The sequence below is a fragment of the Streptomyces sp. NPDC048483 genome (genome assembly GCF_040651455.1).
Classification (GTDB): domain Bacteria; phylum Actinomycetota; class Actinomycetes; order Streptomycetales; family Streptomycetaceae; genus Streptomyces.
Genome location: NZ_JBEZJZ010000050.1, coordinates 1 through 55,997 on the forward strand (window position 1 = coordinate 1; position 55,997 = coordinate 55,997).

52 protein-coding genes and 5 tRNA genes are annotated in these 55,997 nt (G+C 71.0%); 17 read left to right on the forward strand and 40 right to left on the reverse strand.

Annotation, left to right across the window (positions count from 1 at the left end):
• The 3 genes from AB0D04_RS23740 to AB0D04_RS23750 form a co-directional block, all read right to left on the reverse strand.
• Positions 1-319: P-II family nitrogen regulator (locus AB0D04_RS23740; RefSeq protein WP_362706667.1), on the reverse strand; the 319-nt coding region annotated here is incomplete at its 3' end.
• Positions 316-1,656, reverse strand: coding sequence for an ammonium transporter (locus tag AB0D04_RS23745; RefSeq protein ID WP_362706670.1), 1,341 nt, complete (start codon positions 1,654-1,656; stop codon positions 316-318). The genes AB0D04_RS23740 and AB0D04_RS23745, both read right to left, overlap by 4 nt.
• A gap of 298 nt (positions 1,657-1,954) precedes the next feature.
• Positions 1,955-3,361, reverse strand: a complete 1,407-nt coding sequence (locus AB0D04_RS23750; protein ID WP_362706788.1) for a hypothetical protein — start codon at positions 3,359-3,361, stop codon at positions 1,955-1,957.
• A 567-nt stretch (positions 3,362-3,928) separates the two neighbouring features.
• Here AB0D04_RS23750 and AB0D04_RS23755 point away from each other — a divergent pair.
• On the forward strand, positions 3,929-4,597 hold the full coding sequence (locus tag AB0D04_RS23755) for a bifunctional DNA primase/polymerase (RefSeq protein ID WP_362706673.1): 669 nt from the start codon (positions 3,929-3,931) through the stop codon (positions 4,595-4,597).
• Positions 4,598-4,721: 124 nt separating this feature from the next.
• Here AB0D04_RS23755 and AB0D04_RS23760 read toward each other — a convergent pair whose 3' ends face one another.
• The 3 genes from AB0D04_RS23760 to ftsY form a co-directional block, all read right to left on the reverse strand.
• Positions 4,722-5,618 carry an alpha/beta hydrolase gene (locus AB0D04_RS23760; protein WP_362706676.1) on the reverse strand — a complete coding sequence of 299 codons (897 nt, stop codon included), beginning with the start codon at positions 5,616-5,618 and terminating at the stop codon, positions 4,722-4,724.
• A gap of 42 nt (positions 5,619-5,660) precedes the next feature.
• Complete coding sequence (locus AB0D04_RS23765; protein ID WP_362706679.1) at positions 5,661-6,599, reverse strand: CPBP family intramembrane glutamic endopeptidase; 939 nt, start codon at positions 6,597-6,599, stop codon at positions 5,661-5,663.
• A gap of 204 nt (positions 6,600-6,803) precedes the next feature.
• Positions 6,804-8,027, reverse strand: coding sequence for a signal recognition particle-docking protein FtsY (ftsY, locus tag AB0D04_RS23770; RefSeq protein WP_362706682.1), 1,224 nt, complete (start codon positions 8,025-8,027; stop codon positions 6,804-6,806).
• A gap of 172 nt (positions 8,028-8,199) precedes the next feature.
• Between ftsY and AB0D04_RS23775 the strand changes: the two genes are divergently transcribed.
• The 4 genes from AB0D04_RS23775 to AB0D04_RS23790 all read left to right on the forward strand — a co-directional run bounded on the left by AB0D04_RS23775 (position 8,200) and on the right by AB0D04_RS23790 (position 14,113).
• Positions 8,200-9,441 (forward strand): FAD-dependent oxidoreductase, encoded by a 1,242-nt coding sequence (locus AB0D04_RS23775; protein WP_362706685.1) that lies wholly within the window; start codon positions 8,200-8,202, stop codon positions 9,439-9,441.
• A 222-nt stretch (positions 9,442-9,663) separates the two neighbouring features.
• The gene (locus AB0D04_RS23780; protein WP_362706688.1) at positions 9,664-11,166 is read left to right on the forward strand and encodes a cytosine permease; all 1,503 of its coding nucleotides are present in this window, start codon (positions 9,664-9,666) and stop codon (positions 11,164-11,166) included.
• 90 nt (positions 11,167-11,256) lie between these two features.
• Positions 11,257-12,276 carry an LLM class flavin-dependent oxidoreductase gene (locus tag AB0D04_RS23785; protein ID WP_362706691.1) on the forward strand — a complete coding sequence of 340 codons (1,020 nt, stop codon included), beginning with the start codon at positions 11,257-11,259 and terminating at the stop codon, positions 12,274-12,276.
• A 58-nt stretch (positions 12,277-12,334) separates the two neighbouring features.
• Positions 12,335-14,113 (forward strand): ankyrin repeat domain-containing protein, encoded by a 1,779-nt coding sequence (locus tag AB0D04_RS23790; RefSeq protein ID WP_362706694.1) that lies wholly within the window; start codon positions 12,335-12,337, stop codon positions 14,111-14,113.
• 87 nt (positions 14,114-14,200) lie between these two features.
• Here the strand turns inward: AB0D04_RS23790 and AB0D04_RS23795 are convergent, their stop codons facing one another.
• The 4 genes from AB0D04_RS23795 to AB0D04_RS23810 all read right to left on the reverse strand — a co-directional run bounded on the left by AB0D04_RS23795 (position 14,201) and on the right by AB0D04_RS23810 (position 21,260).
• Positions 14,201-15,616, reverse strand: a complete 1,416-nt coding sequence (locus AB0D04_RS23795) for a sugar porter family MFS transporter (RefSeq protein WP_362706697.1) — start codon at positions 15,614-15,616, stop codon at positions 14,201-14,203.
• 499 nt (positions 15,617-16,115) lie between these two features.
• Positions 16,116-20,069, reverse strand: a complete 3,954-nt coding sequence (locus tag AB0D04_RS23800) for an AAA family ATPase (RefSeq protein ID WP_362706700.1) — start codon at positions 20,067-20,069, stop codon at positions 16,116-16,118.
• A 325-nt stretch (positions 20,070-20,394) separates the two neighbouring features.
• Complete coding sequence (locus tag AB0D04_RS23805; protein WP_046925798.1) at positions 20,395-20,598, reverse strand: hypothetical protein; 204 nt, start codon at positions 20,596-20,598, stop codon at positions 20,395-20,397.
• A 380-nt stretch (positions 20,599-20,978) separates the two neighbouring features.
• On the reverse strand, positions 20,979-21,260 hold the full coding sequence (locus tag AB0D04_RS23810; protein ID WP_362706703.1) for an acylphosphatase: 282 nt from the start codon (positions 21,258-21,260) through the stop codon (positions 20,979-20,981).
• Between the two features lie 308 nt (positions 21,261-21,568).
• Here AB0D04_RS23810 and AB0D04_RS23815 point away from each other — a divergent pair, with 308 nt between their 5' ends.
• On the forward strand, positions 21,569-22,360 hold the full coding sequence (locus AB0D04_RS23815; protein WP_362706706.1) for a CAP domain-containing protein: 792 nt from the start codon (positions 21,569-21,571) through the stop codon (positions 22,358-22,360).
• 42 nt (positions 22,361-22,402) lie between these two features.
• Here the strand turns inward: AB0D04_RS23815 and AB0D04_RS23820 are convergent, their stop codons facing one another.
• Complete coding sequence (locus AB0D04_RS23820) at positions 22,403-22,831, reverse strand: hypothetical protein (protein ID WP_362706709.1); 429 nt, start codon at positions 22,829-22,831, stop codon at positions 22,403-22,405.
• Positions 22,832-22,961: 130 nt separating this feature from the next.
• On the opposite strand from AB0D04_RS23820, the gene AB0D04_RS23825 reads away from it, so the two are divergent.
• Positions 22,962-23,384, forward strand: a complete 423-nt coding sequence (locus AB0D04_RS23825; protein WP_362706712.1) for a hypothetical protein — start codon at positions 22,962-22,964, stop codon at positions 23,382-23,384.
• Positions 23,385-23,435: 51 nt separating this feature from the next.
• Here AB0D04_RS23825 and mutM read toward each other — a convergent pair whose 3' ends face one another.
• The 9 genes from mutM to AB0D04_RS23870 form a co-directional block, all read right to left on the reverse strand.
• Positions 23,436-24,374, reverse strand: coding sequence for a bifunctional DNA-formamidopyrimidine glycosylase/DNA-(apurinic or apyrimidinic site) lyase (gene mutM, locus AB0D04_RS23830; RefSeq protein ID WP_362706715.1), 939 nt, complete (start codon positions 24,372-24,374; stop codon positions 23,436-23,438).
• Between the two features lie 121 nt (positions 24,375-24,495).
• Positions 24,496-25,338 carry a ribonuclease III gene (gene rnc, locus AB0D04_RS23835; RefSeq protein WP_362706718.1) on the reverse strand — a complete coding sequence of 281 codons (843 nt, stop codon included), beginning with the start codon at positions 25,336-25,338 and terminating at the stop codon, positions 24,496-24,498.
• Between the two features lie 19 nt (positions 25,339-25,357).
• On the reverse strand, positions 25,358-25,531 hold the full coding sequence (gene rpmF, locus AB0D04_RS23840; protein ID WP_028802425.1) for a 50S ribosomal protein L32: 174 nt from the start codon (positions 25,529-25,531) through the stop codon (positions 25,358-25,360).
• 2 nt (positions 25,532-25,533) lie between these two features.
• Complete coding sequence (locus tag AB0D04_RS23845; RefSeq protein ID WP_362706721.1) at positions 25,534-26,127, reverse strand: YceD family protein; 594 nt, start codon at positions 26,125-26,127, stop codon at positions 25,534-25,536.
• A gap of 195 nt (positions 26,128-26,322) precedes the next feature.
• A complete protein-coding gene (locus AB0D04_RS23850) occupies positions 26,323-27,516 on the reverse strand; it encodes an ATP synthase F0 subunit B (RefSeq protein ID WP_362706724.1) in 1,194 nt (397 codons plus the stop codon).
• Positions 27,517-27,643: 127 nt separating this feature from the next.
• A complete protein-coding gene (gene coaD, locus AB0D04_RS23855) occupies positions 27,644-28,156 on the reverse strand; it encodes a pantetheine-phosphate adenylyltransferase (RefSeq protein ID WP_362706727.1) in 513 nt (170 codons plus the stop codon).
• The gene (rsmD, locus tag AB0D04_RS23860; RefSeq protein ID WP_362706730.1) at positions 28,153-28,737 is read right to left on the reverse strand and encodes a 16S rRNA (guanine(966)-N(2))-methyltransferase RsmD; all 585 of its coding nucleotides are present in this window, start codon (positions 28,735-28,737) and stop codon (positions 28,153-28,155) included. The genes coaD and rsmD overlap by 4 nt, the downstream gene beginning before the upstream one ends.
• Positions 28,738-28,890: 153 nt before the next feature.
• Positions 28,891-31,857 (reverse strand): helicase-related protein, encoded by a 2,967-nt coding sequence (locus tag AB0D04_RS23865; protein ID WP_362706733.1) that lies wholly within the window; start codon positions 31,855-31,857, stop codon positions 28,891-28,893.
• A gap of 100 nt (positions 31,858-31,957) precedes the next feature.
• Positions 31,958-33,610: a DAK2 domain-containing protein gene (locus AB0D04_RS23870; protein WP_362706790.1), complete on the reverse strand. Its 1,653-nt coding sequence runs from the start codon at positions 33,608-33,610 to the stop codon at positions 31,958-31,960.
• 232 nt (positions 33,611-33,842) lie between these two features.
• Here AB0D04_RS23870 and rpmB point away from each other — a divergent pair, with 232 nt between their 5' ends.
• Entirely contained in the window at positions 33,843-34,028 is a 186-nt protein-coding gene (gene rpmB / locus AB0D04_RS23875; protein ID WP_006602870.1) for a 50S ribosomal protein L28, read from the forward strand.
• A 124-nt stretch (positions 34,029-34,152) separates the two neighbouring features.
• Here the strand turns inward: rpmB and thiD are convergent, their stop codons facing one another.
• Complete coding sequence (gene thiD / locus AB0D04_RS23880) at positions 34,153-34,989, reverse strand: bifunctional hydroxymethylpyrimidine kinase/phosphomethylpyrimidine kinase (RefSeq protein ID WP_362706736.1); 837 nt, start codon at positions 34,987-34,989, stop codon at positions 34,153-34,155.
• Positions 34,990-34,999: 10 nt separating this feature from the next.
• Positions 35,000-35,968: a thiamine-phosphate kinase gene (locus AB0D04_RS23885; protein ID WP_362706739.1), complete on the reverse strand. Its 969-nt coding sequence runs from the start codon at positions 35,966-35,968 to the stop codon at positions 35,000-35,002.
• A 157-nt stretch (positions 35,969-36,125) separates the two neighbouring features.
• Here AB0D04_RS23885 and AB0D04_RS23890 point away from each other — a divergent pair, with 157 nt between their 5' ends.
• Complete coding sequence (locus AB0D04_RS23890; protein ID WP_046925812.1) at positions 36,126-36,359, forward strand: Lrp/AsnC ligand binding domain-containing protein; 234 nt, start codon at positions 36,126-36,128, stop codon at positions 36,357-36,359.
• Positions 36,360-36,382: 23 nt separating this feature from the next.
• A complete protein-coding gene (locus tag AB0D04_RS23895) occupies positions 36,383-36,856 on the forward strand; it encodes a DUF3515 domain-containing protein (protein WP_362706793.1) in 474 nt (157 codons plus the stop codon).
• 7 nt (positions 36,857-36,863) lie between these two features.
• On the opposite strand, the gene AB0D04_RS23900 is transcribed toward AB0D04_RS23895, so the two are convergent.
• The 3 genes from AB0D04_RS23900 to AB0D04_RS23910 form a co-directional block, all read right to left on the reverse strand.
• Positions 36,864-38,000, reverse strand: a complete 1,137-nt coding sequence (locus tag AB0D04_RS23900) for a D-alanine--D-alanine ligase family protein (RefSeq protein WP_362706742.1) — start codon at positions 37,998-38,000, stop codon at positions 36,864-36,866.
• 104 nt (positions 38,001-38,104) lie between these two features.
• Entirely contained in the window at positions 38,105-39,103 is a 999-nt protein-coding gene (locus tag AB0D04_RS23905; RefSeq protein WP_362706745.1) for an NAD(P)H-dependent glycerol-3-phosphate dehydrogenase, read from the reverse strand.
• Positions 39,100-39,948 carry a lysophospholipid acyltransferase family protein gene (locus AB0D04_RS23910; RefSeq protein ID WP_362706748.1) on the reverse strand — a complete coding sequence of 283 codons (849 nt, stop codon included), beginning with the start codon at positions 39,946-39,948 and terminating at the stop codon, positions 39,100-39,102. The genes AB0D04_RS23905 and AB0D04_RS23910 overlap by 4 nt, the downstream gene beginning before the upstream one ends.
• Positions 39,949-40,089: 141 nt before the next feature.
• Between AB0D04_RS23910 and cofC the strand changes: the two genes are divergently transcribed.
• On the forward strand, positions 40,090-40,806 hold the full coding sequence (gene cofC / locus AB0D04_RS23915) for a 2-phospho-L-lactate guanylyltransferase (protein WP_362706750.1): 717 nt from the start codon (positions 40,090-40,092) through the stop codon (positions 40,804-40,806).
• On the opposite strand, the gene AB0D04_RS23920 is transcribed toward cofC, so the two are convergent.
• The 5 genes from AB0D04_RS23920 to leuC form a co-directional block, all read right to left on the reverse strand.
• On the reverse strand, positions 40,787-41,032 hold the full coding sequence (locus AB0D04_RS23920; RefSeq protein WP_362706752.1) for a hypothetical protein: 246 nt from the start codon (positions 41,030-41,032) through the stop codon (positions 40,787-40,789). The genes cofC and AB0D04_RS23920 overlap by 20 nt on opposite strands.
• 93 nt (positions 41,033-41,125) lie before the next feature.
• Positions 41,126-41,782 carry an HU family DNA-binding protein gene (locus AB0D04_RS23925; RefSeq protein WP_362706755.1) on the reverse strand — a complete coding sequence of 219 codons (657 nt, stop codon included), beginning with the start codon at positions 41,780-41,782 and terminating at the stop codon, positions 41,126-41,128.
• A 125-nt stretch (positions 41,783-41,907) separates the two neighbouring features.
• The gene (locus tag AB0D04_RS23930; protein ID WP_362706758.1) at positions 41,908-42,153 is read right to left on the reverse strand and encodes a hypothetical protein; all 246 of its coding nucleotides are present in this window, start codon (positions 42,151-42,153) and stop codon (positions 41,908-41,910) included.
• 135 nt (positions 42,154-42,288) lie between these two features.
• A complete protein-coding gene (gene leuD, locus AB0D04_RS23935; RefSeq protein ID WP_362706761.1) occupies positions 42,289-42,882 on the reverse strand; it encodes a 3-isopropylmalate dehydratase small subunit in 594 nt (197 codons plus the stop codon).
• A gap of 3 nt (positions 42,883-42,885) precedes the next feature.
• Entirely contained in the window at positions 42,886-44,316 is a 1,431-nt protein-coding gene (gene leuC, locus AB0D04_RS23940; protein ID WP_362706764.1) for a 3-isopropylmalate dehydratase large subunit, read from the reverse strand.
• A 175-nt stretch (positions 44,317-44,491) separates the two neighbouring features.
• Between leuC and ndgR the strand changes: the two genes are divergently transcribed.
• Complete coding sequence (gene ndgR / locus AB0D04_RS23945) at positions 44,492-45,208, forward strand: IclR family transcriptional regulator NdgR (RefSeq protein WP_030982239.1); 717 nt, start codon at positions 44,492-44,494, stop codon at positions 45,206-45,208.
• A 108-nt stretch (positions 45,209-45,316) separates the two neighbouring features.
• Here ndgR and AB0D04_RS23950 read toward each other — a convergent pair whose 3' ends face one another.
• The gene (locus AB0D04_RS23950) at positions 45,317-45,799 is read right to left on the reverse strand and encodes a DUF4188 domain-containing protein (protein WP_362706766.1); all 483 of its coding nucleotides are present in this window, start codon (positions 45,797-45,799) and stop codon (positions 45,317-45,319) included.
• 103 nt (positions 45,800-45,902) lie between these two features.
• Here AB0D04_RS23950 and AB0D04_RS23955 point away from each other — a divergent pair, with 103 nt between their 5' ends.
• Positions 45,903-46,550, forward strand: coding sequence for a MerR family transcriptional regulator (locus AB0D04_RS23955; RefSeq protein WP_362706768.1), 648 nt, complete (start codon positions 45,903-45,905; stop codon positions 46,548-46,550).
• A gap of 44 nt (positions 46,551-46,594) precedes the next feature.
• On the opposite strand, the gene AB0D04_RS23960 is transcribed toward AB0D04_RS23955, so the two are convergent.
• From AB0D04_RS23960 to AB0D04_RS24000, 9 genes are all read right to left on the reverse strand, one after another.
• A tRNA-Glu gene (locus AB0D04_RS23960) sits at positions 46,595-46,667 on the reverse strand.
• Between the two features lie 41 nt (positions 46,668-46,708).
• A tRNA-Gln gene (locus tag AB0D04_RS23965) sits at positions 46,709-46,780 on the reverse strand.
• A gap of 16 nt (positions 46,781-46,796) precedes the next feature.
• A tRNA-Glu gene (locus AB0D04_RS23970) sits at positions 46,797-46,869 on the reverse strand.
• A 64-nt stretch (positions 46,870-46,933) separates the two neighbouring features.
• Positions 46,934-47,006, reverse strand: a tRNA-Glu gene (locus tag AB0D04_RS23975).
• 21 nt (positions 47,007-47,027) lie between these two features.
• Positions 47,028-47,099, reverse strand: a tRNA-Gln gene (locus AB0D04_RS23980).
• 89 nt (positions 47,100-47,188) lie between these two features.
• Positions 47,189-47,914: an HAD family hydrolase gene (locus AB0D04_RS23985; RefSeq protein WP_362706770.1), complete on the reverse strand. Its 726-nt coding sequence runs from the start codon at positions 47,912-47,914 to the stop codon at positions 47,189-47,191.
• A 75-nt stretch (positions 47,915-47,989) separates the two neighbouring features.
• A complete protein-coding gene (gene gltX, locus AB0D04_RS23990; RefSeq protein ID WP_362706773.1) occupies positions 47,990-49,471 on the reverse strand; it encodes a glutamate--tRNA ligase in 1,482 nt (493 codons plus the stop codon).
• Complete coding sequence (locus AB0D04_RS23995; RefSeq protein ID WP_362706775.1) at positions 49,464-50,225, reverse strand: fumarylacetoacetate hydrolase family protein; 762 nt, start codon at positions 50,223-50,225, stop codon at positions 49,464-49,466. The genes gltX and AB0D04_RS23995 overlap by 8 nt, the downstream gene beginning before the upstream one ends.
• 82 nt (positions 50,226-50,307) lie before the next feature.
• Positions 50,308-50,493, reverse strand: a complete 186-nt coding sequence (locus tag AB0D04_RS24000) for a hypothetical protein (protein ID WP_362706778.1) — start codon at positions 50,491-50,493, stop codon at positions 50,308-50,310.
• A gap of 654 nt (positions 50,494-51,147) precedes the next feature.
• On the opposite strand from AB0D04_RS24000, the gene AB0D04_RS24005 reads away from it, so the two are divergent.
• The 4 genes from AB0D04_RS24005 to AB0D04_RS24020 all read left to right on the forward strand — a co-directional run.
• Entirely contained in the window at positions 51,148-54,783 is a 3,636-nt protein-coding gene (locus tag AB0D04_RS24005) for a nitrate- and nitrite sensing domain-containing protein (protein ID WP_362706780.1), read from the forward strand.
• 9 nt (positions 54,784-54,792) lie between these two features.
• Positions 54,793-55,206: a roadblock/LC7 domain-containing protein gene (locus AB0D04_RS24010; protein ID WP_362706796.1), complete on the forward strand. Its 414-nt coding sequence runs from the start codon at positions 54,793-54,795 to the stop codon at positions 55,204-55,206.
• Between the two features lie 100 nt (positions 55,207-55,306).
• Entirely contained in the window at positions 55,307-55,717 is a 411-nt protein-coding gene (locus AB0D04_RS24015) for a DUF742 domain-containing protein (RefSeq protein WP_362706783.1), read from the forward strand.
• Positions 55,698-55,997: ATP/GTP-binding protein (locus AB0D04_RS24020; RefSeq protein WP_362706785.1), on the forward strand; the 300-nt coding region annotated here is incomplete at its 3' end. The genes AB0D04_RS24015 and AB0D04_RS24020, both read left to right, overlap by 20 nt.

Sequence of the window (55,997 nt, forward strand, 5' to 3'; positions counted from 1 at the left end):
GTTCTCCGGTGCGTACCCGGACCGCGTCGTCAACCGGAACGCTCCACACCTTCCCGTCCCCGATCTTGCCGGTACGGGCCGCCTTGACGATGACGTCGAGCAGCTCCTGCGCGTCGGCGTCCTCCACCAGCACCTCGATACGGATCTTGGGCACCAGGTCGACGGTGTACTCGGCGCCGCGGTACACCTCGGTGTGGCCGCGCTGCCGGCCGTAGCCGCTGGCCTCGGTGACGGTCAGGCCGTGGACGCCGAACGCCTGCAGGGCGTCCTTCACCTCGTCCAGCCGGTGCGGCTTGATTACTGCCGTGATGAGCTTCACGCGTCCACCTTCTTCGTCAGGGTCTCACCGAGTGCCGGGCCCTTGCGGGCCATCGCGCCGCCGCCTGCGCCGGTGAAGTCGTACGCCGTCTCGGCGTGTGCGGCCTGGTCGATGCCGGCGATCTCCTCGTCCGCCTCGATCCGGAAGCCCATCACCAGGTCGATGACCTTGGCAAGGACGTAGGAGACGACCAGGGAGTACAGCAGCACGCTGACCACTCCGATGGCCTGCTTGCCGAGCTGCTCGAAGCCGCCGCCGTAGAACAGGCCCTTGGCCTCGCTCTGTACCCCGCCGGTGGCGAACAGTCCGATCAGCAGCGATCCGGCGACGCCGCCGACCAGGTGGACGCCGATGACGTCGAGGGAGTCGTCGTAGCCGAACTTGTACTTCAGGCCGACGGCCATCGCGCACAGCACACCGGCGATCACGCCGATCGCGATGGCGCCGAGCGGGCTGACGCAGCCGCAGGCCGGGGTGATCGCGACGAGTCCGGCGACCGCGCCGGAGGCGGCGCCCAGTGTGGTGAACGAGCCGTGCCGGAGCTTTTCGTAGGCGAGCCAGCCGAGCATCGCGGCGGCGGTGGCGACCTGGGTGTTGACGAAGGCGACCGCGCCGATGCCGTCGTCGTTGCCGAGCCAGGAGCCGGCGTTGAAGCCGAACCAGCCGAACCACAGCAGGCCGGCGCCGAGCATCACCAGGGGCAGGCTGTGCGGCCGCATCGGGTCCTTCTTGAAGCCGATGCGCTTGCCGACGACCAGGATCACGCCGAGCGCGGCGGCACCGGCGTTGATGTGCACGGCCGTACCGCCGGCGAAGTCGATGACCTCCAGCTTGAAGAGCCAGCCGCCCTCGCCCCACACCCAGTGGGCGACGGGGAAGTAGACGACGGTGACCCACAGGGCGATGAACAGCGCCCAGGCGGTGAACTTCACCCGGTCCGCGAGCGCGCCGCTGATCAGCGCGGGCGTGATGATCGCGAACATCAGCTGGAAGACCGCGAAAACATAGACCGGGATGGTGGTGGATCCCCACAGCTCGGTCAGTCCGATGTTGCTGAGGCCGGCGAAGTCGCCGGTCCAGCCGACAAAGCCGCCCTTGTCCGTGCCGAAGGTGAGCCCGAAGCCGTACAGGACCCAAAGGATCGTCACGATGCCCAGGCTGATGAAACTCATCATCAGCATGTTGAGCACGCTCTTGACCCGGACCATGCCTCCGTAGAAGAAGGCGAGGCCGGGTGTCATGACCATCACCAGCGCGGAGCAGATCAGCATGAATCCGGTGTTGGCCGGACTGAGTGTGGCCTTGTCCGCTGCCATTGTCAGGATGCCTGGGGGCATCGGCGTCTCCTCGTCGTCGATGCGGCCCGTGCGGGCGTGGTGCTGGGTGGGCCGACTTCGCGATGAGGTTGTCGCAGCGTGGTTTCGGCCAAACCTTGCGGGTGTTTCGCGGCAGTGACGAAGACGCCGTACGTGTTACGCCAAGGTGAACTGCGCCCTCGCCCGGCACTCCCCCGTTCAGCCCCCCGCAACCATCGAACAGACCCGGCCGCGGCGCCGTCCGTATGACCTGGCGTGGGGAAGCCGAGTCGGGCTGTACGGGGCGGCGGCCGCGGCCGGGGGCCTTGGGGCGGTGGGGTCAGACGGCCTCCGCCGCGTGTTCCGGCAGCTGGCGGGAGAGCTCATCGCTCAGCCGGCACACCTCGGCGACGCCGGAGAACTCGCGGGCCGCGGTGTCCACCGTCTTGCGCAGCCGGGTGTTGACCCGCTCGGAGCGGACCTGTTTGGCGAACGGGATCGCCTGCTGCGCCATCGCCGCGCAGGCCTCCGGCTCCTTCTGCAGCAGATGGACGGTGGCCATCCCGATGAGGTTGAGCGCATACGACCGCTGGTGTTCGGGGTCCTTGCCGAACAGCTCCACGGCGCGCTGCATGACGGGCTCGGCGAGCGAGGCGTAGGTGGGGCTGCGGCCCGCCACATAGGCGAGGTCACGGTAGGAGTGGGCGTTCTCGGCGTTCAGCTCGGCCTCGGAGAAGAAGCGGATCCAGTCCGGTTCGGCGTCGCCCGGCGTGACGTCGCAGAAGGTGTCCTCGGCCATCCGGACGGCCCGCTTGACCTTGCTGGGCTGGCCCATCCCGGCGTAGGCGCGCGCCTCCATCGCATACAACATCGCCTGGGTGCGGGGGGTGGCCGTCTCCCGGCTGCCGTACTGGGCGAGGTGGATCAGCTCCAGCGCGTCCTCCGACCGCCCGAGATGGATCATCTGGCGGCTCATGCTGGACAGGATGTACGAGCCCAGGGGGCGGTCGCCGGCCTCCTTGGAGGCGTGCAGCGCGAGCACGAAGTATTTCTGGGCGGTGGGCTGGAGCCCGATGTCGTAGCTCATCCAGCCGGCCAGCTCGGCGAGCTCGGCGGCGACCTTGAACAGCCGCTTGGAGATCTCCTCGGAGTGGTGCTCCTGGAGGAGGTCGGTGACCTCGTGGAGCTGGCCGACGACCGCCTTGCGCCGCAGGCCGCCGCCGCACTGGGCGTCCCACTGCCGGAACATCGCGGTCGTCGATTCGAGGAGTTCGAGCTCGGGCCGGGAGAGCCGGACGGGCCGCCGCGCGCGGTCCGGCGGTGCCTGAGCACCGCCCTGCCCGGCGGGCACCGGCACCAGCCAGCGCTGCATCGGCTCGATCAGGGTGGGCCCGGCGGCCAGCGCCAGGGAGGTGCCCAGGAAGCCGCGACGCGCCAGCATCAGGTCGCTGCGGGAGAACTCGCTGATGAGGCTGACGGTCTGGGGGCCTGCCCAGGGCAGGTCGACGCCGGAGGTGGAGGGGGACTGATGTGCGGTGCGCAGGCCCAGTTCCTCGATGCCGACGACGCAGCCGAACCGTTCCGAGAACAGCTCGGACAGGATCCGCGGAATGGGCTCGCGCGGCTGCTCGCCGTCGAGCCAGCGGCGCACCCGGGAGGTGTCGGTGCTGATGTGATGGGCGCCCATCTGCCGCGCCCGGCGGTTGACCTGTCGCGCCAGCTCGCCCTTGGACCAGCCGCTGCGCATGAACCACGAACCCAGTTGTGCGTTGGGTCGTTTGACGGCGTCGGTGCCGCCCGTGCCGCCGTTGCCGGCCACTTGGAAGCCCCCATCCCGATAGTTGCCCGGTATTTGGTGCGAACCGTTTCCAGGCCGCCGCCCGTTTGCGACGCCTGTCCGTGGTACATCTACCCGATCACGCATTCCGGCCACACCTTTTGGCCTGTGCCCGACCGGCGCGTTGCCACCGGCATACCCGTGCGAAGGATGCCTCTGAGGGGTTCACGCACTGAAAGTAATCCTACGATCACGCCCCCCGCGAGGGCGATCGCGGAAACGCCACCATTCGCCACCCCTTTGAATGAACTGCCCGGCGGGCTCTCGCGATTGACTTGACAGAGGTCGGAACGGGCCGGGCGGAACGGTGCGCACAAGGGAGTGCGGTCCGCACCGCACGACCCGGCGCAACCCGTCACCCCGCACCGCGCCCCGACACCACCGGCCGTCGACGGCGCGGTACAGCACGGCAGTTGGGGTCGGCCGGGCAGCTCACCGGCTCGTAACCACAGGCAGGCAGCACCCGTTGGAGGGGGCATGGGCTTCACGATCGGTGGCATCCGGGAGATTCGGTCCGGCGCGCGGCGCCGCGCCCGGTCGCCGGAGATCACGGCGGTGGCGGAGTGCACCGGTCTGTGGGGCTGGGACGTCGCCCCCGGTGCCCGCGCGGTCCGCTCCGGCAGCGGCCGTACGGACTGCTCGTGCGGCGCCGCCGACTGCCCCTCCCCCGGCGCGCATCCGCTGGACTTCGGCAAGGAGCTGGCGGCCGGGGCGACGCTGGAGGAGGCCGCGACGGCCTGGTCCGAGACGCCGGGCGCGGCCGTGCTCCTCCCGGTGGGCCGGTCGTTCGACATCCTCGACGTCCCGGAGGCGGCGGGCCGCGGCGCGATGGCCCGGCTGGAGCGGATGGGCCTGCCGCTCGGCCCGGTGGCCGCCACCCCGGCCGGCCGCGCCCTGTTCTTCGTCGCCCCCGGCGCGGCCGCCGATCTGCCGGGCCTGCTCTACCGGACGGGCTGGGACGACGCCGACCTCGACCTGCGTCCGCTGGGCGACGGCGACCACATCACCGCGCCGCCGTCCGACCTCGGCGGCCAGGGCCCGATGCGCTGGCTGCGCCCGCCGGCCCCGGAGACGGCCCGCCGTCCGCCGCAGGCGCGCCTGATGGTCGGCACTTTGGCGTATCTCTGCGCGCGCGTCTGCGTCTGAACCGGCGCCGGTCCCGGACCCGGACCCGTTACGGCTCGTCGGCCCTACGCCGTATCCGTCCTACGCCGCATCCGTCCAACGGCGTATCGGTCTTGCGACGCCCCGGTCCCGCAGCACATCGGTCTCACGGTGCATCGGCCGGCTCCGGTCCGCCGGTGCGGTCGAGGAGCGTACGGAGGACGTCCTCGGCGTGGGTCCACAGCACGGCGCCCCCGATCCCCGGAACGAGGTGCCGGACGGCTCCCGGGATCCGCTCGGTCAGGCCGGCGCCCTGGCCCGGTGAGTGGGTGGCGTCCTCCTCGCCGTACCACAGGTCCACCGGGACCCGGATCGCGGAGAGATCGATGTCCCACCGGCCCATGGCGAGCACGGTGTCGCGCGCATACCCCTGAGGTCCCGGTGCGAAGGCCTCGTCCAGCGCGTGCCGGCAGGCGGCGGCGAACGTCGGCTCCTCGTGGACGGCGAGGTCGCAGTCCGGGCTGCCGGCCATGACCATGGCCATGGCCCACATGGCCTGCGCGGTGAATCGGGCGAAGAGCTGCTCGGCGGCGTCCGGGTCGGACACCGCGAGAGCGACGAGCCGGCGCAATTCGTCGGGCAGCGCCCCTGCGAACCGCGGGGCGGCGACCTCGTCCGCCCCGGAGACGACCGCCGGCGCGCCGGTCACGCCGTGCGCGGCGCAGGCGAGGGCGAACGGCGCCCCCTGCGCATGGCCGGCCATGGCGGGCCGGCCCGGATCCCGCCGGGCGGCGAAGTCCCGTATGCCGGCAGCGAAGTCGGCGAAGGTGCGGCGGGGCGCGGGCGAGGAGGCGCCCGGGCCGGGCCGGTCCAGACTGATCGGCCGGACCCCGAGCCGCTCGGCGGCGGCCCGGCCGGATCCCAGGCGCCGGCCGGTGGCCGCGCCCGAGGAGAGCAGGACCGGCGTGCCGTTTGCCGGACCCCACTCGGCCCAGCCCAGCAGCCGTCCGTCGGGGAGCCGTTCCGTACCGGCGCGGGCCGGTACCTCGAGGGGTGTGGTCATGATCCTCAGCATGCCCACGGCCTTGAGCGCGCGGCGATGGATCTATGAGGGCGCCAGGGCCGGGGGCTTCCGGGAGGAGCCGCGGTCCAGGAGATCCGGCGCCGTGCGGAGCCGTCCCGTCAGGGCGAGGAAGGCGACGAAGGTGCCCATGACGATCCAGCCGGGCCAGCCGGCGAGCCCCATCTGCAGGGGATCCAGGGGGACGTCCCGGTCGGCGAACTCCTTGACCATGTTCACGCTGGCCGTGCTCACGAAGGCATGGCCGAGGACCGCGGGGACCACCGAGCCGGAGCGCAGCCGCAGCCAGGTGAAGAGGGGCAGCGCGAGCGTGCAGCTCACCAGCATCGCAGGCACGGACACGTACCAGGGGTGCCCCGGATACTGGCCGCCCATCAGCAGGGTGGGCAGATGCCACAACGCGAACGCGAGGCCGGTGGCCAGGTAGGCGAACAGCGGGCGAGGCCGCGGCCCGCCGTGTGCCAGGCGCGGGAACAGGTAGCCCTGCCAGCCCAGTTCCTCGCCGAAGAACAGGGGCAGCGACACCAGTATCTGCAGCAGCAGCCCTGCCGCCCAGGTACCGAGTCCCTTCCAGTGCACCTCGCCCACGGGGTAGACGCCCGCTGCGTGGCCGAGGGCGAGGGCGAGGGCGGTCAGGCCCGCCGGGACGGCAAGGGCCGTCAGGCACGCCCGCACGGCGTGGTTCCAGGGAGTCGGCCACCGCAGGGCGAGGACGTCCCGCACCCGGCCGGTCCGCTCGACGAAGCGGACTACGAGGACCGCCGCGAGCGCCGGCGCGAACATCGCCGCCGCGATGCACGCCTGCGCCAGGGCGCCGGTCTCCGCCCGGCCGTCCGCCCGCTGGAATCCCGTGGCCAGGAGCGGCGTCATGGCCACCCAGATGCCCAGACAGGCCACGCCCAGAAAGACCAGCGGTCCACGACGCCGTGCTGCGGGCGCCGATAACGCCAGGGGAGTTGTCATGGCGATGACGCTATGAGCCACGCCCGGGGCAGAGAATGCGGCTGTCCCCCCTCATGAGCGTCCGGGCTTCCCCAGGGAGCGGGGTGCCGCCATCACCAGGGGCATCCGGACCGGGTGGCGAGGGAACGAGGCCGGCCCCCGGTACCCGCCGTGTGCGGGTCCGGGGACCGGTGACAGCCGGGGCGTGGCGCCCGGGGGAGCGCGTCAGTCGATCAGCGCATCGACGAAGGCCTCGGGCTCGAACGGCGCGAGGTCGTCCGCACCCTCGCCCAGGCCCACCAGCTTGACCGGTACGCCCAGTTCGCGCTGGACGGCGACGATGATGCCGCCCTTGGCGGTGCCGTCGAGCTTGGTGAGCACCACGCCGGTGATGTCCACGACCTCGGCGAACACCCGCGCCTGCACCAGGCCGTTCTGGCCGGTGGTGGCGTCCAGGACGAGCAGCACCTCGCCGACCGGGCCGTGCTTCTCGACGACCCGCTTGACCTTGCCGAGCTCGTCCATCAGGCCGGTCTTGGTGTGCAGCCGGCCGGCGGTGTCGATCAGGACGACATCGGCGGACTCGGCGATGCCTTCCTTCACCGCGTCGAAGGCGATGGAGGCGGGGTCGCCGCCCTCGGGCCCGCGGACCGTACGGGCGCCGACCCGCTCGCCCCAGGTCTGGAGCTGGTCGGCGGCGGCGGCGCGGAAGGTGTCGGCAGCGCCGAGGACGACGGACTTGCCGTCGGCCACCAGGACACGGGCGAGCTTGCCGGTGGTCGTGGTCTTGCCGGTGCCGTTGACGCCGACGACCAGGACGACGCCGGGGATCTCCGTGCCGCCGTTGCCGATGCCGTTGGCGGTGTGCACGGCGCGGTCCTCGTCGGTGCCGATGAGGGCGAGCAGCTCCTCGCGCAGCAGCGTGCGCAGGTCCTCGGGGGTGCGGGTGCCGAGGACCTTGACGCGCTCGCGCAGCCGGTCGACGAGTTCCTGGGTGGGGGCGACGCCGACGTCGGCGGTCAGCAGGGTGTCCTCGATCTCCTCCCAGGTCTCCTCGTCGAGGTGTTCGCGGGAGAGCAGGGAGAGCAGGCCCTTGCCGAGGGTGTTCTGGGAACGGGAGAGCCGGGCGCGCAGCCGGACCAGCCGGCCTGCGGTGGGCTCGGGAACCTCGACGGCCGGTACCGGGGGCGCGGCGGGCGCCTCGGGCTCGGCGACGGGTGCCTCGGCCTCGGCCGACGGCAGTCCGACCTCTTCGATGGTGCGACGTTCTTCGTCGCTGGGGGCTTCGGCTTCCTCACCGACATGCGGTTCGGCGGGAGGCGCGGTGACGGAGGGGGCGGCCGGCGGGGACGGCGGCAGCTGCTTCTTCTTGCGGCCGCTGACGACGAGCCCGCTGATCGCGCCGAGCACGACCACGGCGATGACTACAGCAAGGATGACGGTTTCCATAACCCCTCCAGTATCAGCCACGCCCCGCCGGTGGGGACTGCACGCGCCGGACCCGGATTCACGGCCCCTGGACCGAATCCGGATGCGCTGTGTCCAGGATCAATTCTGGATGTGTAGTATCCGGATTCATCTCCCCGGGACCCGCCCGTGGAGCGCTGGAAGGGGAATCTGGATGTTTGATGTCCTGGTTTTGGGCGGCGGTTTCGCCGGACTGTGGAGCGCCGCCGCGGCCACCCGCCTACTGCGCGCCCACGAGGACACCCACCCCCAAGCCGGCGGCACAACGGTCGCGCTGCTCACCCCGCTCCCCGACCTGGCCCTCCGCCCCCGCCTCTACCAGGCCGATCCGGCCGGCTTCCGCGTCCCGCTCGACCGGGTGCTGGGTCCGGTCGGCGTGCGCCGGATCGCCGCGACCGCGACGGCCGTCAACACCGGGCGGCGCCGGGTCACCGCGACCGCCGCCGACGGCACCCGCATGGAGGTGGGCTACCGGCGGCTGGTGCTGGCCACCGGGAGCGCTGTGGTCCGGCCCGAGCTGCCCGGCGCCGCACTGCTGCACGACATCGACACCCTGGCCGCCGCGGTGAAGCTGGAGGACCATCTGCGGGCGCTGCCCGACGGGCCGGACGGGCCGGGCCGCTGGAGTGCGGTGGTGGTCGGCGCCGGGTTCACCGGGCTGGAGATCGCCACCGAGCTGGTCGGCCGGCTGCGCGCCCGGGCCGCCCCGTACGGCGCCGGGGACGAGGTGCGGGTGATCCTCGTCGAGCGGGCGGCAGCCGTCGGGGAGGGGCTGGGCGAGGCGGCCCGTCCGGTGATCACGCGGGCGCTGGACGAGCTGGGCATCGAGCGGCGCCTCGGCGTCACGGTCACCGGGCTGGACGCGCACGCGGTGCGGCTCTCCGACGGCAGCGTGCTGCCCGCCCGTACGGCCGTGTGGACCGCCGGGATGCGGGCGAGCGCGCTGACCGCGCAGATCCCCGCGCCGCGGGACGGGCTGGGGCGGCTCGCCGTGGACGGCCGGCTGCGGGTGTCCGGCGTCGAGGGCGTCTACGCGGCCGGGGACACCGCGGCGGCCAGGGCGGAGGGCGGCCACGCCGTGCCGCAGAGCTGCCAGTACGCGACGCCGCTGGGCAAGGCGGCGGGCCACAACGCCGCGGCCGATCTGCTCGGCCTGCCGCCGGTCGACTTCACACCCGACCCGTACAGCACCTGTCTGGATCTCGGCGCGGCCGGCGCGGTGGCCACGGCCGGGTTCGACCGGACGCTGCGGCGCGGCCCCGAAGGCTTCGAGAAGGAGCTGAAGCGCGCCATCAACGAGACGTGGATCTCGCCGCCGGTCGACGACCCCGAGGAGCTGCTGCGGCGGGCCGACCACCGTGTCAGCCAGCGGCGGTCGGCACCGTCCCCGCCCTGATCAGCGAGGGGGGAATGGATCCTTCCACAAGGGCGTGTGATGCCTGTCCTTGTCGGGGGATCCAAAGGGATGTACGAGTAGAACTTGGTTCAAAGTACGATGGTGGCCAGCCACTCAACGCGCGTAGAGTCCTGGCAGCCAAATCCGGCCAGGTACCACAGCCGCTGCCTGCACCTCCTCCCCGGGGGTGCCCCAGATCCCCCGCACGGAGACACCGCACCTATGGGCACCAGCACCACGTCCACGTCCGCTTCCGAAGGCGCCGTCGAGACCCGCGGCATCGAACCCGTCCCCGACAACGAGCGCCAGGGCCGCGTCCGCGAGCTCTTCCCCACCTGGGTCGCCGCCAACATCAGCGTGCTGCTGCTCACCATGGGCGCCTCCCTGGTGATCAACAACGGCCTGAACTTCTGGCAGGTCCTGATCGTGGCCGCCATCGCCTCCGCCGTGTCCTTCGGCATGGTCGGCATCCTGTCGGTCTCCGGCAAGTGGGGCGGCGCCCCGGGCGCGATGCTCTCCCGCGCCACCTTCGGCGTGCGGGGCAACTACTTCCCGGGCGCGATCCTGTGGGTCGCCCGCTTCGGCTGGGAGACGATCAACGCGGTCACCGGCGCGTACGCCATCCTGACCATCCTGAACCTGGTGTTCGGCATCAAGGCCAACAACGTCCTGATCGTCGTCACGCTGCTCGGCTTTGTCGCCTGCACCTTCCTGGTGAGCGGTCTGGGCCGCAAGGCGCTGAACGTGTGCAACAAGTACTCGACGTACCTGTTCAGCGCGATCAGCGTGGTCGTCCTGGTCCATCTGATCGTCAAGATGCCGTGGAGCGACATCCTCTCCAAGTCGCCGGGCAGCGCCACCCTGATGATCGCGGGCATCGGCACCATCGCAGCCGGCGGCATCAGCTGGGTCCCCACGGGCCCGGACTTCGCGCGCTACCTGCCGCACTCCGCCTCCGGCAAGAAGATCGTCGGCACCACCATCTCCGGTGCGGCCCTGGTGCTGATCCCGATGGTGATCATGGGTGGCGTGATGGCCGTCGGCAACCCGTCGCTGGCCAACCAGAACACCGACCCGATGTCGTTCCTCGGCCAGGTCCTGCCGCGCGAGATCGCGATCCCGTACCTGCTCACCGCGCTGATCGGCATGGTGCTGATCAACAGCCTGTCGATGTACTCCGCGGGCTTCACCGCCCAGACCATGGGCGTCAAGCTGCCGCGCGCCCTGGCGGTCAGCATCAACGCCGTCATCAGCCTGGTCGGCGGCCTGTTCATGATGCTGGTGGCCAAGGACTTCATCGGCCAGTTCATCGCCTTCCTGACGCTGCTCGCGGTCTCGTTCTCCGCATGGATCGGCGTGTACGGCATCGACATGGCGCGGCGCCGCAAGAAGACCGTGCGCTACGACGCGGACAGCCTGATGAACACCGGCCGCACCAGCCGCTACTGGTACGTCGGCGGCTTCTGCTGGCAGGCCATGACCGCCTGGGGCGTCGCGCTGGCCGCGGGCCTGTGCTTCACCAAGGTCCAGTGGTTCACCGGCCCGCTGGCCACCACCTGGGTCGGCGAGAACGGCCTGGGCTGGGCCGCCACGATTGCGATCTCCGCGCTGGTCTTCGCGGTGCTGCCGGCGGCCCGCGAGACCGCCCCGGCGGGCGCGTCCGAGCCGGTGGGCACGTCCGGGCCGGTGACCGACGAGGCCCCGGCGCCGGCCGAGGTCGGCTGACCCCGGGCGGGCCGGCCCCGCACCCTGGCCATCTGACGTAACGTCAGCTAGCGTCCCCTTCGCCCACCGCCCGGCGAAGGGGACGTCGTCATGTCTGCGAAGCCCGTCACGGTCCTGCGCTTCAACCTCGTCGACCCGTCGCCCGCCCCTGACGCGCTCTCCGCCCGATACCGCGCCGCCGTCGAGATGGCCGCCTTCGCCGACGACCGCGGGCTGACCATGGTCCAGACCGAGGAGCACCACGCCACCACCAACGGCTGGATACCCTCCCCACTCACCTTCGCCGGCGCCGTCTTCGGCGCCACCCGCCGCATCGGCGTCACCGTCTCCGCCCTGATCACACCGCTGCACGACCCGCTGCGGCTGGCCGAGGACATCGCCTCGCTCGACCTCCTCAGCGGCGGCCGCCTGATGACCGTCGCCGGGCTCGGCTACCGGGAGGAGGAGTACACGGCACACGGCAAGGACTGGGCGGGCCGCGGCGCACTCCAGGACGAGGTGCTCGAGACCCTGCTCGCCGCCTGGACCGGCGAACCGTTCACCTATCAGGGCCGCACCGTCCGGGTCACCCCGCGCCCGTACACCCAGCCGCATCCCCTGCTGCTGGTCGGCGGCAGCTCCCGCGCCGCGGCCCGGCGCGCCGCCCGCCTGGGACTGCCGCTCTTCCCCAGCGCCCATCTCCCGGAGCTGGCGGCCTATTACGAGGAGCGGCGCGCCGAGTACGGCACCGAGGGCTGGGTCATGCAGCCGCCCGAGCGGACCAGCCTCCTGCACATCTCCGAGGATCCGGACCGCACTTGGGCCGCGTACGGGTCGCATCTGCTGCACGAGGCACAGACCTACGCCTCCTGGCAGTCCGCCGATATCCGCTCCGCGGTGCGCTCCGCCGCGACGGACGCCGAGGCGCTGCGCAAGGAGGGCGTCTACCGGATCGTCACGCCGGACGACTGCGTGCGGCTGGCCCAGGAGGCAGGCGCGCAGGGCTCGTTGATCCTGCATCCGCTGTGCGGCGGGATGCCGGTCGACGAGGGCTGGCGTTCGCTGCATCTCTTCACGGAGCGGGTGATGCCGCGGCTGGAGGCCGGTACGGCGGGCGGTACAGCGGTTTGACCTGCGGCGATGGCCGCGTGGGGCGGCGTTGTCAGTGGCGGGTGTCACTATCTGTCACATGAACTTCTTCGACGTACCGATCGCCGGCGCCGCACCGCCCGAACCGCTGGGCGAGGGGCTGGTGTTGAGCCGGTATGAGCCCGCCGAGGACGAGGGCTTTGCACCCGCCGACTGGTTCGTACCGGCGCAGATACGGCAGGTCGTGGAGATCGGCGTCGGGCCGGACGTCCGCATCATGCTCACGGGGTGGGAGGTCTGGCCGAGCTCGGTGACGTTGCGGGTGAACGTCTTCCTGCGGCGGGCCCGACCGGAAGGCCGGCCGGACGACGACGGGACGCACCCGGGCGGACTGCGTTTGGGGGTGCAGCTGTCCGACGGGCGCAAGGTCAGCACGCTCGACGGCGAGGAATGGCCCGCGACGGACCGCCCCTCCCTGCGGCTGACGGACGGCTCCGGCGGCGCCTTCCACTATCAACTGGAGCTGCATCTTTCCCAGTTGCCGCCCCTGGGGCCGACGCAGCTGGTGGTCGCCTGGCCGGACGAACGGGTACCCGAGACGCATACGGACATCGACGCCGCGGCGCTGCGGGCGGCGGTCGGCGAGGCCCTGGAGATCTGGCCGGACGCCGCGCCGCCCGCCCCGCCGTCGGACGCTGAGGACGAGCAGAACTTCCTGTTCGCGAGCATCGGGCCGTACGAGATCATGGCGCAGCCCCCGGAGCCCGAGGAGTGGAGCCCGCCCACCCCCGACCCGTCGCGGGCCGACTGGGAGTGGATGGGCACCCACGACTGGCGGGACGCGGAGCTGGTCCGGACCCGCCTGGCGAACGGCGCCGATCCCGACCGCGTCCAGCCCGACTCGGTCGAAACACCGCTGCATCTGGCCGCCGCGCAGAGCCCGCCCGGGATCGTCGCCGAGCTGATCGCGCGGGCCCGCGAGGTGGACGCCCGGGACGGCGAAGGCTGCACCGCGCTGTGGCACGCGGTCTGCCACGGCGCAAAGGAGAACGCCGCGCTGCTGCTGGAGGCCGGGGCCGATGCCTGGAGCCCGCAGCTCTGCGGCCGTTCGCCGGGCCGGCTGGCGCTGACGACGGCCATGGCCCCGCTCTTCGCCGGCCTGCCCGGGGCGGTTCCGCTGACGGAGGAGGAGCGGGCCGCCCAGCGGGAGGCCGATGAGCGGACGGCCGTGTTCGCGGGGGTGGAGACCGAAGGCGTCTCGATCGCCTTCGTTCCGGGCATCGACGAGGACGAGGCCATCCGCCGTCTGGGAGGCGGCCCGTGCACCTGCACTGCGTCCGATGAGGACGACGACGAGGACGACGAGGACGACGAGGACGAGGCCGAGGACGAAGAGGAGGAGGAGGACGAGGACGAGGACGACATCGATCCGGACGAGTTCCTGTACGGCCTCGATCCCTGGGAGTTCGAGGACCCGGAGCGCCACATCGGGGTGACGGGAGTGCCCGGCGGATGTGTGCTGATCCAGCCCACGTCGTATCTGCTGAATACCGACTCCGTCCTCGAGGCCCTCTCCCCCGGCACCACCGCCTACGGCCTCTACTTCAACCCCGCGGGAGGCACCTTCGGCGGCCTCTCCCGCGACGGCCACAGCAAGTCCTGGGAGGAGATCGGCCACCCTGCGCTCGGCTCCGACTCCCCCGATGCGCACTGGCTCTACCGCTTCTGGGACTGGGATGTGCCGGAGGACGCGTGGGGCGCCGCCGAGATCGCCTACGCCTCGGCGATGGCGGGACTGCGGGTCACGGACGCAGCCCCGCTGGACGGCCCGCCCCGCCGCTGGATGGAGATACCGAAGGGCAGCCCGCTGCTCGACTAGCCCGACGGCACACCCCGGAAACGGTACTGCCCCGGCTCGGGTGAGCCGGGGCAGCAGCCACAACTGAGGAGACGGACTGGCGGGGGGTTAGCCCATCTCCTCCAACGCCTTGCCCTTGGTCTCCTTGACGTACTTGAGCACGAAGGGGATCGAGAGCAGAGCGAAGACCGTGTAGATCACATACGTACCCGACAGGTTCCAGTCGGACAGGCTCGGGAAGCTGGCGGTGATGGCCCAGTTGGCGATCCACTGCGCGGAGGCGGCGACGCCCAGCGCGGCGGCGCGGATCTTGTTCGGGAACATCTCGCCGAGGAAGACCCAGACCACGACGCCCCAGGAGAGGGCGAAGAAGAGCACGAAGACATGCGCGGCGATCAGGGCCACGACGCCCTCGGTGGCCGGCAGGGTGCCGGCCGCGGTCTTGGCGGAGAAGGCCCAGGCCTCCAGGGCGAGCGCGATGGCCATACCGGCCGAGCCGATCAGCGCCAGCGGGCGGCGGCCGATCCGGTCGACGAAGAGCATCGCGATCACGGTGCCGACGATGTTGATGATGGAGGTGGTGAAGCTGTAGAAGAACGAGCTCTCGGGGTTGATACCGACGGACTGCCACAGCGTCGAGGAGTAGTAGAAGGCGACATTGATGCCGACCAGCTGCTGGAAGACCGAGAGCCCGATGCCGACCCAGACGATCGGCAGGAAGCCCATCTTGCTGCCGAGCAGGTCCTTGAAGCTCGACTTGTGCTCACGGCGCATCGCGTCCTGGATCTCCACGACCCGGGTGTCGAGGTTGACGGTGTGGCCCTCGACCTCGGACAGCACCTCCTTGGCACGGTCGACCTTGCCGACGGAGATCAGGTAGCGCGGCGACTCGGGGATCGCGAAGGAGAGCAGGCCGTAGAGGATGGCCGGCACGACCATCACGCCGAGCATCCACTGCCAGGCCTCCAGGCCGGCGAGGGTGGCGCGCTGACCGCCCGCGACGTTGAGAATGCCCCAGTTGACGAGCTGGGAGATGGCGATGCCGATGACGATCGCGGCCTGCTGGAAGGAGCCGAGGCGGCCGCGGTAGGCGGACGGCGAGACCTCCGCGATATAGGCCGGGCCGATGACCGAGGCCATACCGATCGCGAAGCCGCCGATGACCCGCCAGAAGGCCAGGTCCCAGAGGGAGAACGGCAGGGCGGAGCCGACGGCGCTGATGGTGAACAGCACCGAGGCGATCTGCATCACGCGGATCCGGCCTATCCGGTCGGCGATCCGGCCGGCGGTCGCCGCGCCGATGGCGCAGCCGATCAGGGCGACGGCGATCACCTGGGCGAGAACGGCCGAGCCGACGTCGTAACGGTCGCGGATCGCCTCGACGGCACCGTTGATGACGGAACTGTCGTAGCCGAAGAGGAAGCCGCCCATCGCGGCAGCCGCGGTGATGAAGATGACATGGCCGAGGTGGTCCGGGTGGGCCTTACGGCCTTCCGGAACCGTCGGCTGCGCGGTGCTGGTCAACGTGAACTCCAGTGGCCCGGCTGCGCTGCCGGGCATCGGGGGCTGGCCCTTCCAGTGGCGCATAGGTTGGGGGTACCCACCACTTGAAGGTAAAAGCAACGTTGCAGAGACTATGCCTTCAAGTTTCGAAGTCAATAGGCCGTGACGAATTCGTTTCCCGGCAAGATTCCCGGAGTCTTTCATCGTCCATGTTCAAGTCATGAAGACTCCGCACGGGAGCCCCTCCCTCGCAGCGCCACCCCGGAACACCCGCGCCACAACCCCCAGCACCACCCGGACAGACAGGGCAGAGCCCCCACCACCTCAATTACTCTCTGCCACATTCACCGGGAACTAATCACACTCAGTAATCGTTGCCGGAGTATGAGGAGGCAGCAAGAGGCAGGGGAGCAAGGCACCGGGGGCACCCCCACTGGCACGCCGAGACACACAACAACAGAGACAGTGCAGCCACTGGACACTGGACACTGGACAAACGCATTCGTCACAGCCCATTGACTCAGTGCAGCCGCTGGCTGATCACCTTCGAGACGCCGTCCCCTTGCATCGAAACACCGTAGAGCGCGTCCGCGACCTCCATCGTGCGCTTCTGGTGGGTGATCACGATCAGCTGGGAGCTCTCCTGGAGCTCCTCCATGATCCGGATCAGCCGCTGCAGATTGGTGTCGTCCAGCGCCGCCTCGACCTCGTCCATCACATAGAACGGACTGGGCCGCGCCTTGAAGATCGACACCAGCAGTGCCACCGCGGTCAGCGACCGCTCGCCACCCGACAGCAGCGACAGCCTCTTGACCTTCTTGCCCGGTGGCCGCGCCTCCACGTCCACCCCGGTCGCCAGCATGTCGTCCGGGTCGGTGAGCACCAGCCGCCCCTCGCCGCCCGGGAAGAGCCGGGCGAAGACCCCCTCGAACTCCCGTGCCGTGTCGTGGAAGGCCTCGGTGAAGACCTGCTCCACCCGCTCGTCGACCTCCTTGACCACCCGGAGCAGATCGGCCCGGGTCTTCTTCAAGTCTTCAAGCTGCTCGCTGAGGAACTGATGGCGCTCCTCCAGCGCCGCGAATTCCTCCAGCGCCAGCGGGTTCACCTTCCCGAGCTGCTGATACGCCCGCTCGGCGGCCTTGAGCCGCTTCTCCTGCTCGGCCCGTACGTAGGGCGCCGGCTGGTTTCGCGGATGATCCGGGTCCTCGGGCAGCACCTCGTCCTGGGCGGGCGGCGACGGCGGTACGGGCTGGTCGGGGCCGTACTCCGAGATCAGCCCGGCCGGCTCCACGCCCAGCTCCTCCAGTGAACGGGCCTCCAGCTGCTCGATCCGCAGCCGTTTCTCCGCGCCCAGCACCTCGCCCCGGTGCACCGAGTCCGTCAGCTTGTCCAGCTCCGACTTCAGCCCCCGGCTTTGCTCACGCTCGGCCACCAGCGCCGCTTCCCGCTCGGCCTTGGCCCGTTCGGCAGCCGCGCGCTCCTCCTCGGCCCGTACGACCGATACCTCGGCGTGGGCCAGCAGCTGCCGCGCACCGGAGGCGACCGCCGACGCCACTGCCGCCTCATGGCGCAGCCGGGCGCGCCGCTGCTCCGCCCGCGCCCGCGCCTCCCGCTCGGCGCGCGCCCCCCGGTCCAGCGAATCCGCCCGCCCGGCCAGCGCCTTCACCCTCTCCTCATGGGTACGTGCCTGGAGCCGGGCCTCCATCTCGGTCTGGCGGGCGTTGGCCCCGTCGGCGGCCAGCCTGTCCCGTGCGGCCGTATCGGGCTCCTCGTCGCCCGCGCCCGCGTCCTCCTCGGCGACCGCCAGCCGCTCGGCGAGCTCCTCGGCCTCCTCGGTGGCCCGCAGGAGCGCCTCCTCCGCCTTGGCGGCCGCCGCCGCGGAGCGTTCCGCCTCGCCCGCGGCCGCCCGCGCCTGCCCGCCGAGCCGCCCCAGGTCCCCCGCGACCTTGGACTTTTCGCGGTCCGCCGCGCGTCGCCGCTCGCCCAGTTCCTCGACGAGCGCGGCACACTCGCCGCGCCGTTCCTTCGCCGCCAGCTGTGCCGCCGTCAGCTCCGCGCAGCGCGTCTCGAGGCCCTCCAGCTCGGCCGCCGCCTCGTCGACGGACGCCTGCACCTCCAGCAGACTCGGCGCCCCGGCGGACCCGCCCTGTGCAAAATGCGCCCCCAGCAGATCCCCTTCACCGGTCACCGCCGTCAGCTCGGGCCGCGCCGCCACCAGCTCTTCGGCGTCCTCCAGCGTCCCGACCACCACCACGTCCCGCAGCAGCCGCGCGACCGCTGCCGTCAACTCCTCCGGCCCACGCACCAGTTGACCGGCCCATACGGGCTCGGAACGGGGGCCGGGCACGCGGGGTACGGCCGGAACGGGTCCGCCGGCGCCGGCGTTCCTCCCGGTTCCGGGGCCACCCGCAGTGCCTGCATCACGCGCAGCCGGGACGGTGCCGCCGGCCTCCGTCGCCGCCTCCACTGCCCCCGCGGCCCCCTCGCCACCGGCTGCCGCACTCGGCGTGCCCTCCCCGCCCGCCTCCTGCGGCTCGGTTCCGCCGTGCCTCGCACCACGCTGCGCGCGGTCACCGCCCCCGCCCGCACCCTGCAGCCCGATCGCCCCGTGCCCCACAGCCGTACCGTCCGGCGCCGGCGCCCCCTCCCCGCCCGCCCGCGCGGGCGCGGGCACCCGCCCGGCCGCCGCACCACGTACGCCCTCAGCCTCGCCCGCCGCTACATACGCCCCCTCCGCCGCACCAACCCCACCGGCATGGCCCGCCAGCACCATCGCCGCCCGCCCCGCATCCTGCTTCCGCAGCAGCCGGATGGCCTCGGCGGCGGTGGCCGGGCCGGTGACGGCGACGGCGTCCGCGGCCGCGCCGAGGGCGGCGGCGACCGGGACCTCGAAGCCGGGGGTGACGGTCAGCAGTTCCGCCGCGGGGCCGAGCAGGCCGGTGAGACGGTCCGCGGCGGCCAGCAGCGCGCCCGTACCGTCCTTGCGGCGCAGCCCGAGGGCCAGCGCGTCGTGCCGGGCCGAGGTCGCGGCGCGCGCCCGTTCTGCGGCGGTGAGCGCCTCGCGCGCGGCGCTCAGCTCGCTCTCCGCCGCGGTCAGCTCCCGGCGGGCCGCGTCATGCCGTTCCGCGAGGTCCTCGTCGTCCGCGTCCAGCCCGTCGACCTCGGCCCTGAGCTGCTCGTACTCCTCCTGGGCGGCGGCCGCCCGCTCCTGGGCGCCGTCCCGTGCCTCGGCGAGCCGGCCGATCTCCGCCCGCGCCGAGGCCGCCCGGCCGCGGGCCGCGGTGACCTGTCCGCTGAGCCGGGCGAGTCCCTCGCGCCGGTCGGCGATGGCGCGGGCGGCGTCCCGCAGCCTGCGCTCCTCGTCGGCCAACTGCCTCTCCAGCTCGGCGCGGTGCTCGACGGTGTCCTCCAGCGCCCGGCTGGCCGCTTCCAGCGCGGCCGTCAACTCCGCCTCCTGCTCGCGGATCCGGGCCGCCTCGCGCTCCATGTCGTCGGGGTCGCGCCCCTGCCGCTCGTCCGGCGGGGCCTGCGAGGCGCTCTTGACCCGCGCTTCGGCCAGCGAGACCGTGCCCCGCACCCGTTCGGCGAGCTGCGAGAGCTCGTACCAGGTCTGCTGGGCGCGCTGGACCCGTGGGGCGAGGGTGCGTACCTCCGCCTCCAGCACCGCCTCGCGCTGCTGCGCGGTCCGCAGCTGTGCCTCGGCGGCGTCCTTGCGCTGTTTGAGGGCGGCCTCGTCCTCGATCTCGGCGTGCAGTGCGCGGCGCAGCGTGACGAGATCGTCGGCGAGCAGCCGGAGCCGGGTGTCGCGCAGATCCGCCTGGATGACGGCGGCCCGGCGGGCGACCGCGGCCTGCCGTCCCAGTGGTTTGAGCTGGCGGCGCAGCTCATCGGTCAGGTCCTGGATGCGGGCGAGGTTGGCCTTCATCGCCTCCAGTTTCCGCAGCGCCTTCTCCTTGCGCTTGCGGTGCTTGAGGACGCCGGCCGCTTCCTCGATAAAGCCCCGCCGTCCCATCGGGTCGGCGTGCAGTACGGAGTCGAGCTGGCCCTGGCCGACGATGACATGCATCTCGCGGCCGATGCCGGAGTCGGAAAGCAGTTCCTGGATATCGAGCAGTCGGCAGGTATCGCCGTTGATCTGATACTCACTGCCGCCGTTACGGAACATGATCCGGGTAATGGTGACTTCGGCGTATTCGATGGGGAGCGCGCCATCGGAATTGTCGATGGTGAGCGAGACCTCGGCCCGGCCCAGCGGTAGCCGGCCGGTCGTCCCGGCGAAGATGACGTCCTCCATCTTGCCGCCGCGCAGTGACTTGGCGCCCTGCTCGCCCATGACCCAGGACAGTGCGTCCACGACATTCGACTTGCCGGATCCATTGGGCCCGACGACGCAGGTGATGCCGGGTTCGAAGCGCAGTGTCGTGGCGGAGGCGAAGGACTTGAAGCCTCGCAGGGTCAGGCTCTTGAGATGCACGCTTTTGCACTCTACCGGCCGCTTGTCGGATGGCGGCGACCAACATTCCGCCGTCGGTCGCCGCCCGCGTTTCCGGCGGGCGTACGACCCCCGGGTATGCCTCCGGCTATGCCGCGGCGTTCCTTTTCGGTTTCACCGGGGAAAGTGCAGGGCACATCATGCGGTAAGGGAGGCGCCGTGGGGCCGAAGAGGCCGTAGAGGCCGGTCCGGACATGACGAAAGCCGGGGAAACGACGAAGGGACGCCGAAGCGTCCCTTGCAGATCTTGAAGAGCGGCGGTGCCTCAAGCGGCTGGCGAGCAGCCCGACCGGCCCTGGGGTTGGGGTCAGGTGAGCGCGGGCTCCGCCTGGGGTACGTCGATGTCGAGCATCGAGTCGTCGTGACGTGCGGCAGCGGACAGCATGTCGTTTTCGGCCTGCATCCGAATAAGTTCGGATTCAAGGTCTTGGACGCGCTGCTGAAGCCGTCGCATCTCGGAGAGGACTCGGGGGTCGGAGCCGCCGACGTAACCGAGAAGCGCCTTTGCCATGATGGATGGTCCTCCACACTGAGTGACCGACCGAAGCGGTGTGGGTCGTGAGGGATTCGCACCCGCGGTGCTTGTCATTACTGATGTCTTCAATGCCAAACAGCTAAGGTGCGCGGGGATTCCAGAGTCTCACCAAAAGGTTTGAGGGTCAACACGATCACACCCCGTATCGTCGGGCACCTGAGAGTGCGCGGCCGTTCCGGCTCTGCGCCTGCTCTCCAGAAAGGTCCCGTAGGGGTGTGGAGATCATCCGTACAGCCGCAGCCTTGCACGGGTCGGCCGAGTTGGCAACCACCAGGCCTTATCTCCTGTGAGCAGCCGCTAAAGCCATAGCCTGAAGATCATTTTTGCCGGCCGTGCGGTCGGCTTCGTCGGGGCCGTCAGCGGATCTCGAAGCCGTCGTAACCGCCGCGGGGCGTGTCCCATATCTCAGTGACACCGTCGACCCGGCCGGGCGTGTCTCCGGTGCGCAGCCAGTCCAGCAACTGCTCGCAGCAATCCTTCGGCCCCTCGGCGACCACCTGGACGCGGCCATCGCCGAGATTGCTCGCAAAACCGGCGAGTTCACCGATGCGCATCGCGTTTGCGCGGGTGAACCAGCGGAATCCGACACCTTGCACGCGACCGCGTACCCATGCGGTCACCCGGACGTCTTCGTTCATGTGTGCACGTTAACCGGCCAATTGCCCTGTAGGCACCTAGGCCCTGGATGGCATGGCGTACAGTCCCCCGACATCAAGACTCACCCGAACGGGTGAGTCAACTTGACGTCCAGGAAGTCTGTGCGGCGGTAGCCGCGCCAGTGGAGCCGGTGCTTGCACCGGGGGAAGGACGGCAGCGGATGGGCCGCCACAGACGCTCTGCTCCCCACGCGCCCGAACCCATAGCTGCCCGGCCTGTTGGCGCCGCGGACGAAGCGTCACCGGGAGGTGCGCGGCACGCCGGCCACCGGGCGGCGCGTGGCCGGCGGATGGCGCCGGTCCGCACCGGGCTGCTCGGCGCCTCGGCCGCGGTGGCGATGGGTGCCGTGGCGGTGGCCTCCGGACTGATCCCGGGCGGCGGCCAGTTCGAGGTGGGCGGCGGCGGGAGCGGTGAGCGGGTGCGCGCCGATTCGCTGCCGGATGCCGGGCATCAGGGCGGCAATTCCGCGTCGCCGACGGACCGCGCGTCGGAGCCGACGAGCCGCGGCGCCGAGCGTCCCACCGCCCCGCGCAGCCGCCGCGCCACCTCCGCGGCGACGCCGTCGGCCTCCCCCTCCCCGGACCGTACGGCCAAACCTCCGGCCCCGAAGACCGGTTCACACCACTCCGAGAAGACCGCCGCCCCGACGCCCGCGCCGACGACGCCCAGGAGTTCCGCGACCCCGTCGCCGTCCGCCGACCCCGGGTCGTCGGCCGAGGCCCAGGTGCTCTCCCTCGTCAACCAGGAGCGCGCCCAGGCGGGCTGCTCGCCGGTGACCGCCGACAAGCAACTGGCGGGGCTGGCGCAGAGCTTCAGCGACGACATGGCCGAGCGCGGCTTCTTCGACCACACCGACCCGGACGGCGACACTCCCTGGGACCGCGCCCGTGACCTGGGCATCACGGATCTCGGCGGTGAGAACATCGCCCGCGGCCAGGCCAATGCCCAGTCCGTGATGGACTCCTGGATGAACAGCCCCGGCCACCGCGCCAACATCCTCAACTGCGACTACAAGACCCTCGGCGTGGGCGTCCACTACGGGCCGGGCGGGCCCTGGTGGACGCAGGACTTCGGGTTCTGAGGCGTTCGCGGACGGGCCGGGCGGCCGCGGGGCGCCAGGCGTTCACCCGGACAGCCGTGCCGTGAGCGTGTGGAAGGACCGCCGCTCGATGAAGTGGCCGAAGGCCGGTCGCGGTGTGCCGTTCACGAGGTCGACCCCGCACAGGAACAGGTCCGGCCGGACGGTCAGCAGCTCGAAGTCCCGCAGGCCGTCCTCGAATCGGCAGATCACTCCGGGCTCCCGGGCGGAGTCGATCACCAGCACATGGCTGTGCGCGGCCACCGGGGTCTGCCGGGCCCAGGCCACCACGGCCTCGTCCGTGACATCGTCCTCCAGCGCGAGCGTCCGGTGCGGCATCCCCTGCCACCGGATGCCGGCTCCGGCCCACGGCAGCGTGCACAGATACGCGTCGAAGGCCGCCGAGAGCGCGACCGGACTCAGCGATGCCCCACGTTCGGCGATCCAGGCCGCCACCCTCCCGTCGCTCCGCATCCTCGGAGGCTAACGCAGGGCGGGTGACCGTACGGCCGGTAGGTCCCCGTGGGCGGCGGCGCCGGAATTCCCTGGTGGCCCGGCCGATCCCGCTGCTAGCGTCGCGCCATGACGTTCCGCCGAAAGGGCCGTGCCGCGTAGGCGCCCGTCCGCCGTACGCGGCGATATGCCCCTGCGCGCCCACAGCCGGCAGCAGTTCCCGGTGATCGATCGGCTCTCCGGTGCCTGCGTGGCACATATCCGCAGGCTGGAGCGCACCCGGCTGTGGCCCGGTGCGGCGCCCGAGGCCTTCTGGCACTGGTCGGTCCTCGCCGGGCGGCCGCTCCGTCACTTCGCCCATGGCCGTTCTCTCGGCTGCCCCTGCACGCAGTGCGAGTTCGGCTATGACGCCCCCTATTACCGCACGGTGCTCGAAGTCGTGCTGCGTCACCTGCCCCGGAAGTCGGCGCGCGAGCTGCGTGTCAGGGTGTGGGCCCTGGATGCGCGGATCCGGGGCAGGGTGCTGGGCATCTGTGCCGATGCCCCGGACGCGCTGTGGTGGGAGCAGTGGTAGGGCGGCCCCAGGAGGAGAAGCGGCCCGGCGCACGGGTGGGGGCTGTGGAGGTCAGCCGGTACGGGCCGGTCGCGGCGGCCGCTGGCAGCGGGGGCAGAAGTAGCTGGAGCGGTTCATCCAGGGGCGGCGGCGGATGGGGGTGCCGCAGCGGCGGCAGGGTTCGTCCTCGCGGCCGTAGGCGTCCAGGGAGCGGTCGAAGTAGCCGGATTCGCCGTTGACGTTGACGTAGAGGCTGTCGAAGCTGGTGCCGCCGACGTCGAGGGCAGCGTTCATCACGTCCCGCACGTGGCCGAGCAGCTCGGCGGTGCGGGGGCGGGTGAAGCCGGCGGTGGGCCGGTCGTAGTGGAGCTTGCTGCGCCACAGCGCCTCGTCGGCGTAGATGTTGCCGACACCGCTGATCAGGGACTGGTCGAGCAGGGCCCGCTTGATGGTGGTCCGGCGGCGGCGCAGCGCGTCGTGGAAGGCGGCGTCGTCGAAGGCGGGGTCGAGCGGGTCGCGGGCGATGTGGGCGATGACGTCGGGGAGGTGGTCGGCGTCGCCGGGGACGGTGTCGTGGACGGAGAGGCCGCCGAAGGTGCGCTGGTCGACGAAGCGGAGTTCGGTGCCGAGGTCGTCGGCGAAGCGGATGCGGATGCGCAGGTGTTTTTCGTCCGGGGCGTCCTCGGGCTGGACGAGAAGCTGGCCGCTCATGCCGAGGTGGGCGAGGATCGCCAGGCCGTGGGTGACGGACGGGGTGACGAGGGGGGCGATGCCTTCGGCAGCGGTCTGGGCGGCCGGGCCGCCGCCGGTCACCGGGAGCCAGAGGTATTTGCCGCGCCGGCGTGCCGTACCGATGCGCAGGTCCTTGAGGCGGGCCGCGAAGTCGGCCGCGCCGGCCGTGTGCCGGCGGATGGCGCGGGGGTGGCGGACCTCGACGGCGTCGATGGTGCGGCCGCTGACCCAGCGCTCCAGTCCGCGGCGTACGACCTCGACCTCGGGCAGCTCGGGCACGGGACGCTCCTCATGATCAGTTCTGGGAAAGGACCGGGAAGGACAGGGGAGGGACCGGGAAAAGACTTCTGACCCCCTCCGGAGCGGGCGGGCCGCTCCGGAGGGGGTCAGAGGTGGTGTTTCAGTGTGCCGACGACGGGGCGTCGCCGGAAGCCGGAGCCGAGTCCGCGGCCGGCGACGTGCTGTCGCCGGATGCCGACTCCTTGGCCTTGGCCGCCTCGTCCGCCGCGGCGCGGATTGCACGCCACGCGGACTCGGCCGCCTGCTGCTCGGCTTCCTTCTTGCTGCGGCCGGTGCCGGTGCCGTACGAGACACCACCGACGCGGGCGGCAGCAGTGAAGGTCTTCTCGTGGTCCGGGCCGGTCTCGGTGACCAGGTATTCCGGAACGCCGAGGCCTTCGGTCGCGGTGAGTTCCTGGAGGCTGGTCTTCCAGTCCAGGCCCGCGCCCAGGCTGGAGGACTTCTCGATGAGCGGGTCGAAGAGCCGGTGCACCAGCTCGCCGGCCGCATCGAGGCCCTGGTCGAGGTAGACCGCGCCGATCACCGCTTCGAGGGTGTCGGCGAGGATGGAGGCCTTGTCCCGGCCGCCCGTGCCTTCTTCGCCCCGGCCGAGGCGGATGAAGGCGCCGAGGTCGAGGCCGCGGCCCACCTCGGCAAGCGCACGCGAGTTGACCACCGCGGCCCGGAGCTTGGCCAGCTGGCCTTCCGGGAGGTCGGGGTGGATGCGGTACAGCGTGTCGGTGACCACCAGGCCGAGCACCGAGTCCCCGAGGAACTCGAGCCGCTCGTTGGTGGGCAGACCGCCGTTCTCGTATGCGTACGAGCGGTGCGTCAGCGCACGTACCAGAAGGGCGGACTCGAGCTGGTACCCGAGCCGCCCTTCCAGAAGCGTGTGGGACGAGGCTGTGTCCGCCGGAGTCGGTTCATCCCCGCGCTTGCGGGAAGTCGCATTGGCGTCTGACATGGAGCCTGTCACCAGCCGCTCAGACCTCGAGGACCTGGCGCTTGTTGTAGGTGCCGCAAGCGGGGCACGCGATGTGCTGCTGCTTCGGCTCGTGGCAGCGCTCGCACGCCACCAGGGTGGGGACCGCAGCCTTCCACTGCGACCGGCGGTGGCGCGTGTTGCTGCGCGACATCTTCCGCTTCGGAACAGCCACGGCTACTTCTCCTGAGGTTCATCCCCGGCATCGCGGGGAACGTTGTCCTTCTCGTCGTCCTGGTTGGTCCCGACGAGTCCCTGCAGTGCCGCCCAACGCATGTCGACGGCATCGTGATGGTGGTCCGGGTCGTCCGCGAGCCGCGCTCCGCATTCGGAGCACAGGCCGGGGCAGCCGTCCTGGCACACCGGCTGCAGCGGCAGTGTGAGCACCACCGCATCCCGCAGCACGGGTTCGAGGTCGAACAGGTCGTCCTCGATGAAGAAGGTGTCTTCCTCGTCCTCGGCGTCGTCGCCGGAGTCCGCGGGGCGGGTCCGGTCGTCGGCGTCGGGGTAGGAGAACATCTCCTGGAAGTCCGCTTCGAGCTCTCGCCCGAGCGGCTCCAGACACCTTACGCACTCCCCCTTCACGGCTGCACGGGCGGTACCTGTGACAAGTACCCCGTCCATGACCGATTCCAGGCGGAGGTCGAGCTCGGTCGGGGCGCCCTCGGGCACTCCGATGACCTCGTTGCCGAGGTCCCGGGGGGCCTCGACGGTGCGGGAGAGCCGCTTGAGCGTGCCGGGACGACGGCCCAGCTCGCGTGTATCGAACACGAGCGGGGAACGGTGGTCGAGGCGGGCGTTGATGGCTTCCTGCTTTCTGTACTGCGTTACGAGCCGCCCGATTCCGACTGGGTATGTGGGCAGCAGTGATCGCGAACGTAGACGCGACCGAACAGCCAGGATACTGGACGGGCCCCGTTAGGCCCAATCCGCTTCCGGCCGGTCCGGGGGCGGACGCCGGGCGGGTTACTGGCGCCGCTGTTCGTACTGCTCTTCGTACTGCCGGATCTGGTCCATGTTGATCATGCTGGTGTCGAAGAGGCTGGTCTCGTCCAGTGCCCCGGCCTGGGCATTCGGGTCCTGGGGGGCGTGCTGGGGCTGCGGCGGCAGCTGTTGCTGCTGCTGGAGGTAGGCGTTCGGGTCGTATCCCTGCTGCTGGGCCTGCTGGGCCTGCTGCTGCCAGTCGTAGCCGTACGGGTCCTGGTGGTGCTGGGCGTACGGGTCCTGCTGCGGCTGCTGGTAGCCGTAGGCGTCCTGCTGCTGATACGCCGCCGGGTCGTAATAGCCCTGCTGAAGCTGCTCCTGGGGCTGGAGCGGCTGCTGGGGCTGGAGCGGCTGCTGGGGGTCAAGGAGCTGCTGGTACTCCTGGGGCTGCGGCGGGGCCTGGGGGGCGGCCTGGGGCGCGGCCTGGGGCGCCTGCGGCTCCTGGCCCGCGCCGATGCCCGCCAGCTCGGCGAGATATTCGGCGTCCGCCTGCGGCTGCCCGGTCTGCGGGTCGCCCGCCGTCGCCAGATGCGCGCCGAGTTCATCGGTCGCCTGCGCGCCCTGGAGCTTGTCGCGGCCGCGGCCGACGGCCTCCAGCGTCTTGGTCAGTACGGCCTGGAAGGCGCCGAACTTGGCGTCCACATAGGCGTCGGCGCGCTGCTTGAGGGTCTCGGGGTCGGCGCTGCGCTCGGGGGCCTCGGCATCCGCGTAGCCCTGCTCGTCGAGTCCCGGGCCGCGGCCGAGCAGCTTCTCGCGGCCCCGGTCGACGGAGCCGATGGTCTTGGTGAGGACGACCTCGAAGTTGGCGAGCTTGGAGTCGACATAGTCGTCGGCCTCGGCGCGGATCTCCTCGGCCTCGCGGCGGGCGTCGGCCAGGATCCGGTCGGCCTCGTCCTGGGACTGCCGGGCGACCTCGGTGTCGGAGATCAGCGAACCGCGGTGGGCGTGCGCGGACTCGATGATCCGCTCCGCCTCGGCCCGCGCCTCCTCGACCATCTGCTCGCGCCCGCCGAGCAGCTCCTGCGCCTGGGCGAGGGAGCCGGGCAGGGCCGCCCGTACCTCCTCGAGCAGGGCGAGCAGCTCGGCGCGGTTGACCACGCACGAGGCCGACATGGGCATGGACCGGGCGCCGCCGACGGTCGCGACGATGTCGTCGAGCTTCTTCTGCACGTCCACCTTGGACTCGCCACTCTCTGAAGGGATGGAACGAGGGAACGGGTCGACTGTACGACCACGGGACCCCGGCCCGACACCTGCTGGCACTTCGTCAGGAGTGCGTCCGGCCGGCGCGCCGTGCGCCGGGTCACCGCTTGTTGCGCAGCCGCTCGGTCAGGGCGTCGAGGACGAACGGCGGCACCAGGTGGGAGACATCGCCGCCCCAGGCCGCGACCTCCTTGACCAGGCTGGAGGAAAGGAAGCTGTAGGTGGGGTTGGTGGGGACGAAGAGGGTCTCCACACCGGACAGCCCGTTGTTCATCTGGGCCATCTGCAGCTCGTAGTCGAAGTCGCTGACGGCGCGCAGGCCCTTGACGATGGCGGGGATGTCGCGCTGCTTGCAGAAGTCGACGAGCAGGCCGTGGAAGGCCTCGACCTCGACATTGCCGTACTCGGCGGTGGCCCGGCGGATCAGGTCGATCCGCTCCTCGACGGTGAACAGGCCCTGCTTCGACTGATTGATCATTACGGCGACGTGGACGACGTCGTACAGCTTGGAGGCCCGGGCGATGATGTCCAGGTGCCCGTTGGTGATGGGGTCGAACGACCCCGGACAGACGGCGCGGCGCAACTTCGTCTCCTCGCTCTGCGGTCCGGTCATGAGGCGCTTGCTGACGTCGAAGCGGCGCGACCGTACCAAAGCGTGGCCTCGCCGTAGCGACGGGCCTTGATCGCTTCAAATCCGTCCGGCCATGGGAATGTGCCGCCTCTGGTGCTGCGCTCCACGGTGACGAGTGCGTCCTCCGCAAGCCACCCCTGACCACGGAGTGTGAGCAGGATCTCGCGAAGATCGGCATCGGTGGCGGCGTACGGCGGGTCCAGGAAGACGATGTCGTACGGGTCTGCCGGGGCCGGGCTCTGGGCGGTCTGCTCGGCCCGGCCGGTGCGCAGTTCGGCGCCGGGGAGGCCGATGACGCGGATGTTGTCCCGGATGATGCGGGCGGCGCGGGTGTCGGCCTCGACGAGCAGGACGTGTGCGGCGCCGCGGGAGAGCGCCTCGAGGCCGACCGCGCCGGAGCCGCCGTACAGGTCGAGCACCCGGGCGCCGGCCAGCGGGCCGTCGAGCGATTCCCAGGTGGAGAACAGGCCCTCGCGTGCCCGGTCGGAGGTCGGGCGGGTGCCGGTTCCCGGCGGTACGGCCAGGCGGCGGCCGCCGGCCGTACCGGCGATCACGCGGGTCATGGGCCCGTCCTTACGTGGTGCGTGGGGTGGAGGTGGTGCACAGGGAGCCGGATGGGCTCGGCTCCACGATATTCCGTCGGCGGACGGGTGGTGGCCTGCGGAGGTCCGCCGCCCTCACCCGGGCCGGGTGATCGATCTCACTGCTGGTCAGGGTCACCCCTTGTCCAGGTACTGCTCGCGTTCGTCGTCCAGCAGGGCGGAGAGCGCGGTGCGCAGCTCGGGGTAGTCCGCGAGCTCGGGGTCGGCGGAGACGACGGCGGTGGCCTCCTCCCTGGCGGCCGCGATCACCTCCTCGTCGTCGATGACGGTGAGCATCCGCAGCGAGGAGCGGACCCCGGACTGCGCCTGGCCCAGGACATCGCCCTCGCGGCGCTGCTCGAGGTCGATACGGGAGAGCTCGAAGCCGTCGAGGGTGGCGGCGACGGCCGCGAGCCGGGCGCGCGCCGGGCTGGCCTCGGGCATCTCGCTGACGAGCAGGCACAGGCCGGGGGCGGCGCCGCGGCCGACCCGGCCGCGCAGCTGGTGCAGCTGGGAGACGCCGAAGCGGTCCGCGTCCATGATCACCATGGCGGTGGCGTTGGGGACGTTGACGCCGACCTCGATGACGGTCGTCGCGACCAGCACGTCCAGCTCGCCGGCCGCGAACTTCCGCATCACCTCGTCCTTGTCGTCCGGGGCCATCCGGCCGTGCAGCACCGCCACCCGGAGGCCGGCCAGCGGCCCGTTGGTGAGCTGCTCGGCGATCTCCAGCACCGCCAGCGGCGGCCGCTTCTCCTCGATGTCCTCCGGTGAACCCGCTGTGGCCGCCGCTGCCTTGGCGCCTTTCTTCGCCCCCTTGGGTGCGTCGTCCTCGTCGCCGATCCGCGGGCACACCACATAGGCCTGGTGGCCGGCCGCCACCTCTTCGCGGACGCGTTCCCAGGCCCGGTCCAGGAAGTGGGGTTTGTCCTTGGCGGGCACGACGTGGCTGGCGATCGGCGAGCGTCCGGCGGGGAGTTGGTCCAGTACGGAGGTCTCCAGATCGCCGAAGACGGTCATGGCGACGGTGCGGGGAATGGGCGTCGCCGTCATCACCAGGAGGTGCGGCGGCTGTTTTCCCTTGCCGCGGAGGGCGTCGCGCTGTTCGACGCCGAAGCGGTGCTGTTCGTCGACGACGACCAGGCCCAGGTCGTGGAACTGCACCTTGTCCTCGATCAGTGCATGGGTCCCGATGACGATGCCCGCCTCGCCGGTGACCAGGTCGAGCAGCGCCTGGCGGCGGGCCGCGACGCCCATGGAGCCGGTCAGCACCACCACCTTGGTGCCCTGCTCGGCGCCGCCCAGCATCCCGGCCTCGGCCAGCTCGCCCATCATCTCCGTGACGGAGCGGTGGTGCTGCTGGGCGAGGACCTCGGTGGGCGCGAGCATCGCCGCCTGGCCGCCGCTGTCGACCACGCCGAGCATGGCTCGCAGCGCGACCATGGTGTTGTGGGTGACCGTGAAGTGGTCGGTCACATAGGCGTGGGAGGGGTGCGCGACGCTGATGCACTGGACGGGTTTGCGGCCTACGTACTCGATGGCCTTGATGGTGCGCCGCAGGCCGCTGTAGCCGGTGGACGCCTCGTCCGGCAGCACCACGCAGACGTCGCGGGCGCCGTCCCGTACGGGGGCGAGCACGGGGCAGCCGCCCAGGGAACGCACCAGCCAGGCGAGGTCCTCGGCCAGCGGGCCGGGCGCTTCGCGGAAGACGGTGTTGGCGCCCGCGGTCCGCCCCCCGGCGTCCATCAGGCCCTGCAGTACGGCCTGCCGGTCCTTGAGCGGGGCGTTGCGGTAGGCGTCCGGGACGCGGCCTTCCTCCTCGGCCAGCGACCGGCCCAGTGCGTACGGATCGAGCGGCCGGTCCTCGCCCCCGTCGAGGTCCACCGGGGTGGCCGGTGGGATGGACCACTTGGGCCGGCCGTCGGCGCGCAGCAGATCGGCCCTCAGCTCGCGGGTCGTCAGCACCTGCTCCCTCTCGCCGTGGGTCCCGACGATCCACAGATGCTCGTCATCGCACTCGACGGTGCTGCCGTCCGACAGCACCAGCCGCCACACTTCCCGCTCCCCCTGCGGGAAGACGCCGTCGACGAAGGCGCGCTCGCCGGAGGGCACCACGACCTCCGTACCGACCGCCATCTCCCCCATGGGCCGGAAGCCGGACGGCGTCAGCACGAGCGCATCGAGCGGCTGGGCCTTGCCGGAGCCCACCTCGCCCTGGAGGAGGCGGTGCATGGGGTGGTTCGTGGCCAGGTCGTCGAAGATCTCGCGGCTGACCTTCTGCTGGCCGTCGGTGAGCGTGAAGGGCAGTTTGGCGTCGAAGGCGTCGAGCAGGCCGTTCGCCTTCAACACCCTGGGTACGGCCGGGAGTTGGGTCTCGGCCAGGCGGCGCCGGGCGAGTGCCACCTGGAGGACGAAGGCCTCGTCCCACTTCAGCCGGGCGCGGGCGTCGGCGATATCGGCCTTGGTGGCCGGCCGGTGGATCTTCAGCAGTGCCTCGGTGAGCGGGATCAGGTCGCGGCCCTCGCGCAGCGCGTCCGGCAGCGGGTCGACGGCGTCCTGGGCGCTGGGCAGCACCGCGTCCACCGCCTTGGCGAGCTTCCAGGAGGCCATCTGCTGGCAGGCCGGGTAGATCGGCAGCAGTTGACTGGCAAAGGCGGTGACGGCGTCGGCCCCGGTGTCGTCACCATCCTTGTCGAGGAGCTGGTATTCGGGGTGGGCGAGCTGGAGTTTGCGGTTGAAGACGGAGACCTTGCCGGCGAACATCGCCCGGCGGCCGGGCAGCAGCTCCTTGTGGGGTTTGTGGATGCCCTTGCCGAAGAAGACCAGCCGGAGCCGGCCGCTGCCGTCGGTGAGGGTGACCTCCAGCCGCTGTCCCCGGCCGTGGTTGAACGTCAGTACGCGGGCGTCGGCGACCTGGGCGACGACCGTGACATGTTCGTCCAGCGGCAGATCGGCGAGGCGGGTCAGCTCACCGCGCTCGGCGTAGCGCCGGGGGTAGTGGTGCAACAGGTCGCCGACCGTGTGCAGGTCGAGATGCTCGGCCAGCACCTTCGCGGTGCTGCCGCCGAGGATTTTCTTCAGGGGTTCGTCGAGCGCTGCCACGCACCTATTGCACACCACGGCACTGACATGTGCGGTGCGCTGCACGGCGAGGCCCGCAAACACAGCGGGGCCCGGGAGCGATGAGTGCTGCCCGGTGCGCTCATTCGACGCCGATGAGCAGCGGCGCCGCGTGCTGCCCGCCCTCGTAGACGACGGTGTCGACGGCCAGGTGGCGCTCGCGGACATGCGCCTCCAGGCGCTGGGCGAGGGATGCGGGAATGTCGGCGCCGAGGACGAGGGTGACCATTTCGCCGCCCGCGGAGAGCATCCGGTCCAGGACCGTCATCGCGGTGGCGGCGAGGCCGGAGCCGATCACGGCGACATCGCCGTCGATCAGGCCGAGGATGTCCCCGGCCTGGCAGACGCCGGCCATCGTCCACGACTGGCGCTCGGCGACGGCCAGCTCGGCGTAGCGGGTGGCGCCGGCGGCCGCGGTCATGGCGACCACGTCCTCGTCGAAGCTGCGGTCCGGTTCGTGTACGGCCAGCGCGGCGATGCCCTGGACCGCGGAGCGGGTGGGGATCAGGGCGACGCGGACGCCTTCGGTGCGGGCCTGTTCGGCGGCGGCCGCGGCGGTGTGGCGCAGTTCGGGGTCGTTGGGCAGCAGCATGACCTCGCGGGCGTGCGCCTGGCGGATTGCCTGGACGAGTTCGCCGCTGGCGGGCGGCTCTCCGGGGCGTACGGAGACGGTGGTCGCGCCGGCGTCGGCGCACAGTCCGGCGAGGCCCGCGCCCGGTACGACGGCGACGACGGCCCGCGCCGCCAGCTCGGGCTCCTTGGTGCGGGTGGCGCCGCCGAAGTGGGTGATGCGGATCCGGTAGGGGCGGCCGGCCTCGATGCCGGCCTCCACCGCGGCGCCCGCGTCGTCGACGTGCACATGGACGTTCCACAGGCCGTCGCCGCCGACGACCACCAGGGAGTCGCCGAGCCCGTCGAGGCGGGTGCGCAGCCGGGCCACGGCGCTGTCGTCGGCCTCCAGGAGGTAGATCACCTCGAAGGCGGGGCCGCCCTCGTCGGCGTCCGCGCAGCCGTCGGCCTCGTGCCCCGTCGCCTCGCGGCCGCCCGCCTCGGGGAGCGGTGCATCGGCCCGTACGGTGACGGGCGCCGACGAGACCTCCCCGGAGAGCGCGTCGGCGAGGGCGCCGAGCAGGGCGACCAGTCCACAGCCGCCGGCGTCCACGACGCCGGCGCGGCCGAGGACCGCGAGCTGGCCGGGGGTGGCCTTCAGGGCGGTGCGGGCGCCGTCGTGGGCGGCCCTCGCGACGGTGGCGGCGTCCCCGGTGGCGCGCTCGGCCGCTTCCGCTGCCGCGGTTGCCACGGTCAGGACGGTGCCCTCCACCGGGTGGGCCACGGCCTCGTACGTCGATGCGGCGGCCCGGCGCAGGGCCCGGCGCAGCGCGTCGGCTAGGCCGTCGGCCGGCTCGTCGCCGGTTGCCAGGACCTCGGTCATGCCGCGCAGCAGCTGCGCGAGGATGGTGCCGGAGTTGCCGCGGGCCCCGATGAGGGCGCCGTGGGCCATGGCGCCGATGGCGTCGGCGAGGGCGGGTGCGGTGCCGGTGGAGGCGTGGCCGTCGAAGGCGGCCTCGACGGCGCGGGTGGCGGATTCGAGGGTCAGGTAGAGGTTGGTGCCGGTGTCGCCGTCGGCCACCGGGTAGACGTTGATCGCGTCGATCCGCTCCCGCTCCCGGCCGAGCGCCTCCAGGGCCAGCCCGCACCAGGCGCGGACGGCGGCGGCGTCGAGCGGGTGCGGCACATCGTCCTCCTGGATCTCGGGATGCACCGCACAGTAGCCGCGCTCCGGCGGGGAGGCCGGGGCGGGTGCCGGGAGGTGCGTGGTAGTTTCGTTCTACGGGAGCGGCCGTTGTATGCTGCTCCGGTTGCCCGATGAAAATCGGGCCATTCCTCTCCTGGCGGCGCCGGTCGGTCAATGCACTCGGTCCGTCGGGATTTCACCGTAAGTGCATCTGAAGTCTTTGGAGTGACCCGTGGCTGCCAACTGCGACGTCTGCGGCAAGGGGCCGGGCTTCGGCAAGAGTGTCTCGCACTCGCATCGCCGTACCAACCGTCGTTGGAACCCCAACATCCAGACGGTGCGTGCAGTGATCGGGCGCACGCCGAAGAAGCTGAACGCCTGCACCTCGTGCATCAAGGCCGGCAAGGTCTCGCGCTGACGTCTTCGCCGTAGCGCAGCCCAGCCGGTTGCTTGTGAAGCCGGTCCACCCCTGGGTGGGCCGGCTTTCGCCTTTCCCGGGGGCCGGGGCGGGCGCGTGCAGTGTGCCCGGCCCCCGGGTTGCGCTAGCTGCGCAGGCGCCAGCCGTGGTCGACGGGGCCGATGCCCGCGCCCAGCCGGAAGCCGGCCGCGAGGGCGCCGCTGACGTAGGTTTTCGCGGCGGCGGCGGCCTGCGGGACGGTGTCCCCCTTGGCGAGCTGCGCGGCGAGGGCGCTGGCGAGGGTGCAGCCGGTGCCGTGGGTGTGCCGGTTGTCGTGGCGGGGGGCGCGCAGCCAGTGTTCCTCGCTGCCGTCGGTGAGCAGGTCGACGGCCTCCGCCGCGTCGGCGGCCAGGTGGCCGCCCTTGATGAGCGCCCAGCGCGGCCCGAAGTCCAGGATGGCGGCGGCCGCGCGCGGCATATCGGCCTCTTCCTGGACGTGTATGCCGGTCAGCTGGGTGACCTCGTCGAGGTTGGGGGTGGCAACGGTGGCGGTCGGCAGCAGCTTGGTGCGGACGGCGTCGAGTGCGGTGGCGGCGAGCAGCGCATCGCCGTGCTTGGAGACGCCGACGGGGTCGACGACGACCGGGACCCGCAGGCCGGCGAGGAGTTCGGCGACGGTTTCGACGAGTTCGGCCGAGGAGAGCATCCCGGTTTTGACGGCCTGGACGCCGATGTCGTCGACGACGCTGCGGAACTGGGCCCGGACGGCCTCGGCGGGCAGCTCCCAGGCGCCCTGCACCCCGAGGGAGTTCTGGGCGGTGACGGCGGTGAGCACGCTCATGCCGTGGGTGGAGAGCGCCAGCATCGTCTTGAGGTCGGCCTGGATGCCCGCGCCGCCGCCGGAGTCGGATCCGGCGACGGTCAGGACGCGTGGCGGTATCTGCGTACGGCTGAGGCGCGGGCTGTGTGTGGGGCTCTGCATGCCGCCGAATCTACTCGGCGTCGCCGTTGTCCCCGAAGTGGTCCCAGCCGGCCTTCGCCCAGGGGGCGCCGTCCACTGTCACCTGCGGCAGGGCGGAGGGGTTGAGGACCTCGCCGATGACCTTCCACCGGGCGGGCAGCTTCACATCCGGGGGGAAGGTGGCCACGATCGCGTGGTCCTCGCCGCCGTTGAGCACCCACTGCATGGGGTCCACGCCGACCGCCGTACCGATGTCGGACATCTGCGAGGGGATGTCGATGGCCGCGGAGCGCAGATCGATCCGGACGTTGCTGGCCTCGGCGATGTGCCCGAGGTCGGCGACCAGCCCGTCGCTGACGTCCGTCATGGCGGTGGCGCCGAGTCCGGCGGCCGCCGGGCCCGCGTGGTACGGCGGTTCGGGGCGGCGGTGGGCCTCGACGAAGGCGCGGGGTGAGCGGAAGCCGCGGGAGAGGACGGCGTGGCCGGCGGCGGACCAGCCGAGCCAGCCGGTCACCGCGACCACGTCGCCGGGCTGGGCGCCGCCCCGGGTGACCGGTTCGGCGTTGCGCAGATCGCCGAGGGCGGTGATGGCGACGGTGATGATCTCGCCGCGTACGACATCGCCGCCGACCACGGCGGCGCCGGCCACCTGGCACTCGTCGCGCAGCCCGTCCATCAGCTCGGTCGCCCAGGTCGCGGGGAGTTCCGCGGGGACGACCAGGCCGAGGAGGATCGCGGTGGGCACGGCGCCCATGGCCGCGATGTCGGCGAGGTTCTGTGCGGCGGCCTTGCGGCCCACGTCGTAGGCGGTGGACCAGTCGCGGCGGAAGTGTCTGCCCTCCAGGAGGACGTCGGTGCTGGCCACCACCCTCCGGTCGGGCGCGGTGACCACCGCGGCGTCGTCCCCCGGCCCGATGCGTACGGCCGGGGTGGAGGTGAGCCGGGCGGTGAGCTCCTTGATCAGCCCGAATTCCCCCAGCTCGCCCACGGTGCCCTTCATGCTGTTGCCCTTCCCATGTGTACGGACCGTCCGTACGTGGCCGACGACTGCGCCGCACTTGCCGCTTTCACCGCGCGGGTCTCCCCGCTCCGCACGGTGACGCGGTACCGTGGCGTCCTTCTTCCCACATGATCCCGGTAGCCGCCCTGGAGGTCCCGTGGTACAGGCGTACATCCTGATCCAGACCGAGGTCGGCAAGGCCTCCGCAGTGGCAGAGGTGATTGCGAAGATTCCCGGCGTCCTGCAGGCCGAGGACGTCACCGGACCCTATGACGTGATCGTGCGGGCGCAGGCCGACACCGTGGACGAGCTGGGCCGCATGGTGGTCGCCAAGGTCCAGCAAGTGGAAGGCATCACGCGTACGCTCACCTGCCCGGTGGTCCATCTCTAGCTCCCCCGTATGCTCGGCCGGTGATGTCTGCGCGCCGCCGGCACCTGGCCCTGCCCGTGCTCACCGTCCTGTTCGCGGCGGTGGGCTGTTCTTCGTCGGATGTTGCGGTGCCCTCCCCGCAGAGCGGGGCGGCGCGCCACTGCCGGGCGCTCCACAAGGAGTTGCCGAAGACCGTGGACGGTCTGCGGCGGGGTACCGCCGAGCCCGTCTCCGACTTCACTGCCATATGGGGTGATCCTGCCGTGACACTGCGCTGTGGGGTGGGCAAGCCCGACGTCCTGACGTACGGGAGTGAACATTACAACCCCACGGCGGACGCGGCGGTGGTCGACGGCGTCCAGTGGCTGTTCGAGAAGCAGGACGACGGCTACCGCTTCACGACCGTGCTGCGCACGGCGTATGTCGAGGTGAGCGTGCCGGGGACGTACGCCCCGGAGGTCGATGTGCTCACCGACCTCGCGGGCGCCGTCAAGAAGACCGTTCCAGAGGGCGTCTAGGGCCCGCTCAGCGCAGTCCCGTGGAGCGGGTTAGCGCCGCCTGGAGCAGGCGGTCGATCAGCTCGGGGTAGCTCACGCCGCTCTCCTGCCACATCCGCGGGTACATCGAGATGGGCGTGAAGCCGGGCAGCGTATTGATCTCGTTGATCACGAACTCGCCGTTGTCCTGCAGGAAGAAGTCCGCGCGCACCAGGCCCTCGCAGGACGCCGCCTCGAAGGCCGCGACGGCAAGTTCCTGGACCTTCGCGGTCTGCTCGGCGGTCAGCGGGGCCGGCACGATGCCGTCGGCCGAGTCGATGTACTTGGCCTCGAAGTCGTAGAAGTCGTGCGCGGTGACCGGCGGGATCTCGGCCGGCACGCTGGCCCGCGGGCCGTCCTCGAACTCCAGCACCCCGCACTCGATCTCGCGGCCGCTCAGCAGCGACTCGACGAGGATCTTGGGGTCGTGCTGCCGGGCCTCCTCGACGGCCTTGTCCAGGTCCGCGGGGTCGTTGACCTTGGTGATGCCCATGGAGGAGCCGGCGCGGGCGGGCTTCACGAAGAGCGGCCAGCCGTGCTCGGCGGCGAAGTCCATGATCTTCTTGCGGGCGGCCGCGGGGTCGTTGTCCCACTCACGGGGGCGGATGACCTCGTACGGGCCGACCGGCAGCCCGAAGGAGGCGAACACCCGCTTCATGTAGTCCTTGTCCTGGCCGACGGCGGAGGCGAGGACGCCCGCGCCGACGTAGGGGATGCCGGAGAGCTCCAGCAGGCCCTGGAGGGTGCCGTCCTCGCCGTAGGGGCCGTGCAGGACGGGGAAGACGACGTCGACCTCGCCGAGTGCCTTGGGCACCGAGCCGGGCTCGCTGTAGACGATCTCGCGGTTGGTCGGGTCGACCGGGAGGACGACCGCCCCGTCGGTGGACTCGGCGAGTGCGGCCACGGTGGGCAGCTGCCGGTCCGCGATGGCCATCCGCTCGGGGGCGTCGGCGGTCAGCGCCCAGCGCCCGTCGGTGGTGATGCCGATGGGCAGCACGTCGTACTTCTCGCGGTCGATGGCGCGCAGGACGGCGCCGGCGGTGACCACGGAGATGGCGTGCTCGGAGCTGCGGCCACCGAAGACGACGGCGACGCGGGGCTTGTGGGAGGAGGTCTGGCTGCTCATAACGCGTTGAGAGTACCTGCTGAGGAGGCGCACGTCAGTGCTGCAGCGCCGGTCGTACCACAGCAACCGGCAACGGCTCCTGCCCCGGTCCACCACGCCGCGGGTTAACGTTCCGGCTTGGCGGTGCGCGACATCAGATCCTTGAGGGCGACCATCGGCGGCTTGCCTCCGTGGACGATGTCCACGACCGTCTCGGTCAGCGGCATGTCGACGCCGTGCCGGCGGGCCAGATCCAGCACGGACTCGCACGACTTGACGCCCTCGGCGGTCTGCTTGGTGACCGCGATGGTCTCCTCCAGCGTCATGCCGCGGCCGAGGTTGGTGCCGAAGGTGTTGTTGCGCGACAGCGGCGAGGAGCAGGTGGCGACGAGGTCGCCCATGCCGGCCAGGCCCGCGAAGGTGTGCGCGTCTGCGCCCATGGCGAGGCCGAGGCGGGTGGTCTCGGCCAGGCCCCGGGTGATCAGGGAGGCCTTGGCGTTGTCGCCCAGGCCCATGCCGGTGGCGATGCCGACGGCGAGCGCGATGACGTTCTTGACGGCGCCGCCCAGTTCGCAGCCGACGACGTCGGTGTTGGTGTACGGGCGGAAGTACGGGGTGTGGCAGGCGGTCTGCAGCCGCCGGGCGACCGCTTCGTCGGCGCAGGCGACGACGGCGGCGGCGGGCTGGCGGGCGGCGATCTCCTTGGCGAGGTTGGGTCCGGTCAGCACCGCGACACGTTCCGCGGGGACCTTGGCGACCTCTTCGATGACCTCGCTCATCCGCTTGGCGGTGCCCAGTTCGACGCCCTTCATCAGGGAGACCAGGACCGTGTCGGCGGGCAGCAGGGGTGCCCATTCGGTGAGGTTGGCGCGCAGCGTCTGCGAGGGGACGGCAAGGACGGTGAAGTCCGCGTCGCGGGCCGCTTCCGCCGGGTCCGTGGTGGCCCGTACGGACTCGGGGAGCTCGACCCCGGGCAGGTAGTCCGGGTTGGTGCGGCCGTTGTTGATGGCGTCGGCGAGGGCGGCGCGGCGCCCCCACAGGGTCACCTCGCATCCCGCGTCGGCGAGGACCATCGCGAATGCGGTGCCCCAGGACCCCGTGCCGTAGACGGCGCAGCGCGTCACTTGCCTTCATCCTCCTGTGCCTGCTGGGTGCTTCCGGCGCGCTGCGTACCGACGACGGCCCCGCCGCTGCCGGGCTCCATGAGGGCGTCCGAGGCGGCCTTGGCGGCCTCGCGGGCGGCGCGGCGCTCGCGGGCGATGGCCTTGCGGTAGTCGTACGGTTCGGCGGGCGCGGGCTCGCCGCGGACCTCGGCCAGCTGCTCGGTGATCGCGGCCATGATGGCCTGGGTGACGGCGCGCAGCACCTCGGCGGTGGGTTCCTTGCCGTAGAACTCGCTCAGGTCGACCGGCGGTCCCGCCTTGACCTTGAGGGTCTTGCGCGGGAAGAGCTGGAGCTTGTTCTCCTTGGCGTACGGCGGCATCGCCGCATTCGCACCCCACTGGGCGACGGGAATGACCGGGGCCTTGGTCAGCAACGCGACGCGTGCGGCACCGGTCTTGCCCTGCATGGGCCACATGTCGGGGTCGCGGGTGAGGGTGCCCTCGGGGTAGAAGGCGACGCATTCGCCCTTGTCGATCGCGGCGACGGCGGCCCGGAACGCGGTGGCCGCGTCGGTGGTTTCCCGGTAGACGGGGATCTGGCCGGTGCCGCGCATCATCAGGCCGACAAAGCCGCTCTTGAAGAGACCGGACTTGGCGAGGAATCGCGGGACCCGCCCGGTGTTGTACTGATAGTGCGCATAGGAGAGCGGATCGAGATACGAGTTGTGGTTGACCGCGGTGATAAATCCGCCGTCGGCCGGAATGTGCTCCATTCCGTGCCAGTCCCGCTTGAACAGAACCAAGAGCGGCGGTTTGCAGATGACCGCGGCCAAGCGGTACCAGAAGCCGATTCTGCGGCGGGACACTTGGACACCCTCCTTGTGGGGACCTGTGAAGCTGCGCCGGGCCGGCAGCCGCACAAGTGTCGCTCCAGGTACCCGCTATGTCGAGAACACCGTAACCCCGCCGCTGTCGAACGGCGGCGAGTGCGGGTGAGAATGATGCCGATGCGAAGTGACGGAGCAGTTAGCGCGGCGGACGCGGCCTGGAGCCTGGTGGTGCCGCTGAAACCGCTGGTGCGGGCCAAAAGCAGGCTCTCCCGGGCCGCCGGTGAGCAGTTCCGGCCGCAGTTCGCCCTCGCATTCGCCCTGGACACCGTGGCCGCGGCGCTGGCCTGCGCCGACGTGCGCGATGTGGCGGTTGTCACGGACGACGAGGTGGCCGGGGAGCACCTGGCGGCCCTGGGGGCGCGCATCGTGCCCGACACTCCGGCCCGCGGGCTCAACGCGGCGCTGGCGCACGGCGCGGCGGCGGTTCGGGCGCGCCGCCCCGGGGCTCCGGTCGCGGCGCTGAACGCCGACCTTCCGGCGTTGCGTCCGGCCGAGCTGGAACTGGTGCTCCATTCCGCCGCGCTATTTCCCCGCGCATTTCTCGCGGATGCAGCGGATATCGGGACAACACTTCTCTGTGCGACTTCCGGAGTGGAATTGGCACCGGCTTTCGGTGGTGCTTCGCGGGCCCGTCACCTGGCGTCCGGGGCGCGGGAGATCACCGCGCTGGACGTGCCGTCGGTGCGGCGGGACGTGGACACCGGTGAGGATCTGCGGGCGGCGCTGGCGCTGGGCGTGGGTCCGTACACGGCGCGACAGGTGCCGCAGCAGGCGTTCGGCGCCCCGGCGGGGCCCAAAGGGCTGCCGCCGGAGGTCAGAGCGTCTGGAGCGTGATGAGCACGATCCGGCGGCCGTCGCCCTTGCCGGCGTCGGCACCGTCGCTCCCGCCCGCCTCATTCGCGTCATCCGCGAACTCGATGCGTACGCGCTGACCGGGGCGCAGCAGCCGCAGCCCGCCCGCGTCGAACGCCGCCGCGTCGAAGGGGAGCGGGGTGCCGTCGTCCAGCAGCACGCTGCCGGAGCGGGTGGTCTCGTCGTAGGTGTACGCGGTGGCCTGCATGGCGGAAAGCCTAGTTCAGGGCCTTGTCCGTGAACGCACCGCGGGCCGGGCTCCCCGAAGGGAGACCGGCCCGACGCCTGGCGTCGCCGCTGCTTAGCGCTTGCGGGCGGTGGTCTTCTTGGCGGTGGTCTTGCGCGCCGTGGCCTTCTTGGCGGGCGCCTTCTTCGCCGTCGCCTTCTTGGCGGGGGCAGTCTTCTTGGCCGTGGCCTTCTTGGCAGTGGCCTTCTTGGCCGTCGTCGCCTTCTTGGCGGCGGTCTTCGTGGCGGTGGCCTTCTTGGCCGTCGTCGCCTTCTTCGCGGTGGCCTTCTTGGCGGCGGCGGTCTTCTTCACCGCGGCCTTCTTCGCCGTCACCTTCTTCGCGGCGGCCTTCTTCGCGGTGGCCTTCTTGGCGGCGGCCTTCTTGATGGCCGCACCGCCGGTAAGGCTGCCCTTGGGGGCCTTCTTGACGGAGACCTCGCCGCCCTTGGGGAGCTTCTTCGAGCCGCTCACCAGGTCCTTGAAGCCCTGACCGGCGCGGAAACGCGGCACCGAGGTCTTCTTGACCCGCACGCGCTCACCCGTCTGCGGGTTGCGCGCATAGCGGGCGGGGCGGTCGACCTTCTCGAACGAGCCGAATCCGGTGACCGAAACACGGTCGCCGCCGACAACTGCACGGACGACTGCGTCCAGTACCGCGTCAACCGCTTCCGCGGCGTTCTGGCGGCCGCCGAGCTTGTCGGCAATGGCTTCTACGAGCTGCGCCTTGTTCACGTCTTCCCCTTCGGAGACATTGCTGGAACGAAAGTTTCCAAGCTTTTTCGCACGTTAGGCAGATACATACCGCAAATCAAACACGAAACGGGCTAATCACCCTTGTGCCGCAACAAACTCGACCTTCACGGACTTCCGTCGCGGTGTGCATCTTCGGGATAACGACCTTCGTCGAGGTCTTCCATGAACCACTCCAGACGCCTTGCCGCGTCCGCAAGATCGTGTTTAGCCGCGGCCGTGATGACAAGCAGCTTCCGGGTCAGCGCCATCCGTACGCCCTCCGGGACTTGCAGTGTCCGCACTCTTGCGTGTGCGTCCTTGAGTCGGTCGGCGACGAAACCGTAGAGCTCGAGTTGGCCGTCGCGTTCCATGCGCTAATTGTGCCATCTGCGGCGAGTTGTCGCTTCACGGGGCCTCAACAGTCGCCCTGACAAGCGAATGCGCCCCCTGCCAACTGCACAGGGGGCGCATCGTACGCAATAACGCTTTGAGCCAAAAACCCGAGGTCAGACCTCGAGGGTACGCGGTTTGAACGACGGGCGATTCGCCTCGTACGTCACGATGGACGACTCCTCCCGAAGGGTGAGGCTGATGTCGTCCAGCCCCTCCAGGAGCCGCCAACGGGCGTTCTCGTCCAGCTCGAAGTCGGCGGTGATGCCTTCGGCCCGCACCTGCCGGGCGACCAGGTCGACGGTCACCTCGGCGGCCGGGTCGGCCTCCACCAGCTTCTGGAGCCGGTCGACGGTCTCCTGCGGCAGGACCACCGTCAGCAGACCGTTCTTGAGGGAGTTACCGCGGAAGATGTCCGCGAACCGCGAGGAGATGACGGCCTTGAAGCCGTAGTTCTGCAGCGCCCACACGGCGTGCTCGCGCGAGGAGCCGGTGCCGAAGTCGGGGCCCGCCACCAGGACGGTGGCGCCCTTGTACCGCTCCTGGTTGAGAACGAACTCCGGGTCCTTGCGCCAGGCCTCGAACAGCCCGTCCTCGAAGCCGTCGCGGGTGACCTTCTTCAGCCAGTGGGCCGGGATGATCTGGTCGGTGTCGACGTTGCTGCGGCGCAGCGGGACGGCCCGGCCGGTGTGGGTGGTGAAAGCTTCCATGGTTCAGACTCCCGCGGGCGTGGCGACGGCGACGTCGGACAGGTCGGCCGGTGAGGCCAGATGGCCGAGAACCGCCGTTGCGGCGGCCACCTGCGGCGAGACCAGGTGGGTGCGGCCGCCCTTGCCCTGGCGGCCCTCGAAGTTGCGGTTGGAGGTGGACGCGGAGCGCTCACCGGGCGCCAGCTGATCGGGGTTCATGCCCAGACACATCGAGCAGCCCGCGTGCCGCCATTCGGCGCCCGCCGCGGTGAAGACCTTGTCCAGGCCCTCGGCGACGGCCTCCAGGGAGACCCGGACCGAGCCGGGCACGATCAGCATCCGTACACCCTCGGCGACCTTACGGCCCTCCAGGATGGACGCCGCCGAGCGCAGGTCCTCGATACGGCCGTTGGTGCATGAACCTACGAAGACGGTGTCCACGGCGATCTCGCGCAGCGGCTGCCCCGCCGTCAACCCCATGTATTCCAGGGCCTTTTCGGCGGCGAAGCGCTCCGAGGCGTCCTCGTACGAAGCCGGGTCGGGGACGCTCGCCGAAAGCGGCGCACCCTGGCCCGGGTTGGTGCCCCAGGTGACGAACGGCGACAGCGCGGCGGCGTCGATGTGCACCTCGGCGTCGAAGACCGCGTCGTCGTCCGTGCGCAGGGTCTTCCAGTACGCGACCGCGGCGTCCCAGTCCTCGCCCTCGGGGGCGTGGTCGCGGCCCTGCAGGTAGTCGAAGGTGGTCCTGTCGGGGGCGATCATGCCCGCCCGCGCACCGGCCTCGATCGACATGTTGCAGATGGTCATCCGGGCTTCCATCGACAGCTTCTCGATGGCCGGGCCGCGGTATTCCAGGACGTAGCCCTGGCCGCCGCCGGTGCCGATCTTGGCGATGATCGCCAGGATGAGGTCCTTGGCGGTGACGCCTTCGGGCAGCTCGCCGTCGACGGTGATCGCCATGGTCTTGAAGGGGGCCAGCGGCAGCGTCTGGGTGGCCAGGACGTGCTCGACCTGGCTGGTGCCGATGCCGAACGCCAGGGCGCCGAAGGCTCCGTGGGTGGAGGTGTGGCTGTCACCGCAGACCACGGTGGTGCCGGGCTGGGTCAGGCCCAACTGCGGTCCCACCACGTGGACAACACCCTGCTCGACATCGCCGAGCGGGTGCAGCCGGACGCCGAACTCCGCACAGTTCTTGCGCAGCGTCTCCAGCTGGGTGCGCGAGACCGGGTCGGCGATGGGCTTGTCGATGTCGAGGGTGGGGGTGTTGTGGTCCTCGGTGGCGATGGTCAGGTCCGTACGGCGCACCTGGCGGCCGGCCTTGCGGAGGCCGTCGAACGCCTGCGGGCTGGTGACCTCGTGCAGCAGGTGCAGATCGATGAAGAGGAGGTCGGGCTCGCCTTCCGCGCGCCGGACGACATGGTCGTCCCAGACCTTCTCCGCGAGTGTCCGTCCCATCGCTTTCCCTCCGACCGGCCGCTTTGCCGGCACTTACTCGTCTGTGCGCGATGCCCGCAAAAATCCCCTTGACGGGCCTGACGCCGGGCCCTGGTCGAGGGCCACATCTACAGATTGACGACTTCCCTGGAAAATTGAACTTGCGTTTCACAGTGTGAGACGCGAGTATCGTTGCATGGACAACTCTAGCGGCGTCGGCGTTCTCGACAAGGCGGCTCTCGTATTGAGCGCTCTGGAGTCCGGTCCGGCCACCCTCGCCGGGCTGGTCGCGGCGACAGGGCTTGCACGACCCACGGCCCACCGGCTGGCCGTGGCTCTGGAACACCACCGGATGGTGGCGAGGGACATGCAGGGCCGGTTCATCCTGGGCCCCCGGCTCTCCGAGCTGGCCGCGGCGGCCGGCGAGGACCGCCTGCTGGCCACGGCGGGACCGGTACTGACCCACTTGCGCGATGTGACGGGCGAGAGCGCCCAGCTCTATCGCCGGCAGGGCGATATGCGTATCTGTGTGGCGGCGGCGGAACGGCTGTCCGGACTGCGGGACACCGTCCCGGTCGGCTCCACGCTCCCCATGAAGGCGGGCTCGGCCGCCCAGATCCTGATGGCCTGGGAGGAGCCCGAGCGGCTGCACCGCGGCCTGCAGGGTGCCCGCTTCACGGCCACCGCCCTGTCCGGCGTACGGCGCCGCGGCTGGGCCCAGTCGATCGGCGAGCGCGAGCCCGGCGTGGCGTCCGTCTCCGCGCCCGTACGCGGCCCCTCCAACCGCGTGGTGGCCTCCGTGTCCGTCTCCGGCCCCATCGAGCGCCTGACCCGCCACCCGGGCCGGATGCACGCCCAGGCGGTCATCGACGCGGCCGCCCGCCTCTCGGAGGGCCTGCGGCGTACTGGCTGAGGCCACACTCCGCGGCGGGGCGGCCCGAGGCGGGAGCCCCGCACCGGCCGACAACAGCGGCCGGCCCCGTACGGATCATCCCTACGGGGCCGGCCGCTGCTTTTCCGCTCAGGCCGCCAGCCGCTCCGCGGCCCTCTCGCCGCGGCCCCCGACCGGCACGATTCCCAGGGCCTTGCCCAGCCCGAACTCCGGCATATTGACGTAGATGCTCTCGTACGAGCCCGCCGGCACCACATAGGTCTCGTGCCAGATGCCGACCTTGCCGCGCCCCGACCGCACCCGCCGATTGAACGCCGCCCAGGCCGGCCGGTGCTCGCCGCCCTGGTCGGCGGCGTAGGCCAGCAGCTTCTCCTTCGACTCCCAGTACTGCAGGAGCGTGGAGGTCCGCGACAGCCCCGGCACGAACCGGTAGCCGAGCACCCCGCGCCCCCGGTCCCGCGCCAGCTCCTTGATCATCGGCGGCATCGCCAGGAACACCGGCAGCCAACTGCGCACCGCCCACCAGCTGTTGACCCGCATCCCGATGAGGAAGACCACCACCTCCCCGTCACCGTCCGCCGTCATCCGCCCCGGTACCGGCTTCTCACTCATGACAACCCCCATCATCCGTGACCCGTCGTTGGATAGCGTTGCTATCCATGCTTGGATAGTGACACTCTCCAATGGGTAGCGCAAGCGGAAAGGAGCACCGGACATGCGACTGGCGGAGCTGAGCGAGCGCAGCGGGGTGCCCACCCCCACGATCAAGTACTACCTACGTGAGCGGCTGCTGCCGCCGGGCCGCCGGATCACCGCCACCCAGTCCGAGTACGGCGAGGAGCATCTGCGCCGGCTGCGGCTGGTCCGGGCCCTGATCCAGGTCGGCCGCATCCCGGTGACCACCGCCCGCGAGGTGCTGGCCGCCATCGAGGACGATTCGCTCAACCACCACCACCGGCTGGGCGCGGCCGTCCAGGCACTCCCCCACGGCCCGGAGCCCGACGAGGCGGACCCCGCGACCGCCGCCGCCCGGCACACCGCCACCGAGCTGCTGGAAACCCTCGACTGGCGCTTCAATCTCGAAGTCACGGCCGTCTCGCGCCACTTCGGCATGCTCGTCGCCGCCGTCGCGGCGCTGCACCGCCTCGGCTATGCCTGCGACACCGCGCATCTGCTGCCGTACGCCCGCCAGGCCGAGCAGCTGGCCGTCGTCGATCTGGACCTGGTCGAGGAATTCCGGACGCCCGAGGAGCAGGTGGAGGCGGCCGTGGCCTTCACGGTGCTGTACGAGCCCGTGCTGCTGAGCCTGCGCCGCCTGGCGGAGGCGGAGGAGTCCAACCGGCGCTTCGGCACCGGCGGTTGAACGCGAGAAGGCCCCCCGCATGATGCGGGGGGCCTTCTTCTCTGTACCCCCGACCGGATTCGAACCGGCGCTACCGCCTTGAGAGGGCGGCGTGCTAGGCCGCTACACAACGGGGGCAAGTTTTCCTGCAGTTGAGCCTGTCACGAGGACAGGCTGCGCTGGGCTACCAGGACTCGAACCTAGACTAAATGAACCAGAATCACTCGTGCTGCCAATTACACCATAGCCCATGGTGGTTTAGACCAGTACCCCCGACCGGATTCGAACCGGCGCTACCGCCTTGAGAGGGCGGCGTGCTAGGCCGCTACACAACGGGGGCCCTAGCGATCCTCAACGTCGTCACATCCGGGAGCGACCCGAAGGAGACGGAGTGAAAGGATCTGTACCCCCGACCGGATTCGAACCGGCGCTACCGCCTTGAGAGGGCGGCGTGCTAGGCCGCTACACAACGGGGGCTTTGCAGATAAGCTCTGCGAGCTGGCCTACCAGGACTCGAACCTAGACTAACTGAACCAGAATCAGTCGTGCTGCCAATTACACCATAGGCCATCAAAGCGCAACCCCCGGCAGGGGGTTTTATTTTGACTTGCGCTTCCCGGCCGGACCTCTCGGCCCTCTCGGGCGGCGCAGGAAGAACATTACCTGATCGTGGACGGCGCACCAAAACCGATAACTCCGCGCAACAGCTCGGGGAGCTCGGCCAGGCTCGCGATCCGCCGCACGCCAGGCGGCGGCTCCTCGCCGCCGTCCGTACGGTCCAGCCATACGGCCGTCAGTCCGGCGTCCCGGGCGCCGAGCGCGTCGATGTCGAGCCGGTCGCCGACGTAGACCACCTCCTGCGGCGGCAGGCCGAGCGCCTCGCAGGCGGCCGTGAACGCCTCGGGAGCGGGCTTGGCATGCCCCAGCTCATCGGCGCACAGCACCGCCTCGAAGTGCGCACGGATGCCCAGGGCGGTCAGCTTGCGCTCCTGATTGGCGGTCCCGGAATTGGACAGCACCGCCTGCCGCACCAGCGGTGCCAGCGCTTCCAGGGCGGGCACGGAGTCCGGGAAGAGCACCCAGGACGCTTCGTAGTACGCGATGTACCGCCCGAACCAGGCGTCCGCCTCGTCGTCCGACAGCTCGAGGCCCAGGAAGGTCCGGGCGCGCGCCCTGCGGTGGTCGAGGAACCCCACCTCGCCGGCGAGAAAGCGGGCGAACTCGGTCTCCATGGCGTTGCGCCAGCGCGCCAGCGCCGCCTCCTCGCCGCCGTACGCGGCCACCAGGCCCTCGGCCTCCAGGTGACGCAGCGCGCCGGTGCGGTCCGACCCGGTGTAGTCGAAGAGGGTGTCGTCGAGGTCCCAGAGGACGGCGTGGACGGTCATGTCTGCAATGTAGCGAGCGGGCACGCGAAGGGCCCGGAAACCGTGGTTTCCGGGCCCTGGGGGACGCGTACGGGATCAGCCCGCCAGCTTGGCCAGAGCTGCGTCGATACGGGCGATGGTGCGGTCCTTGCCCAGGATCTCCAGGGACTCGAAGAGGGGCAGACCGACCGTGCGGCCGGTGACGGCGACGCGGACCGGGGCCTGGGCCTTGCCGAGCTTGAGGCCGTGCTCCTCGCCGGCGGCCAGGACGGCGGCCTTGAGGGGCTCGGGGCCGGCCGACCACTCGGCTTCGACGAGCTTGGCGCGGGCGGTGGTGAGGAGGGCCGCCGGGTCGCCCTTCATGGCCTTGGTCCAGGACGCCTCGTCCTCGACGGGCTCCTTGCGGAAGAGGAAGTCGACGTTGGCGGTGATGTCGGAGAGGACCGTGAGGCGGGTCTGGGCGTGCGGGGCGATGGCTTCCCAGGCGGCCTGGTCGAAGTCCTCGGGGGCCCAGTTGGCGTGCGGGGCCTTCAGCCAGGGCTCGCAGGCCTCGGTGAAGGCCTTCACGTCCAGCTGCCGGATGTGGTCGGCGTTGATCGCCTCGGCCTTCTTCAGGTCGAAGCGGGCCGGGTTGGCGTTGACGTCCGCGATGTCGAACTTCTCGATCAGCTGGGCGATGGAGAAGATGTCCTGGTCGGCCGAGAAGGACCAGCCGAGCAGCGCAAGGTAGTTGAGCAGGCCCTCGGGCAGGAAGCCGCGCTCGCGGTAGAGGTTGAGGTTGGCCTGGGGGTCGCGCTTGGAGAGCTTCTTGTTGCCCTCGCCCATGACGTAGGGGAGATGGCCGAAGGACGGGATCGCGGGCGCGATGCCGAGGTCGATCAGGGCCTTGTAGAGGGCGATCTGGCGGGGGGTGGAGGAGAGCAGGTCCTCGCCGCGCAGGACGTGGGTGATCCCCATCAGGGCGTCGTCGACGGGGTTGACCAGGGTGTACAGCGGGGCGCCGTTGGCGCGGACGATGCCGTAGTCCGGGACGTTGTCCTGGGTGAAGGTCAGCTCGCCGCGCACCAGGTCGGTGAAGGTGATCGGCTCGTCGGGCATCCGGAAGCGGACGATGGAGGTGCGGCCCTCCGCCTCGTACGCGCTCTTCTGCCCGTCGGTCAGCTCGCGGCAGGTGCCGTCGTAGCCGGAGGGCTTGCCGGCCTTGCGGGCGGCGTCCCGGCGCTCGTCCAGCTCCTCGGCGGTGCAGTAGCAGTGGTACGCGTGCCCGGCGGCCAGGAGCTTGTCGGCGACGTCACGGTAGATGTCCATGCGCTGCGACTGGCGGTAGGGCGCGTGCGGGCCGCCGACCTCGGGGCCCTCGTCCCAGTCGAAGCCGAGCCAGTGGAAGGACTCCAGCAGCTGGTTGTAGGACTCTTCGGAGTCGCGGGCCGCGTCGGTGTCCTCGATCCGGAAGACCAGGCTGCCCTGGTGGTGCCGTGCGTAGGCCCAGTTGAACAGGGCGGTACGGATCAGGCCCACATGGGGGTTGCCGGTCGGGGAGGGACAGAAACGGACGCGGACGGGGGTCGCGTTAGCCACGCTTGATCACCTTGTTGGTGAGAGTGCCGATGCCTTCGATGGTGACGGCGACCTCGTCGCCGACGTTGAGGGGGCCGACCCCGGCCGGGGTGCCCGTGAGGACGACGTCCCCGGGGAGCAGCGTCATCGCCTCGGTGATGTGGACGATGAGGTCCTCGATCGGACGGACCATCTCGCTGGTGCGGCCGAGCTGGCGCTGTTCGCCGTTGACGGTGCACTGGATGGTCAGGTCGCTGGGGTCGAGTTCGGTCTCGATCCAGGGGCCGAGGGGGCAGGCGCCGTCGAAGCCCTTGGCCCTGGCCCACTGCTGCTCGCGCTTTTGGATGTCCCGCGCCGTGATGTCGTTGGCGCAGGTGTAGCCGAGGATGACGTCCTTGACGCGCTCGCGTGGCACCTCACGGCACATCCGGCCGATGACGACGGCGAGCTCCGCCTCGTGGTGCACCTCCTGGGAGAAGGAGGGATACGTGACGGGGTCGCCGGGGCCGACCACGGAGGTGGAGGGCTTGAAGAAGGTGACCGGGGCGTCGGGGACGTCGTTGCCCAGTTCGGCGGCGTGTTCGGCGTAGTTGCGGCCGATGCCGACGATCTTGTTGGGCAGGGTGGGCGGCAGGAGCCGGATCTTGTCCAGGGGGACCTTCTGCCCCGAGCGCTCGAATGCGGCGAAGGGGTGTCCCTTGATGACGTCGAGTTCGTCGCCCTCGACGACGCCGAAGCCGACGTTGCCGTCGATGGAGAATCTGGCGATGCGCACGGGTGCCGCTGCCCCTCATTGATCACTGGCCGGAGTTGACACTCCAGGCTATCGCGGGGCCGCGGCCGGCCCGTGACCGTCGCTACGCCGGTACGTCCTGCTGGGGCGCGACCATCAGGACGGTGCGGCGGGGGTTGGCCGTCTGGGTGGGCAGTTCGACGGTGTGCTCCGGGGCCGTCGCGGTGGCGAGCTCCTCGGCGTCCTTCAGGTGCGCCAGGGTGGTGCGCCGCGGGTTGGCTATGTTGCGGAACATCGTCGTGGTCTTCACTGCTTCACGCCTCGCGTTGTAGTTGTCGGTGTGATCGTTTTGTGGAGGACAGGGGAAAGGGGTTGCGCCCCGTTGCCCTGTTGTTGCTGCCTTGTTGCTGTTGCGCCGTGGCCCTTGTCGTAGCGGCCCACCGTGTAAAGCGTCAGGCTAAGCGCGCCATTCCCTGCGAAGTGTGGGAGAACTCGGCGATCTTCCTGTGAGTTTGCTCACGAGGTGGGCGACAAATGCCGCATTTCCCTTGATCGTCATTCCCGAGCGAATCGGACATTGCCGGATTGAAGCGCATGTTCCGCTCTCGATCACCGCACCTGGGACAGCCCCTATAGGCGAACGACTCGCGGGGAAAAGTCCGATATTGGGCGCCGAATCCTCTACGAGTCGTCACGCCTCCCGTACATTGCGTCACCCATGTCACAGCCGACGGCTCCGCTCTTGTTGGAGATCCTGCACTGTGCTGGAATTCCACGGACCGCCGCACGTTTCAGCCGGCGCGCAGGGCGCAAGGTGGCGCCGCGCGGTGGTGCCGCTCTCTCGGCCAGAGGGAGCAGCCCGCCGGTCACTCACGACCGCCATGGGGGACTTGCGGTCCCCCACGACTCGACACCGCCCCGCCGTTCACGCGGAGGGGCGCCTGGTCCAGAGGTTGCGACGCTAGTGCAGGGACGTTTCAAGAGGGATGGCAGCGCTGCGGCGGACCCGGAGCTGCGCGGCGGTACCGACCGCGCCTCCTCGCCCCAGCCTGCCCAGAGCAATGGTGCGCCGTCCGACCGCGGCGCGGTGACGGGCGGTGACGCCACAAGCAGCGGCAAGTCCGGTGCGCCCAAGGGCGCGACCGGTCCCGGCAGCCGAATATCGCTGCGCAACTGGCGCATCAGCACCCGTCTGGTCTCCCTGCTGGCGCTCCCGGTGGTCGCGGCGACCACGCTGGGCGGCATGCGCATCGACACGTCGCTGGACAACATCGACGCGCTCGACAAGATGCAGCTGCTCACCGAGATGACGCGGCAGGCGACCGAGCTCGCCGACGCGCTCCAGGTGGAGCGGGACAAGTCGGCCGGCCCGCTGGCCGGCAGCGGCAACGCCAAGGACGACGCGAACGTGGTCGCCCCGCGCGAGGCGACCGACCGCGCCAAGCTCTCCTTCACCCAGGCGACCGGGGACATCCAGACCGAGAACACCACGATGACGGGTGTCCGGGCGACGGTCCTGGAGATCGGTCGCCAGCTCACCGACCTCAACGAGATCCGCGCCGGTGCGTACAAGGACGACAACAACGTCGCGCGGACGGTCACCGCCTACAACCAGCTGATCGATTCGCTGCTGTCGCTCTCCCAGGACATGGCGCAGGCGACCAGCAACCCGGAGATGATCCGCAGTACCCGTGCGCTGGCGGCGTTCTCGTCGGCCAAGGAGTACGCGTCGATGCAGCGCGCCCTGATCAGCGCCGGCCTCGCCCACAAGGGCGGCCCCCAGCTCTCCGCCAACGACCGGCTGGCCGGCCACACCGCCGAGGAGAACGAAAAGGCGGCCCGGGACCGGTTCGCGCAGATCTACACCAGCAAGTCCGACTCCAAGGCCGAGGACCTGACCAGCGGTCTGGACGGCAACAACGACGAGATCAAGGCCGCGGGCAACTTCGCCCACCGCTCCTTCGCCAGCAGCAGTGGCATCCGCGGCCAGGAGTTCAAGTACCTCGACTGGTACGACTCCGACTCGGTCAAGATCGCCGAGATGGGGCGGGTCGAGACCACGCTGCTGTCCGAGATGGAGCAGAAGGCCCGCGAGCTGCGCAACGAGGCGATCCAGGAGTCGATCCTCAACGGTGCGCTGATCCTGCTGGTCCTCGGCGTCTCGCTGATCGGCGCGTTCGTCGTGGCCCGGTCGATGGTCCGCTCGCTGCACCGGCTGCAGGACACCGCGCAGAGGGTCGCCCAGGACCGGCTGCCCGAGCTGGTCAAGCAGCTGTCCGAGGCCGACCCGCAGGACGTGGACACCTCCGTCGAGTCGGTCGGTGTGCACAGCCGGGACGAGATCGGCCGGGTGGCCGCGGCCTTCGACGACGTGCACCGCGAGGCGGTCCGCCTCGCCTCCGAGCAGGCGCTGCTGCGGGGCAACGTCAACGCGATGTTCACCAACCTCTCGCGCCGCTCGCAGGGCCTGATCCAGCGTCAGCTGTCGCTGATCTCCGAGCTGGAGTCCCGCGAGGCCGACCCGGACCAGCTGTCCTCGCTGTTCAAGCTGGACCACCTCGCCACCCGTATGCGCCGTAACGGTGAGAACCTCCTGGTCCTCGCCGGTGAGGAGCCGGGGCGCCGGTGGACGCGGCCGGTGCCGCTGGTCGACGTCCTGCGTGCCGCCGCCTCCGAGGTGGAGCAGTACGAGCGGATCGAGCTGAACGCCGTACCGCAGACCGAGGTCGCCGGCCGGGTCGTCAACGACCTCGTCCACCTGCTCGCCGAGCTGCTGGAGAACGCCACGTCGTTCTCCTCCCCGCAGACCAAGGTCAAGGTCACCGGTCACGCACTGCCCGACGGCCGCGTGCTGGTCGAGATCCACGACACCGGAATCGGCCTGTCCCCCGAGGACCTCTCCGCGATCAACGAGCGGCTGGCCAGCCCGCCGACCGTGGACGTCTCGGTGTCCCGGCGGATGGGTCTGTTCGTGGTCGGCCGGCTGTCGCTGCGGCACGGCATCCGTATCCAGCTGCGGCCCTCCGACTCCGGTGGCACCACCGCGCTGGTCATGCTGCCCGTCGATGTGGCGCAGGGCGGCAAGAAGCCGGCGCCGAGCACCGCCAAGAGCGGCGCCGGCGACGTCGGCGGCGCGCCCTCCAGCCGGCTCTCCGCGCTCCAGCCGCGCGGTCAGGTCGGCTCGGGCCCCTCGGCCGGGCGGCCCGCGCTGCCCGGACGCGGCGGTCCCGGTGGCGCCGGGGGCTCCGGCGGCGGTGCGGCGAGCGCCTTCGGCGGCGCGGCCGCGGCCCGCCGTACGACCCCGCCCGCACCCGGTGACACCCGCCCGGCAGCCGGCCCGCCCGGTGGCGCGCGGCCCTTGCTGCCCGCCCGCGGCGCGGACGGCGGCCAGCCCCCGACCGGCCACATGCCCACCGTCGCACCGCCCACCGGTGCGCCCCGGCGCGAGGAGCGGCCGCAGCTGCCGCCGCGCGGCCCCGCCGCCGAACTGCCCGGCGGTTCCGGCGCGGCCGGCGGCCAGGACAGTTCGCAGTCCGGCACCACGGCCTGGGGCGCCCGCCGCGACCGCGGCGCCGACGACGACTGGCCGCTGGCGCCCCGCGAGGCACAGGACCGGCCGCGTGGCCACGAGGAGCCGGAGAGCACCGGCAGCTTCGAGCGCCCCGCGCCCGGCGGCGGTCCCGCCGACACCACGGCGTTCACCCGCCCCGACTTCAACGGCCCGCCGCCCGGCGCGGACGGCGCCCAGGGCGGGCGCGGCCCGGCCGACACCACGCAGTTCACACGCCCCGGCGCCCAGGACACCGGCAGCTTCGCGCTGCCCGGTGGCGAGCGGGGTCAGGCGGGCGCGGGTGCCGGCGGTCGGGGCGAGCGCGGGACGGACCCGTACGACACCGGGCAGTTCGAGACGACCGGCCAGTACGACACCGGCCGGCTCCAGCAGCCCGACGGCAACTCCGGACGGCAGGACACCGGCAGCTTCCCGCGTCCGGACCGCGACGCGGACCCGTACGAGACCGGCCGGCACCCCGTGCAGCAGCCGCAGGACCGCGATGAGCTCGGCGGTGCGGGTGCGGGTGCGGGCTCCGGTGACGGCCGTACGCCGATCTTCGACACCATCGAGTCGAACTGGTTCAGCCACCCGGCTTCCGCCGCGGCCGGAGTGCCGCCGCAGTCGGGCGGTGCGCCGAACCCGTCGGATGCGCCGCTGATGCCGCGCCGCGGAGCCGCACAGGACGACACCGGCCCAGCAGGCCCCTCGCGCAACGCCGCGCAGGGTGCGCCCGCCGACGCCGCGTCCCAGTGGCGCAGCTCGCCCAACGACGACACCTGGCGGCAGGCGGAGCAGATCCGTCAGCCCGCCGCGGGCGGTCTCACCACCTCCGGACTGCCGCGCCGGGTACCGCGTGCGAATCTCGTCGCGGGTACGGCACAGCAGCAGGCCCCCCAGACCGGCCCGCAGGTCTCGCGTGCGCCCAGTGATGTGCGCGGGCGGCTGACCAATCTCCGCCGGGGTATCCAGCAGGGCCGGCAGGCCGGAGGGACGTCCTCCACCGGCAACCACGGCATTGTCGACCCCACACACCAGCAGGAGCGTTAGTTGAGTCCGATGAGCCAGGCGGCGCAGAACCTGAACTGGTTGATCACCAACTTCGTGGACAACACCCCCGGGGTGTCCCACACGGTGGTGGTCTCCGCGGACGGGCTGCTCCTCGCGATGTCCGAGGGCTTCCCGCGCGACCGTGCCGACCAGTTGGCGGCGGTGGCCTCCGGCCTGACCTCGCTGACGTCGGGCGCGTCCCGGATCTTCGAGGGCGGAACGGTCAACCAGACCGTCGTGGAGATGGAGCGCGGTTTCCTCTTCCTCATGTCCGTCTCGGACGGATCGTCGCTGGCCGTGCTCGCGCACCCCGAGTGCGACATCGGCCTCGTCGGTTACGAGATGGCCCTGCTGGTCGACCGCGCGGGCACCGTTCTCACGCCCGATCTCCGCGCCGAACTGCAAGGCAGCCTGCTGAACTGAGGCGTCCGCAGCGCCCCCCTGTCCAGCATTTTCACCCGCCAGTGCCGCACCCCCCACCGGCCCAACCCGACGACAGTCAGTTGTCCGCACGGAGGACCCCATGACCCCGCCACCCGCCACTTCCGGCCCGTACGGCGCCTACAGCCAAGCGCCGTACGGGAGCGAAGGTGACCAGCCGCTGGTGCGCCCTTACGCAATGGTCGGAGGGCGGACCCGGCCGCGCTACCAGCTCGCCATCGAGGCGCTGGTCAGCACGACCGCCGACCCTTCCCAGCTGCCCGGGCTGCTGCCGGAACACCAGCGGATCTGCACCCTGTGCCGTGAGGTGAAGTCGGTGGCGGAGGTCTCCGCGCTGCTGCACATCCCGCTGGGTGTGGCGCGGATCCTGGTGGCGGACCTGGCGGAGGCGGGCATGGTGGCGATCCATCAGCCCGGTGGCAGCGGTGAGGCGGGGGGCACGCCGGACGTGACCCTGCTGGAGAGGGTGCTCAGTGGACTTCGCAAGCTCTGACGGGGGCTCCGGCCAGAGCGGGGCCCGCGCCACGACATCCGCGAAGATCGTGGTGGCGGGCGGCTTCGGTGTGGGCAAGACCACATTCGTCGGCGCGGTCTCGGAGATCAACCCGCTGCGTACGGAGGCCGTGATGACCTCCGCCTCGGCGGGGATCGACGACCTCAGCCACGTCCAGGACAAGACCACGACGACCGTGGCGATGGACTTCGGCCGGATCACGCTGGACCAGGACCTGATCCTGTACCTCTTCGGTACGCCCGGTCAGGACCGCTTCTGG

What these genes read in the sequence shown, in the direction of transcription:
- AB0D04_RS23745 (WP_362706670.1), bottom strand. Translation starts at nt 1,656, where the DNA reads ATGCCCCCAGGCATCCTGACAATGGCAGCGGACAAGGCCACACTCAGT.
- AB0D04_RS23750 (WP_362706788.1), bottom strand. Translation starts at nt 3,361, where the DNA reads ATGCGCAGCGGCTGGTCCAAGGGCGAGCTGGCGCGACAGGTCAACCGC.
- AB0D04_RS23755 (WP_362706673.1), top strand. Translation starts at nt 3,929, where the DNA reads ATGGGCTTCACGATCGGTGGCATCCGGGAGATTCGGTCCGGCGCGCGG.
- AB0D04_RS23760 (WP_362706676.1), bottom strand. Translation starts at nt 5,618, where the DNA reads ATGACCACACCCCTCGAGGTACCGGCCCGCGCCGGTACGGAACGGCTC.
- AB0D04_RS23765 (WP_362706679.1), bottom strand. Translation starts at nt 6,599, where the DNA reads ATGACAACTCCCCTGGCGTTATCGGCGCCCGCAGCACGGCGTCGTGGA.
- ftsY (WP_362706682.1), bottom strand. Translation starts at nt 8,027, where the DNA reads ATGGAAACCGTCATCCTTGCTGTAGTCATCGCCGTGGTCGTGCTCGGC.
- AB0D04_RS23775 (WP_362706685.1), top strand. Translation starts at nt 8,200, where the DNA reads ATGTTTGATGTCCTGGTTTTGGGCGGCGGTTTCGCCGGACTGTGGAGC.
- AB0D04_RS23780 (WP_362706688.1), top strand. Translation starts at nt 9,664, where the DNA reads ATGGGCACCAGCACCACGTCCACGTCCGCTTCCGAAGGCGCCGTCGAG.
- AB0D04_RS23785 (WP_362706691.1), top strand. Translation starts at nt 11,257, where the DNA reads ATGTCTGCGAAGCCCGTCACGGTCCTGCGCTTCAACCTCGTCGACCCG.
- AB0D04_RS23790 (WP_362706694.1), top strand. Translation starts at nt 12,335, where the DNA reads ATGAACTTCTTCGACGTACCGATCGCCGGCGCCGCACCGCCCGAACCG.
- AB0D04_RS23805 (WP_046925798.1), bottom strand. Translation starts at nt 20,598, where the DNA reads ATGGCAAAGGCGCTTCTCGGTTACGTCGGCGGCTCCGACCCCCGAGTC.
- AB0D04_RS23810 (WP_362706703.1), bottom strand. Translation starts at nt 21,260, where the DNA reads ATGAACGAAGACGTCCGGGTGACCGCATGGGTACGCGGTCGCGTGCAA.
- AB0D04_RS23815 (WP_362706706.1), top strand. Translation starts at nt 21,569, where the DNA reads ATGGCGCCGGTCCGCACCGGGCTGCTCGGCGCCTCGGCCGCGGTGGCG.
- AB0D04_RS23820 (WP_362706709.1), bottom strand. Translation starts at nt 22,831, where the DNA reads ATGCGGAGCGACGGGAGGGTGGCGGCCTGGATCGCCGAACGTGGGGCA.
- rnc (WP_362706718.1), bottom strand. Translation starts at nt 25,338, where the DNA reads ATGTCAGACGCCAATGCGACTTCCCGCAAGCGCGGGGATGAACCGACT.
- coaD (WP_362706727.1), bottom strand. Translation starts at nt 28,156, where the DNA reads ATGACCGGACCGCAGAGCGAGGAGACGAAGTTGCGCCGCGCCGTCTGT.
- rsmD (WP_362706730.1), bottom strand. Translation starts at nt 28,737, where the DNA reads ATGACCCGCGTGATCGCCGGTACGGCCGGCGGCCGCCGCCTGGCCGTA.
- thiD (WP_362706736.1), bottom strand. Translation starts at nt 34,989, where the DNA reads ATGCAGAGCCCCACACACAGCCCGCGCCTCAGCCGTACGCAGATACCG.
- AB0D04_RS23885 (WP_362706739.1), bottom strand. Translation starts at nt 35,968, where the DNA reads ATGAAGGGCACCGTGGGCGAGCTGGGGGAATTCGGGCTGATCAAGGAG.
- AB0D04_RS23895 (WP_362706793.1), top strand. Translation starts at nt 36,383, where the DNA reads ATGTCTGCGCGCCGCCGGCACCTGGCCCTGCCCGTGCTCACCGTCCTG.
- AB0D04_RS23900 (WP_362706742.1), bottom strand. Translation starts at nt 38,000, where the DNA reads ATGAGCAGCCAGACCTCCTCCCACAAGCCCCGCGTCGCCGTCGTCTTC.
- cofC (WP_362706750.1), top strand. Translation starts at nt 40,090, where the DNA reads ATGCGAAGTGACGGAGCAGTTAGCGCGGCGGACGCGGCCTGGAGCCTG.
- AB0D04_RS23920 (WP_362706752.1), bottom strand. Translation starts at nt 41,032, where the DNA reads ATGCAGGCCACCGCGTACACCTACGACGAGACCACCCGCTCCGGCAGC.
- AB0D04_RS23930 (WP_362706758.1), bottom strand. Translation starts at nt 42,153, where the DNA reads ATGGAACGCGACGGCCAACTCGAGCTCTACGGTTTCGTCGCCGACCGA.
- leuD (WP_362706761.1), bottom strand. Translation starts at nt 42,882, where the DNA reads ATGGAAGCTTTCACCACCCACACCGGCCGGGCCGTCCCGCTGCGCCGC.
- leuC (WP_362706764.1), bottom strand. Translation starts at nt 44,316, where the DNA reads ATGGGACGGACACTCGCGGAGAAGGTCTGGGACGACCATGTCGTCCGG.
- ndgR (WP_030982239.1), top strand. Translation starts at nt 44,492, where the DNA reads ATGGACAACTCTAGCGGCGTCGGCGTTCTCGACAAGGCGGCTCTCGTA.
- AB0D04_RS23950 (WP_362706766.1), bottom strand. Translation starts at nt 45,799, where the DNA reads ATGAGTGAGAAGCCGGTACCGGGGCGGATGACGGCGGACGGTGACGGG.
- AB0D04_RS23955 (WP_362706768.1), top strand. Translation starts at nt 45,903, where the DNA reads ATGCGACTGGCGGAGCTGAGCGAGCGCAGCGGGGTGCCCACCCCCACG.
- AB0D04_RS23985 (WP_362706770.1), bottom strand. Translation starts at nt 47,914, where the DNA reads ATGACCGTCCACGCCGTCCTCTGGGACCTCGACGACACCCTCTTCGAC.
- AB0D04_RS24010 (WP_362706796.1), top strand. Translation starts at nt 54,793, where the DNA reads ATGAGCCAGGCGGCGCAGAACCTGAACTGGTTGATCACCAACTTCGTG.
- AB0D04_RS24015 (WP_362706783.1), top strand. Translation starts at nt 55,307, where the DNA reads ATGACCCCGCCACCCGCCACTTCCGGCCCGTACGGCGCCTACAGCCAA.